At 36.2% G+C, this 57671-nt stretch carries 55 protein-coding genes; 27 read left to right on the top strand and 28 right to left on the bottom strand.

What is annotated here, in order from left to right; translation table 11 throughout:
- The first annotated feature begins 2 nt into the window (after positions 1 to 2).
- From C245_RS0103290 to C245_RS0103250, 8 genes are all read left to right on the top strand, one after another.
- Positions 3 to 224 (top strand): DUF2795 domain-containing protein, encoded by a 222-nt coding sequence (locus tag C245_RS0103290; protein ID WP_007138072.1) that lies wholly within the window; start codon positions 3 to 5, stop codon positions 222 to 224.
- 87 nt (positions 225 to 311) lie between these two features.
- Positions 312 to 3653 carry a preprotein translocase subunit SecA gene (gene secA, locus C245_RS0103285; RefSeq protein WP_017495155.1) on the top strand — a complete coding sequence of 1114 codons (3342 nt, stop codon included), beginning with the start codon at positions 312 to 314 and terminating at the stop codon, positions 3651 to 3653.
- Between the two features lie 211 nt (positions 3654 to 3864).
- Positions 3865 to 4209: a hypothetical protein gene (locus C245_RS0103280; RefSeq protein WP_051041428.1), complete on the top strand. Its 345-nt coding sequence runs from the start codon at positions 3865 to 3867 to the stop codon at positions 4207 to 4209.
- Positions 4210 to 4489: 280 nt separating this feature from the next.
- Positions 4490 to 5293: an MbnP family protein gene (locus tag C245_RS0103275; RefSeq protein WP_026109841.1), complete on the top strand. Its 804-nt coding sequence runs from the start codon at positions 4490 to 4492 to the stop codon at positions 5291 to 5293.
- 228 nt (positions 5294 to 5521) lie between these two features.
- The gene (locus C245_RS0103270; protein ID WP_017495152.1) at positions 5522 to 6562 is read left to right on the top strand and encodes a cytochrome-c peroxidase; all 1041 of its coding nucleotides are present in this window, start codon (positions 5522 to 5524) and stop codon (positions 6560 to 6562) included.
- Between the two features lie 166 nt (positions 6563 to 6728).
- Positions 6729 to 7688, top strand: a complete 960-nt coding sequence (locus C245_RS0103260; protein ID WP_026109839.1) for a hypothetical protein — start codon at positions 6729 to 6731, stop codon at positions 7686 to 7688.
- 173 nt (positions 7689 to 7861) lie between these two features.
- Positions 7862 to 8530, top strand: coding sequence for a DUF2306 domain-containing protein (locus tag C245_RS0103255; protein WP_026109838.1), 669 nt, complete (start codon positions 7862 to 7864; stop codon positions 8528 to 8530).
- 62 nt (positions 8531 to 8592) lie between these two features.
- Positions 8593 to 9414 (top strand): YARHG domain-containing protein, encoded by an 822-nt coding sequence (locus tag C245_RS0103250; protein WP_017495148.1) that lies wholly within the window; start codon positions 8593 to 8595, stop codon positions 9412 to 9414.
- 330 nt (positions 9415 to 9744) lie between these two features.
- Here C245_RS0103250 and C245_RS0103240 read toward each other — a convergent pair whose 3' ends face one another.
- The 4 genes from C245_RS0103240 to cysC form a co-directional block, all read right to left on the bottom strand.
- Positions 9745 to 10407 carry an RNA methyltransferase gene (locus C245_RS0103240; RefSeq protein ID WP_017495146.1) on the bottom strand — a complete coding sequence of 221 codons (663 nt, stop codon included), beginning with the start codon at positions 10405 to 10407 and terminating at the stop codon, positions 9745 to 9747.
- Between the two features lie 65 nt (positions 10408 to 10472).
- Positions 10473 to 11441: a hypothetical protein gene (locus C245_RS0103235; RefSeq protein ID WP_017495145.1), complete on the bottom strand. Its 969-nt coding sequence runs from the start codon at positions 11439 to 11441 to the stop codon at positions 10473 to 10475.
- A 13-nt stretch (positions 11442 to 11454) separates the two neighbouring features.
- Positions 11455 to 12135 carry an aspartyl/asparaginyl beta-hydroxylase domain-containing protein gene (locus tag C245_RS0103230; RefSeq protein WP_026109836.1) on the bottom strand — a complete coding sequence of 227 codons (681 nt, stop codon included), beginning with the start codon at positions 12133 to 12135 and terminating at the stop codon, positions 11455 to 11457.
- Positions 12136 to 12258: 123 nt separating this feature from the next.
- A complete protein-coding gene (gene cysC, locus C245_RS0103225; RefSeq protein WP_017495143.1) occupies positions 12259 to 12792 on the bottom strand; it encodes an adenylyl-sulfate kinase in 534 nt (177 codons plus the stop codon).
- Between the two features lie 176 nt (positions 12793 to 12968).
- Here cysC and C245_RS0103220 point away from each other — a divergent pair, with 176 nt between their 5' ends.
- The 3 genes from C245_RS0103220 to C245_RS0103210 all read left to right on the top strand — a co-directional run bounded on the left by C245_RS0103220 (position 12969) and on the right by C245_RS0103210 (position 17709).
- Complete coding sequence (locus C245_RS0103220; RefSeq protein WP_017495142.1) at positions 12969 to 13661, top strand: NAD-dependent deacylase; 693 nt, start codon at positions 12969 to 12971, stop codon at positions 13659 to 13661.
- A gap of 235 nt (positions 13662 to 13896) precedes the next feature.
- A complete protein-coding gene (gene purB, locus C245_RS0103215; protein WP_017495141.1) occupies positions 13897 to 15243 on the top strand; it encodes an adenylosuccinate lyase in 1347 nt (448 codons plus the stop codon).
- Positions 15244 to 15471: 228 nt separating this feature from the next.
- Entirely contained in the window at positions 15472 to 17709 is a 2238-nt protein-coding gene (locus C245_RS0103210) for a cation:proton antiporter (protein ID WP_017495140.1), read from the top strand.
- 85 nt (positions 17710 to 17794) lie between these two features.
- Here C245_RS0103210 and C245_RS23560 read toward each other — a convergent pair whose 3' ends face one another.
- The 4 genes from C245_RS23560 to C245_RS0103190 all read right to left on the bottom strand — a co-directional run bounded on the left by C245_RS23560 (position 17795) and on the right by C245_RS0103190 (position 21967).
- The gene (locus tag C245_RS23560; RefSeq protein WP_017495139.1) at positions 17795 to 18958 is read right to left on the bottom strand and encodes a chitinase; all 1164 of its coding nucleotides are present in this window, start codon (positions 18956 to 18958) and stop codon (positions 17795 to 17797) included.
- 9 nt (positions 18959 to 18967) lie between these two features.
- Positions 18968 to 19915: a hypothetical protein gene (locus C245_RS23555; RefSeq protein WP_157495770.1), complete on the bottom strand. Its 948-nt coding sequence runs from the start codon at positions 19913 to 19915 to the stop codon at positions 18968 to 18970.
- A gap of 386 nt (positions 19916 to 20301) precedes the next feature.
- The gene (locus tag C245_RS0103195; RefSeq protein WP_017495137.1) at positions 20302 to 20940 is read right to left on the bottom strand and encodes a peroxiredoxin; all 639 of its coding nucleotides are present in this window, start codon (positions 20938 to 20940) and stop codon (positions 20302 to 20304) included.
- Positions 20941 to 21055: 115 nt separating this feature from the next.
- A complete protein-coding gene (locus C245_RS0103190) occupies positions 21056 to 21967 on the bottom strand; it encodes an AEC family transporter (protein ID WP_026109835.1) in 912 nt (303 codons plus the stop codon).
- Between the two features lie 106 nt (positions 21968 to 22073).
- Here C245_RS0103190 and C245_RS0103185 point away from each other — a divergent pair, with 106 nt between their 5' ends.
- The 5 genes from C245_RS0103185 to meaB all read left to right on the top strand — a co-directional run bounded on the left by C245_RS0103185 (position 22074) and on the right by meaB (position 25726).
- A complete protein-coding gene (locus C245_RS0103185; RefSeq protein ID WP_017495135.1) occupies positions 22074 to 22640 on the top strand; it encodes a Crp/Fnr family transcriptional regulator in 567 nt (188 codons plus the stop codon).
- 55 nt (positions 22641 to 22695) lie between these two features.
- Complete coding sequence (locus tag C245_RS0103180; protein WP_017495134.1) at positions 22696 to 23175, top strand: hypothetical protein; 480 nt, start codon at positions 22696 to 22698, stop codon at positions 23173 to 23175.
- A 128-nt stretch (positions 23176 to 23303) separates the two neighbouring features.
- Entirely contained in the window at positions 23304 to 23711 is a 408-nt protein-coding gene (locus tag C245_RS0103175; RefSeq protein ID WP_017495133.1) for an Rrf2 family transcriptional regulator, read from the top strand.
- Between the two features lie 57 nt (positions 23712 to 23768).
- Entirely contained in the window at positions 23769 to 24410 is a 642-nt protein-coding gene (locus C245_RS0103170) for an NAD(P)-dependent oxidoreductase (RefSeq protein WP_017495132.1), read from the top strand.
- A 224-nt stretch (positions 24411 to 24634) separates the two neighbouring features.
- Complete coding sequence (meaB, locus tag C245_RS0103165; protein ID WP_017495131.1) at positions 24635 to 25726, top strand: methylmalonyl Co-A mutase-associated GTPase MeaB; 1092 nt, start codon at positions 24635 to 24637, stop codon at positions 25724 to 25726.
- A 28-nt stretch (positions 25727 to 25754) separates the two neighbouring features.
- On the opposite strand, the gene C245_RS0103160 is transcribed toward meaB, so the two are convergent.
- The 4 genes from C245_RS0103160 to C245_RS0103145 form a co-directional block, all read right to left on the bottom strand.
- Positions 25755 to 26249, bottom strand: a complete 495-nt coding sequence (locus C245_RS0103160; protein ID WP_017495130.1) for a hypothetical protein — start codon at positions 26247 to 26249, stop codon at positions 25755 to 25757.
- 213 nt (positions 26250 to 26462) lie between these two features.
- Positions 26463 to 28403: an LTA synthase family protein gene (locus C245_RS0103155; RefSeq protein WP_017495129.1), complete on the bottom strand. Its 1941-nt coding sequence runs from the start codon at positions 28401 to 28403 to the stop codon at positions 26463 to 26465.
- Positions 28404 to 28463: 60 nt separating this feature from the next.
- Complete coding sequence (locus tag C245_RS0103150) at positions 28464 to 28691, bottom strand: hypothetical protein (protein WP_017495128.1); 228 nt, start codon at positions 28689 to 28691, stop codon at positions 28464 to 28466.
- Between the two features lie 104 nt (positions 28692 to 28795).
- Positions 28796 to 30181: an MATE family efflux transporter gene (locus tag C245_RS0103145; RefSeq protein WP_017495127.1), complete on the bottom strand. Its 1386-nt coding sequence runs from the start codon at positions 30179 to 30181 to the stop codon at positions 28796 to 28798.
- Positions 30182 to 30370: 189 nt separating this feature from the next.
- Here C245_RS0103145 and C245_RS0103140 point away from each other — a divergent pair, with 189 nt between their 5' ends.
- Both C245_RS0103140 and C245_RS0103135 read left to right on the top strand, forming a co-directional pair.
- Positions 30371 to 30874 carry a hypothetical protein gene (locus tag C245_RS0103140; protein ID WP_017495126.1) on the top strand — a complete coding sequence of 168 codons (504 nt, stop codon included), beginning with the start codon at positions 30371 to 30373 and terminating at the stop codon, positions 30872 to 30874.
- Between the two features lie 167 nt (positions 30875 to 31041).
- A complete protein-coding gene (locus tag C245_RS0103135) occupies positions 31042 to 31977 on the top strand; it encodes a DUF6268 family outer membrane beta-barrel protein (RefSeq protein WP_017495125.1) in 936 nt (311 codons plus the stop codon).
- Positions 31978 to 31979: 2 nt separating this feature from the next.
- Here the strand turns inward: C245_RS0103135 and C245_RS0103130 are convergent, their stop codons facing one another.
- The 6 genes from C245_RS0103130 to C245_RS0103100 form a co-directional block, all read right to left on the bottom strand.
- Positions 31980 to 32693: a LytTR family DNA-binding domain-containing protein gene (locus C245_RS0103130; protein ID WP_026109833.1), complete on the bottom strand. Its 714-nt coding sequence runs from the start codon at positions 32691 to 32693 to the stop codon at positions 31980 to 31982.
- 261 nt (positions 32694 to 32954) lie between these two features.
- Positions 32955 to 34004: a sensor histidine kinase gene (locus C245_RS0103125; RefSeq protein WP_017495123.1), complete on the bottom strand. Its 1050-nt coding sequence runs from the start codon at positions 34002 to 34004 to the stop codon at positions 32955 to 32957.
- Positions 34005 to 34128: 124 nt separating this feature from the next.
- A complete protein-coding gene (locus C245_RS0103115) occupies positions 34129 to 34722 on the bottom strand; it encodes a porin family protein (protein WP_017495121.1) in 594 nt (197 codons plus the stop codon).
- 170 nt (positions 34723 to 34892) lie between these two features.
- Complete coding sequence (locus C245_RS0103110; protein WP_017495120.1) at positions 34893 to 36665, bottom strand: cytochrome-c peroxidase; 1773 nt, start codon at positions 36663 to 36665, stop codon at positions 34893 to 34895.
- 94 nt (positions 36666 to 36759) lie between these two features.
- Complete coding sequence (locus tag C245_RS0103105) at positions 36760 to 38211, bottom strand: hypothetical protein (protein ID WP_017495119.1); 1452 nt, start codon at positions 38209 to 38211, stop codon at positions 36760 to 36762.
- A 193-nt stretch (positions 38212 to 38404) separates the two neighbouring features.
- Positions 38405 to 39286: a phosphate--nucleotide phosphotransferase gene (locus tag C245_RS0103100; RefSeq protein WP_026109832.1), complete on the bottom strand. Its 882-nt coding sequence runs from the start codon at positions 39284 to 39286 to the stop codon at positions 38405 to 38407.
- A 108-nt stretch (positions 39287 to 39394) separates the two neighbouring features.
- Here C245_RS0103100 and C245_RS0103090 point away from each other — a divergent pair, with 108 nt between their 5' ends.
- From C245_RS0103090 to C245_RS0103055, 8 genes are all read left to right on the top strand, one after another.
- Positions 39395 to 40231 carry a hypothetical protein gene (locus C245_RS0103090; RefSeq protein ID WP_017495116.1) on the top strand — a complete coding sequence of 279 codons (837 nt, stop codon included), beginning with the start codon at positions 39395 to 39397 and terminating at the stop codon, positions 40229 to 40231.
- Positions 40232 to 40531: 300 nt separating this feature from the next.
- Complete coding sequence (locus tag C245_RS0103085; protein WP_035746122.1) at positions 40532 to 41032, top strand: RNA polymerase sigma factor; 501 nt, start codon at positions 40532 to 40534, stop codon at positions 41030 to 41032.
- Positions 41033 to 41034: 2 nt separating this feature from the next.
- Positions 41035 to 42000, top strand: a complete 966-nt coding sequence (locus C245_RS0103080; protein WP_017495113.1) for a hypothetical protein — start codon at positions 41035 to 41037, stop codon at positions 41998 to 42000.
- A 92-nt stretch (positions 42001 to 42092) separates the two neighbouring features.
- Positions 42093 to 44258 carry a VWA domain-containing protein gene (locus C245_RS0103075; protein WP_026109830.1) on the top strand — a complete coding sequence of 722 codons (2166 nt, stop codon included), beginning with the start codon at positions 42093 to 42095 and terminating at the stop codon, positions 44256 to 44258.
- Between the two features lie 5 nt (positions 44259 to 44263).
- The gene (locus C245_RS0103070) at positions 44264 to 44587 is read left to right on the top strand and encodes a TonB-dependent receptor plug domain-containing protein (RefSeq protein ID WP_081603502.1); all 324 of its coding nucleotides are present in this window, start codon (positions 44264 to 44266) and stop codon (positions 44585 to 44587) included.
- Positions 44588 to 44717: 130 nt separating this feature from the next.
- Positions 44718 to 45305: a phospholipid scramblase-related protein gene (locus C245_RS0103065; RefSeq protein ID WP_017495110.1), complete on the top strand. Its 588-nt coding sequence runs from the start codon at positions 44718 to 44720 to the stop codon at positions 45303 to 45305.
- 111 nt (positions 45306 to 45416) lie between these two features.
- Positions 45417 to 46133, top strand: coding sequence for a 3-ketoacyl-ACP reductase (locus tag C245_RS0103060; protein WP_026109829.1), 717 nt, complete (start codon positions 45417 to 45419; stop codon positions 46131 to 46133).
- Between the two features lie 92 nt (positions 46134 to 46225).
- Positions 46226 to 46735: a hypothetical protein gene (locus tag C245_RS0103055; RefSeq protein ID WP_017495108.1), complete on the top strand. Its 510-nt coding sequence runs from the start codon at positions 46226 to 46228 to the stop codon at positions 46733 to 46735.
- Positions 46736 to 46916: 181 nt separating this feature from the next.
- Here the strand turns inward: C245_RS0103055 and mtaB are convergent, their stop codons facing one another.
- Entirely contained in the window at positions 46917 to 48251 is a 1335-nt protein-coding gene (mtaB, locus tag C245_RS0103050) for a tRNA (N(6)-L-threonylcarbamoyladenosine(37)-C(2))-methylthiotransferase MtaB (RefSeq protein WP_017495107.1), read from the bottom strand.
- Between the two features lie 502 nt (positions 48252 to 48753).
- On the opposite strand from mtaB, the gene C245_RS0103040 reads away from it, so the two are divergent.
- A complete protein-coding gene (locus C245_RS0103040) occupies positions 48754 to 49269 on the top strand; it encodes a hypothetical protein (RefSeq protein ID WP_026109828.1) in 516 nt (171 codons plus the stop codon).
- A 113-nt stretch (positions 49270 to 49382) separates the two neighbouring features.
- On the opposite strand, the gene C245_RS0103035 is transcribed toward C245_RS0103040, so the two are convergent.
- The 9 genes from C245_RS0103035 to C245_RS0102995 form a co-directional block, all read right to left on the bottom strand.
- The gene (locus tag C245_RS0103035) at positions 49383 to 49910 is read right to left on the bottom strand and encodes a GNAT family N-acetyltransferase (RefSeq protein ID WP_017495105.1); all 528 of its coding nucleotides are present in this window, start codon (positions 49908 to 49910) and stop codon (positions 49383 to 49385) included.
- Between the two features lie 5 nt (positions 49911 to 49915).
- Positions 49916 to 50719 carry a Cof-type HAD-IIB family hydrolase gene (locus C245_RS0103030; protein ID WP_017495104.1) on the bottom strand — a complete coding sequence of 268 codons (804 nt, stop codon included), beginning with the start codon at positions 50717 to 50719 and terminating at the stop codon, positions 49916 to 49918.
- A gap of 89 nt (positions 50720 to 50808) precedes the next feature.
- Positions 50809 to 51030: a putative signal transducing protein gene (locus C245_RS0103025; RefSeq protein WP_017495103.1), complete on the bottom strand. Its 222-nt coding sequence runs from the start codon at positions 51028 to 51030 to the stop codon at positions 50809 to 50811.
- Between the two features lie 23 nt (positions 51031 to 51053).
- Positions 51054 to 51719, bottom strand: coding sequence for a DEAD/DEAH box helicase (locus C245_RS0103020; RefSeq protein ID WP_017495102.1), 666 nt, complete (start codon positions 51717 to 51719; stop codon positions 51054 to 51056).
- 103 nt (positions 51720 to 51822) lie between these two features.
- Positions 51823 to 52986 carry a sigma-54 dependent transcriptional regulator gene (locus C245_RS0103015; RefSeq protein ID WP_017495101.1) on the bottom strand — a complete coding sequence of 388 codons (1164 nt, stop codon included), beginning with the start codon at positions 52984 to 52986 and terminating at the stop codon, positions 51823 to 51825.
- 106 nt (positions 52987 to 53092) lie between these two features.
- Complete coding sequence (locus C245_RS0103010) at positions 53093 to 54409, bottom strand: ABC transporter permease (protein ID WP_026109827.1); 1317 nt, start codon at positions 54407 to 54409, stop codon at positions 53093 to 53095.
- Positions 54410 to 54509: 100 nt separating this feature from the next.
- Complete coding sequence (locus C245_RS0103005; protein ID WP_017495098.1) at positions 54510 to 55430, bottom strand: ABC transporter ATP-binding protein; 921 nt, start codon at positions 55428 to 55430, stop codon at positions 54510 to 54512.
- 169 nt (positions 55431 to 55599) lie between these two features.
- Positions 55600 to 56712 (bottom strand): molecular chaperone DnaJ, encoded by a 1113-nt coding sequence (gene dnaJ / locus C245_RS0103000; RefSeq protein WP_017495097.1) that lies wholly within the window; start codon positions 56710 to 56712, stop codon positions 55600 to 55602.
- A 109-nt stretch (positions 56713 to 56821) separates the two neighbouring features.
- A complete protein-coding gene (locus C245_RS0102995; protein WP_017495096.1) occupies positions 56822 to 57400 on the bottom strand; it encodes a nucleotide exchange factor GrpE in 579 nt (192 codons plus the stop codon).
- Between the last annotated feature and the right edge of the window lie 271 nt (positions 57401 to 57671).

Raw genomic sequence — 57671 nt, 5'->3', positions numbered from 1 at the left:
AGATGTATTGGACATTAGAATTAGCATCTTATTTAAGTGATGCGCCATGGCCTGCTAACAAAGATGAACTTATTGACTACGCTATTAGAGCTGGTGCTCCATTAGAAGTAGTAGAAAACCTTCAGTCGATTGAAGACGAAGGCGAGATATATGAATCAATGGAAGAAATTTGGCCTGATTATCCAACAGACGAAGATTATCTTTGGAATGAGGATGAATATTAAAAAATAAACCAAAGGAAAAAGTCTCATCACCGAGGCTTTTTTTTTGGTTCAAATACACATTTACATAAAATAGAAATACAATAAATCATGAGTTTCATAAACAGTATTATTAAAGTCTTTGTAGGTGATAAATCACAGAAAGATGTCAAAGCTTTACAGCCTTACTTAAACAAAATTAAAACATTCGAAACCAGCTTAATGAGTTTGTCTCACGACGAATTAAGGGCTAGAACTGTATTTTTTAAGGAAAGAATAAAAGAAGCCAGAGCTGATAAAGATGCTAAAATTGCTTCGCTTAAAGCAGAAGTAGAAAACATCGAAGACATCGACAAAAGAGAAGATCTTTATGATGCGATTGATACTCTTGAAAAAGAAGCTTACGAAATCTCAGAAAAAACTCTATTGGAAATCCTTCCTGAAGCTTTCTCTGTAGTAAAAGAAACGGCTCGTCGTTTCAAAGAAAATTCTCATATTGAAGTTACCGCAACTGCAAAAGACCGCGAATTTTCGGCAACAAAACCATACGTTGTTATAGATGGCGAAAAATCTGTCTGGGCTAACAAATGGAATGCTGCCGGAAAAGACATCACCTGGGACATGATTCACTATGATGTTCAGTTAATTGGTGGTATGGTGTTGCACGAAGGTAAAGTTGCCGAGATGCAAACAGGGGAAGGTAAAACTTTAGTAGCGACACTTCCATTATACTTAAATGCTTTGACCGGAAACGGAGTTCACTTAGTAACCGTGAATGATTACCTTGCCAAACGTGATAGTACATGGAAAGCACCTTTATTTGAATTCCATGGTTTAACTGTTGATTGTATCGATAATCACCAGCCAAGTACAGAACAAAGAAAGAAAGCATACGACGCCGATATCACTTACGGAACCAATAACGAATTTGGTTTTGACTATTTAAGAGATAACATGGCACATTCGCCAAGCGATTTAGTACAAAGAAAACACAACTATGCTATTGTCGATGAGGTCGATTCTGTATTGATTGATGACGCAAGAACACCACTTATTATTTCAGGACCGGTACCTCAGGGAGACCGTCATGAATTTAATGAACTGAAACCAAAAATCGAAAACTTAGTAGCACAACAACGTCAGTTGGCAAACGGTTTCTTAGCAGAAGCAAAAAAATTAATCAAAGAAGGAAACACTAAAGAAGGTGGATTCTTATTGTTAAGAGCTTACAGAAGTTTACCTAAAAATAAAGCATTAATTAAATTTTTGAGTGAAGAAGGAATCAAACAATTGCTTCAAAAAACCGAAAATCAATACATGCAGGACAACAATCGCGAAATGCATAAAGTGGATGAAGCTTTGTATTTTGTAATTGAAGAAAAAAACAATCAGGTTGAATTGACGGATAATGGTATCCAATACCTTTCAGGAGATACTGATCCGGACTTTTTCGTACTTCCGGATATCGGAACTGAAATTGCCGCTATTGAAAAGCAAAAACTAGACAAAGATGGTGAAGCAGAAGCGAAAGAAAGATTATTCCAGGATTTTGGAGTAAAAAGCGAGCGTATCCACACTCTTACTCAACTTTTAAAAGCCTACGCTCTTTTTGAAAAAGATGTAGAATACGTAATCATGGACAACAAAATTATGATTGTCGATGAGCAAACTGGCCGTATCATGGATGGCCGTCGTTATTCTGATGGTTTACACCAGGCGATTGAAGCTAAAGAAAATGTAAAAATCGAAGCTGCTACACAAACTTTTGCAACTGTTACATTACAGAATTATTTTAGAATGTACAGTAAACTAGGTGGTATGACCGGTACAGCTGTTACAGAAGCTGGCGAGTTATGGCAGATTTACAAATTAGACGTTGTTGAAATTCCAACCAACCGTCCGATTGCGAGACAAGATAAAGAAGATTATATCTACAAAACAACACGTGAAAAATTCAATGCTGTAATTGAAGACGTTACTGAATTATCAAATGCAGGAAGACCTGTTCTTATTGGAACAACTTCTGTAGAGATTTCAGAGTTATTAAGCCGTATGTTGAAAATGAGAGGCGTTACACACAACGTTTTGAATGCTAAAATGCACAAACAAGAGGCACAAATTGTAGAAGAAGCGGGTAAAGCCGGAGTAGTAACGATTGCAACCAACATGGCTGGTCGTGGTACCGATATTAAATTAACACCTGAAGTAAAAGCTGCCGGAGGTTTAGCAATCGTGGGTACAGAGCGTCATGACTCTCGTCGTGTAGACAGACAGTTACGTGGTCGTGCAGGACGTCAGGGAGATCCGGGAAGTTCTCAGTTTTATGTTTCACTTGAAGACAACCTAATGCGTTTATTTGGTTCTGAAAGAGTCGCTAAAGTGATGGACAGAATGGGACTTCAGGAAGGTGAAGTAATTCAGCATTCTATGATGACGAAATCTATCGAGCGTGCACAGAAAAAAGTAGAAGAAAATAACTTTGGTGTTCGTAAACGTTTATTAGAATATGATGACGTAATGAACTCTCAACGTGAAGTAGTATACAAACGTCGTCGTCATGCTTTGTTTGGTGAGCGTTTGAAACTGGATATCGCAAACATGCTTTACGATACTTGTGAACTAATCGTAAGTCAGAATAAAGCAGCTAATGATTTCAAAACTTTCGAATTTGATCTGATCCGTTATTTCTCTATCACTTCTCCAATTTCTGAAGCTGATTTTACGAAATTATCAGACATCGAAATTACAGGAAAAATATACAAAGAGACTTTGGCTTTCTATACTGAAAAAACAGAAAGAAGCGCCAGAGAAGCTTTCCCAATCATTAAAGGAGTTTACGAAGAGCCAAACAATCATTTTGAGCGTATCGTAGTTCCGTTTACAGACGGTATCAAAACACTGAATGTGGTAACTGATTTGAAAAAAGCATACGACAGCGAAGGAGCTCAGTTAATTGCCGATTTCGAGAAAAATATTACTCTTTCTATCGTTGATGAGGCCTGGAAAAAACACTTACGCAAAATGGACGAATTGAAACAATCAGTTCAATTGGCCGTTCACGAGCAAAAAGATCCATTGCTTATTTACAAATTAGAAGCTTTCAATTTGTTCAGAGGAATGTTAGACAACGTTAACAGAGAAGTGATCTCATTCTTGTTCAAAGGTGATTTACCGGCTCAAAACGTTCCTGAAATTCACGAAGCTAAAGAAGTACGTCAAAAAGAAAACTTCAAATTAAGCAAAGACGAAATCGTAAACAGCGAAGAAATCAACCGTGAAGCCGGAGAAACACAACAGCGTCAGGTTACTGAAACGATTGTAAGAGACATGCCAAAAATTAACCGTAATGATACTGTAACCGTTCAGGAAGTTGCAACCGGCAAAACAGAAACAATGAAATTTAAAAAAGCGGAATCTTTAGTAGCCTCAGGCGAATGGGTTATCGTTAAATAATAAAGACTTTTAATTAAGTAAACCCGACAGGTTTTTGAAACCTGTCGGGTTTGTTGTTTTTAAAATATCCGCAAGTACAAAAGTACCTGCGGATATTTTTTTTGAAAAAAAACCAGTATTTGTTCGTTCAAAAAACGATTATAGTGTATTTTTGCATTCGAAACAACGAAATCTACTCTTGAAGAAGTTATTTACCATATTTCTTTCCTGTATGCTCCTAGTGCCCTCATTCGGCAGTTTTGTTGTTTATACCTCTTTCAAATTAAATCAGGACGAAATAGTAAAAACGATTTGTGTGCAACGTAAATTAGTTTTTAACACCTGTAACGGTCGATGCGAACTTCAGAAAAGTTTAAAAAAATACGCCGACAACGAAAAGAAAATGCAAAACAACCTGAAAGAAAAATCAGAGATCGTTTACATTCAAAATACAACCACAGCCGATTTTAAATTAGTAGCACCAATAGAATCTAAAGCAAAAATCTATGCTTCTTTAGATGAAAAACCTATTTCGGTTTCTATTACTACTTTTCATCCTCCCTCCTATTTTATATAATTTTTTATGACTATTCGTGACTAATACCAAACTGGTAAAATTAGCCACAGATTAGAATGATTCCCACAGATTTCTTTATTAATTGTGTATAAAATCTATGTAAATCTGCAAAATCAGTGGTGAAAAAGTACTCTTGGTGCGCATTGAGGACAGTCATATAATTTTTTAAATCCCGTTTCATTACCAATTGAAATGATCTTTCATTGTGCCTAAAAAAACAATGAAAATGTGCTTGCGCACACCCAAAAATTTAAAATTACAATTATATAAAATTCTTAAAATGAAAAATACTTTATACAAAGCCCTTGCTATTGTAGCACTATCTATATCTTTATTTTCCTGTTCAAACGACGACAATAACGAAACTGTTTCAGGAAATGGAAACATCACTTTAAAATTTGACAATGCTTATGGTGCAAACGATCTTATTTTAAACACACAAGGCAATATAACTTCAAACAATGAAGTACTAAAAATCAACCTTGTAAAGTATATCGTGAGCAATGTTGTTTTCACAAAAGCAGACGGAACGACTTTTACCTATCCAAAAAGCAAAAGCTATTTTATTGCTGACGAATCTACTGCTGCCGGTCAGCAATTTAAACTAACAGACGTTCCTGCAGGTGATTATGTGAAAGTAAAATTCGGAATCGGAGTTGACGAAGCGCAGTGGAAACTGGGTGCTGCAGGTCAGGGAGATTTTCTTGCACAGGCAGACGCTGCCGGTATGATGTGGTCATGGGCTGCCGGATATAAATTTCTTGCTTTCGAAGGTACTTTTACCTCATCGACTGTTACGACTGCTACCCCATTTATGATTCACACCGGAAAAACAGGAACAGATTACAACTACACTGAGGTAACTGTAGATTTTCCAACAAAAGCTTTAGTTCGTTCTAACATTACCCCTGCTGTTCATATCATAACAGATCTTTCTAAAATAATTGACGGTCAAAACAAAATCAAACTTTCCGATAATAATATGGGAGGTATGGGTGCCATGATTATGGGTGGCGCAAAACTGCCATTAATCACTCAAAACATTTCAACAATGTTTAGAGTAGACCACGTACACAACGATTAATTTATTTTTTAAGAAGTACAAACCTTTAGGCAAAACCTAAACAATCCACTATACCGTATCTTTTGTGTCCGCTAAAATGGACACAAGAGCATATTGGTAACGGAAAAAATAGAGGTACTTCTGCAAATCAAAGAGTAATCCCGGTAAAATTTAGTTTGTTCTACTTTGTGCTAACTCGCGCAAGTCGTAATAAGAAATGCTCTTTACTCTTTTTACACCCAAAAAATCATGCTGAAAATAAAATACTTTCTTTGGCTATTGATCCCGCTAGTATGGAGCTGTTCGAATGAGGAAGAAGAATATGTAAATATTCCTTTAGAATTTAAAGTCCCTTCTAATTTCCCCGCTTTAGCGTACAATATTGCTCAGAATCCTCCAACGGTAAAAGGATTCGAACTGGGCAAAAAACTATTCTATGACGGACGTTTAGCGTCAGACGGAGTTGTTTCCTGTGGCTTTTGTCACATACAGGCTAATGCCTTTACTCATCACGGACACACGGTTAGTCATGGTGTAAACGATGCTCAGGGAACACGAAATACACCACCAATTCAAAATCTGGCTTACCAGTCTGTATTTATGTACGATGGTTCTGCGGATCATTTGGACCTGCAGCCTATAATTCCGTTGACGAGTATTATAGAAATGAATGGGAATCTGAATGCCATTCTAAAAATGATGAAAGCCGACAAGGAATACCAAAAGTTATTTGGACAGGCTTTTACTGACAAAGAAATCTCAACCGAAAACATGCTGAAAGCGCTTTCGCAGTTTATGGTTATGGTCACTTCTTCTAATTCAAAATTTGACAAATACAGACGTAAAGAAGCCGGCGGAACTTTAACTGCAGACGAATTGGCAGGATATGATTTATTCAAAACAAAATGTGCTTCCTGCCATGCTACTGATTTACAAACCGATAATTCGTTTCGAAACAATGGTCTGGCTGTAAACCCAATGGTAAATGATGTCGGAAGATACAAAGTCACCGAACTGGCGAGCGATTATTACAAATTTAAAGTGCCCAGTTTACGAAATGTAGAAGTTTCCGGACCTTATATGCACGACGGACGATTCGGAACCCTGGAAGGTATTCTGGATCACTATGCAAGAGGAATCGAATCCTCACCAACTCTGGATCCGATATTAAAACAAAACGGAAAATTGGGAATCACACTTTCCGAAACCGATAAGAAGCAAATCATAGCTTTCCTGAAAACACTGACCGATACGGAATATCTAACCGATAAACGTTTCGCAGAATTTTAAAAATACAGCCGCAGCTTATTGCTTTACAGAAATGTATAAGCTGCGACAAAAAACATAATGAAAACCGAAGTCCTAGCCCCGATAGAGGCGGTATCCTTTTTGGGTGATTTTTCTTCACCCGAAAAGATAAAGCCGAAAGCGGGATTAGCTTCTAAAAATAATTAAGATGAAAAAGATAATAGTAATGTTCACCCTTTTGACTGGTTTATCAGCTTTTAGTTTTACTTCAAAAGATAGTATTTCTGCCTTCACTTTTCAGCGTATGGCTTTGATGGAAGATTTTGATTGTGATGCCTGTGGTTGTTCGGCAAGTGGCGGAAGCATGGGATTTAGCTCTATGCTGAACAATAATTTTGTGGGGTTGAGATATTTCAAACAAAGTTATACCAGCCGTGATGGAATCTTTGCAAACTCTCCGTGGATTGACGAAAACTTCAATACTGTTCAGGCATGGGCACGTATACCAGTTACAGAAAAAGTACAAATTTCAGTGTTGGTTCCATATCATTTTCATGAAAGACAATTAACCGCAGGAACCGAAAGTATTGCCGGTTTGGGTGATATTACGATAATGGCTTTGTATACGGTTTTTGAAACTCAAAAAGACAGTACCATTTTTACGCATAAAATAAACCTTGGCGGTGGTGTTAAAATTCCGACCGGAAAATTTACGGAAGCCAATAACGCAGGAAGTGTTAACCAAAGTTTTCAATTGGGAACCGGGAGCTGGGATTTTCCGTTGGCCACTGAGTATGTGGTAAAACGTAAAAATCTGGGACTAAACACGACGCTGAATTATATTTTTAAAACCCAAAACAACAAAAATTATCAGTACGGTGACCAATTTAATTATGCTGCCACTTTCTTTTATTTGTTTAATACAAAATCAATTCAGATTGTTCCGCAAGCCGGCCTCGCAGGAGAACTTTATCAAACCAATAAACAACATAATCTGAATTTACCCAATACTGCCGGCGATATTTTGTTTGGAAAATTTGGTCTTGAAGCGGGAAAAGACAAATTCTCGATTGGTGTAAATGCGATGCTGCCAATTACCCAAAACCTGTCAAATGGTAATATGGAAGCCAATTACAGATGGAGTATTAATTTGAATTATACTTTGTAAGAGGTTTTAAATCTCTGAGGTTCTAAACTGCAAAGGTTCAGAGGAGCAAAGGTTTTTAGCCACGTATTCACGAATTTTCTAAAAAGTATTCGTGAATATGTGGCTAATTTTTTAAAGGGAATTTTGAAAATAGCTAACCTTAATCGCTTTTACGATTGGGGATTTTTTTATATTTGGAAGCTAATAAATCCTTTACAAAAAAAAGATTGAAAAAGAATTTTCGGTTTTCATTGCAATTAATTTGGACTTTCCTTTTTAGTTACTTCTTTGTTTTAATGTTACAGCTGACATTACAATATGTTCCACTAAAAAAAAACATTGCATTTCTTCAAATCAAGCAGACTGAAGTTTCTGAAATTCCATTTTACATTACTTTCTTTTACATACATGTATATTCGGCAATTTTTGTTTTGCTCACCGGATTTTTCCAATTCAGTGACACTTTATTAAAAAAATATCCTGCAACTCATCGAAGTATTGGAAAATTTTATGTTTTGACAGTGCTCTTTTTTAGTGCCCCGTCGGGATTATTTATCGGTCTTTTCGCCAACGGTGGACTTTTCGCTAAGATCTCTTTTGTCGCCTTGTCAATTTATTGGTTTTACTTCACACTCAAAGGTTTTACGGCTATAAAAAACAAAAACATTGCAAAACATAAGGCATTTATGTTACGAAGTTTTGCTCTAACCTTTTCTGCTGTAACATTACGTTTTTGGAAGGTTATTCTTGTATATTTGTTTCATCCCGCACCAATGGATTTGTATCAGATTATTGCTTGGCTGGGTTGGATCCCCAATTTATTAATCGTTGAGTATTATCTTTATAACCAATTAAAAAAATGAAAAACCTTTTTTGTCTACTAGTGTCAATATTACTTTTTTCCTGTAATTCTAAAGAGAAAAAAATGACAAAAGACATTACCAAAGATCTGCCTAAAGAAATCAGAACCGATTTATATGGCTCTTATGTAGGTGATTTTACAATTCTAGAACGCGATACCACAGGACCTGAAAAAGAAAATTATATCAATAAAATTAATATTGTGATCAAAAAAATCACATCCTCAAAAGTTATAGGACAAAGTATTGTTGCTGGAAATAGCAGGCCTCTCACAGGTACAATGACGACAAAAGGAAGCACCCTTCGTTTTATACTTAAAGAACCTGGTGATGACAAAAATGACGGTGTTTTTGATTTCGAGATCAAAAACGACACTCTTTTAACCGGAATCTGGGTAGCCAATAATCCTAAAAAAGAAGTCTCTAAAAGGAAATTTGAACTTATTAAAAAAGATTTTAAGTATGATCCTAATGTGATGCTTCCGGAAGACGGAATGTATATTGATTATGAAAATCCAAGAGAAGAACAAGTAACCAATTTAGAAGGTGAAGAGGGAGAAGAAGCTGAAACCTACATAGAAGCAGTATTCAGAGCAGCATCAGAAAGTATTATGACGATAAATTCGTCTACGCAAAAATTAAAAGAATCAGATTTAAAAAATTTAAAAAAAATTGATTTAGAGATTCTAAGAAACACCATTTTCGCAAGACATGGACTGACTTTTAAAACAAAAACAGTTCGTCAGTTTTTTGATAGTGTAGAATGGTATATTCCTGTTTCAGACAACGTAAACAATGAACTAACCAGTACCGAAAAAGATAACATTGTATTATTAAAACGCTTTGAAAAATACGCCGAAGACAATTATGATTCTTTTGGAAGATGATTTTGTAGAGGTTCAAAGCTTCAAAGGTTCAGAGGAGCAAAGGTTTTTAGCCACGTATTCACAGATGCTTTTAAAAATTCGTGAATTCTTGGCTATTCTTTTTCTACTATTATCTTCAAAAGGTTCAAAGCGGCAAAGGTTCACAGGAGCAAAGGTTTTTAGCCACGTATTCACAGATGCTTTTAAAAATTCGTGAATTCGTGGCTATTTTTTTCTGCTATTATCTTCAAAAGGTTCAAAGCGGCAAAGGCTCAGAGGAGCAAAGGTTTTTTGCTGTGAATTCAAGAATACATTTTTACTAAAATTCGTGAATTCGTGGCTAACTATTTTTTATCGGGGATTATCCTCATAATATCTGGCTTCGATGCGCTTAATATCTTTGATGGAATTTTTTGCCCAAAGTAAACGTTTCTCCAGGATTTCCTCATCTGACAATTGCCATTTGATATCTGAATTTCGCAATCGGTTGGTCAGGTTTTGAATAATGATGGCTGCCGAAACGGAAATGTTTAAACTTTCTGTAAAACCTACCATTGGAATTTTAAGAAAACCATCTGCTTGTTCCATAATTTCAGGAGATAATCCGTCTTTTTCAGTTCCAAAAAATAAGGCACTTGGTTTTGTGATATCGAAATCCTGAATTAAACAATCGTTTTCATGCGGAGTTGTCGCAATAATTTGATATCCTTGGTTTCGCAAAGAAGTTATACAGCCGTTTACGGTATCAAAACGATTGATATCAACCCATTTTTGTGCTCCCAGAGCGATTTCTTTATCGATTCTTTTTCCGAAACGCTGCTCAATAATGTTAAGTTCCTGAATCCCGAAAACCTCACAGCTGCGCATTACAGCACTTGTATTGTGCATCTGAAAAACATCTTCTACAGCAACTGTAAAATGTTTGGTGCGATTGGCCAGAACATCCAAAAATCGTTCTTTGCGATTGTCTGTTAATATATTTTCAAGGAAAGCGAGGTAATCTAAATCAATCATTTCAATCTTAATTTGCCACAAAAATACATTTTAAATAAAACAGAAAGAAAAATTAAGAACTATTTTCAAGTTGTTACATCCTCCAGAAGAACATTCTCCAACTTTTTGTGCAAACTGCTTACCAATGTCAAATCGACCTCCAGAAGTTCTTCTTTGAACGAATCACCTTTAAAAACGGTATTTTCATTTTTAGAATGTCTGTTGAGTCTTTCATACATTTTTTCAAGTTCATTGGCACTGTAATCAATAGTAATAAAGGATATAAACTTTTCGATGACGCTTTTCATACCATCGTTATAATTGAGTTTTACAACATTCTGATCTGTTTCATAAAAATCCAGAAAACCCTGAAAATACTTCTCTAAAACCAAGGCTCCATATTGCTGGAAACTGATCTCGCTAATTTCTTTAGCAGAGATTCCAAAAACATCAGGTGGTAATAAATTGGGAACCATATGCATCCCCATCATTTTTTGATGCGATTTTAAGACTTCACCCGGATTCCTAAAAAGCAAAGCAAAAGGCAGTTCGGAAAATATTGATCTTAAATATCCGGCTTTAAAAATATGCCAGGCATCTAATTTTACAATTAAATTCTTCTGTTCCGGAAATCTTATTTGACCTAAGAATTTCAAAGCCGATTGTAAAAGCTCGCTTTTTTTATCTGTTCCAAAATTAGGACTTCTTAAAATTTCATCGATAAGAGGTGCTTCCGAAATCATAATATTCTCCTTCGAAGTTGCCAGCGATTGACTCAGCATTGTAGAACCACATCGGGACACATGAAATACGAGTGATTTTAGATCTGCCGAAACCAATTCGTTTGACCAGTCTACTAAATTTTCTACCGTACTAACAATTTTAAATGATGTTGAATTATAAGCATGACTTTTACATTTCGAAATGGTTTCATCAAAAAAAGGATCGACATATCTTTTATCCGCCAGATACAGCCATTCCAGATAAACTTCATTTTCTTTTTCTATTAACTTATAGGGAATCCAATTTAGTAAAGGATGATTTGTGTTTTCCATTCTTCGGTATTTATTATGATTGCAAATCGGCAATAATCTGAGCTCCTGCTGCCGACGGATTTCGGGAAAGTTCTTCAATAATCATTTGTTTTACCTCATCAGAATATGGTTCTTTTTTTGGAGTATAATGAATATCAAAGCCCATTTCAGCAAACAATTGATCGGACCAGTCATTTCGCAGACAATCAAGCGTAAGGTGAATACGTGCCTCAGAACTTTTATTCGCTACACTGTGTGGCATCTGAAAATTAGCATACCAGCACTCTCCTTCTTTCATCGGAACCAATTTTTTATCTACATAAAAAAGTACCTCAGGATTTGTAATTATAGGAACGTGAATTCTAAAGAAACCTTCTTCGTATGAGGTATCGTTATCTGTATGTTCCTTTATTTCGCTTTGAGGCCCTAGCCTTAATAATCGCACAGCCTCCTTTTCACACTGAAACCAATCCATGATCTCCTTAAAATAATGACATCTGTCCAGTAATTCTGTGTTTTTATACTCTTGGTTAGCAAAAGAGGTAATATCGTTTATCAAACCGGACTGTGACCTTAAAGATACACTTGTCCAATTACCGCTATAGTCGCCTGTGTTAAAGTGAGGCGTCCACAGGTCATTTTCACATATTTTAAGGTCTTTTTGTAGTTTATCTATCGAAAAAGAAACAGAGAGTTTACTCGAAGAAGGGTTCATAGGCATTAAAAAATTAAATTAGACAGTATGCTTTGGGGCTTGTAAATATAAAAAATTACAAACGCTTTATCATCAAAGAAATAAGTAAAATAAATAGAATTTGGAAACCTGACTTTTAAAAGGTCAAACCAGATCAGGCAAACTGTTTAAAATAAAATGATACAGTTTATGAGTCGAAACGGGAACGGTTTCTATATCGGTTTTCAGCACTAAATCTGGCTGTAACGGAGTTTCAAAAATATCGCTTATTCCGGTAAAATTCTTTATTTTATCAGGATCATTATCCGATAATAATGCTTTTTTATACAGTCCTTTAGGATCTCTTTCGATTAAATTATCGATCGAACAATCTAAATATACGGTTCTGACAAATTCATGATTGCGCAATTCGTTTCTCAGGTTTTCATACGGATTTATAACTGACATCAAAACGATCGTGTCTGATACAACAAAATTTCGTCCGACATTAAAAAGACGTCTGACATTTTCACAGCGGTCTTCTTTAGAAAACCCCAAATCTTTACAGATGGTTTTCCGATATACATCACCATCAATTATCTCGACTTTATACTTTTTTTCTATTAAAAGCTGTCGAACATTTTCAGCTAATGTTGTTTTACCCGAACCCGATAATCCCGTAAATTGTATTAAAATCATTTTAAAACTCTTTTCTTTTATTGCTCACTAAAACTAGATAATTTGTAAGACCGAAACAATAAGTATAAATACGCTTTTATCGGTTATCTAAACTATCAAAAAAAATTATAATGGTAATGCCACTATTCTGAAACTAAATGGAGAAATCACTATTTTTATCCTTTAATTACAATACAATGAAAAAAAAATTAGTGGTTTTAACCGGAGCCGGAATTAGTGCCGAAAGCGGGATCAAAACTTTTCGTGACAGTGATGGTTTATGGGAAGGTCATGATGTGATGGAAGTTGCCACTCCTGAAGGCTGGAGGAAAAATCAGGAATTGGTTCTGGACTTTTACAACAAAAGACGCCAACAGCTTAAGGAGGTAGAACCCAATTCAGGGCATACTATTCTAGCTGAATTAGAGCGTGATTTTGATGTGCACATCATCACTCAAAATGTAGACAATCTGCACGAACGTGCCGGAAGCTCCAAAGTCCTGCATTTACATGGAGAATTACTAAAGGTACGAAGCACTCAAAATCGCAACTTAATTTTAGACTGGACAGAAGACCTCTATACCGGTGATCTGGATCAAAACGGACATCAACTTCGTCCTCATATTGTATGGTTTGGCGAAGATGTTCCTGCTCTTGAAGAAGCCATCGACATTACCGAAACCGCCGATTATTTTGCCGTTATCGGAACATCGTTACAAGTATATCCGGCGGCAGGATTAATTTCATACACGCCTTCTGTCACACCTGTTTTCTATATTGATCCAAATCCAATCAGCATCCCAAACCTTCGTAATAAAGTAGAAGTAATTGCCGAAGTAGCTTCAAAAGGTGTGGCGGCATTGAGAGATCGCTTAAAATCCGGGCTCTAGTTTTTGATTAGTACTTAGTTATTAGTCCCTGGTCCTTAGTCAATAGAAGAAAGAGCAAAGAAGAAAGAAGAAAGAACAAAGAACAAAGAGTAAAGAGTAAAGAGTAAAGAATAAAGAGTAAAGAATAAAGAGTAAAGAGCAAAGAGTAACATCTTACATCCAACATCTAACTTTTAACTCTTTTTTATCCACAAATTCTGTTTATATTTGTGCCTTTCGAACAAACAACATAACAATGACTACTTTAAACGAATTGAATGCTATATCTCCAATTGACGGAAGATATAGAAATAAAACCCTTTCATTAGCACCATTTTTCTCTGAAGAAGCTCTAATCAAATACCGTGTACTGGTTGAAATTGAATATTTCATCGCTTTATGTGAGGTACCTTTGCCACAGCTTTCAGACGTGAATCCTGATCTGTTTGAAAGTTTAAGAAACATCTATAAAAATTTCTCTACTGAAGATGCTCTTTGGATTAAAGAAACTGAAAAAGTAACCAATCACGATGTAAAAGCCGTAGAATACTTTATCAAAGATGCTTTCGAAAAACTGGGTTTATCTCAATACAAAGAATTCATTCACTTCGGATTAACTTCTCAGGATATCAACAACACTGCTATTCCTCTTTCAACAAAAGAAGCGTTTGAGCAGGTATATATGCCTTCGTTAATTGCTTTAATTTCTAAATTGAAAGAACTAAGCGTAGAATGGGCCGCTATTCCAATGTTGGCACGCACACACGGACAGCCTGCTTCACCTACTCGTTTAGGAAAAGAAATTTTAGTTTTTGTAGAGCGTTTAGAAGAACAAATGCGTTTGTTATTTAATATTCCGTTTGCTGCTAAATTTGGTGGTGCAACCGGAAATTACAACGCACATCATGTAGCTTACCCACAGATCGACTGGAAACAGTTTGGTAATAAATTTGTAGAAACGGATCTTGGCTTACACCACTCCTTCCCTACCACTCAAATCGAACATTATGACCATTTTGCTGCATTTTTCGATGCTTTAAAAAGAATCAATACGATCATCATCGATTTAGATCGTGATATCTGGACGTATGTTTCGATGGATTATTTCAAACAAAAAATCAAAGCAGGAGAAATTGGTTCCTCTGCTATGCCACATAAAGTAAACCCAATTGATTTCGAAAATTCAGAAGGAAACTTAGGAATTGCGAATGCTATTTTTGAGCATTTAGCCGCAAAATTACCGGTTTCGAGATTGCAGCGTGATTTAACAGACAGCACCGTTTTACGTAATATCGGAGTTCCAATGGGACATACCATTATTGCTTTTGAGGCTTCTTTAAAAGGTTTAAACAAACTATTGCTGAATGAAGCTAAATTTGCTGAAGATTTAGAGAAAAACTGGGCTGTTGTAGCCGAAGCAATTCAAACAATCCTTCGTCGTGAGGCTTATCCAAATCCGTATGAAGCCTTGAAAGGTTTAACCAGAACAAATGAAGCAATTGACAAAAATGCCATTCATAATTTTATTGCTACTTTAGAAGTTTCTGATGCTGTCAGAGCCGAATTATTAGCCATTACTCCTAGTAATTATGTGGGAATTTAAAGAAAACCTAAAATATTTTCTCAAAAAAAGCTATCTTTATCGATAGCTTTTTTATTTACAAATTGTATTAAAAAAATTAGTCCTGCTGATTCACTCCACTTTTATTTTTCAAAGGAGTTCAGTGAATTTATTTGCCATGAAAAACTGTTATTTTCAAACGCCGTATCTTTTTTAGCAAAACACTGAAACAAAAAGCCGGATGATTTTCTTAACAAAAAACACTACTCTATGATCGCATTAAACGCCGCCACCGCATCTACCCACCACCTACAACCTCTAATTAGCGACTTAGGTCTCATCCTGCTGACTGCAGGTATTGCTGTTCTGTTATTTAGACTAATCAAGCAGCCTCTGGTTTTAGGATATTTAATTGCGGGTTTTTTGGCCGGAAATCATTTTGATTTCTTTCCTACCATTACCGAAATGAAAAGTGTTGAAGTTTGGGCAGAAATTGGTGTAATCGTTTTACTATTTAGTCTAGGTCTTGAATTTAGTTTTAAAAAGCTAATGAAAGTTGGCGGAACCGCTTCTATAACGGCTATTACCCAAATTATAACGATGGTCGTCATGGGTTATATGGTCGGGCGCTGGATGGGCTGGGAACAAATGGACAGTATCTTCTTAGGTGTTATCCTCTCTATTTCTTCGACAACCATTATCCTGAAAACCTTTGATGAACTAGGCGTAAAAGCTCAAAAATTTGCCGGAATTGTAATCGGGTCTTTAATTGTGCAGGATCTTGTTGCTATTTTGATGATGGTGTTACTTTCGACCATTGCAGTAAGTCAGCAATTTTCAGGAAGTGAACTGATGATGTCTGTGCTAAAACTAATTTTCTTCCTGACCGTCTGGTTTCTGGGCGGAATCTTTTTTATTCCAACCTTACTTAAAAAAGCCAAACATTTACTAACGGACGAAATGTTGCTGATTATTTCGCTTGCCCTTTGTTTAACAATGGTAAGTTTTGCCGCAAATGTTGGTTTCTCACCTGCTCTGGGTGCTTTTATCATGGGATCTATCATTGCCGAAACTACTCAGGCAGAACACATCGAGCATCTTATAAAACCCATAAAAGATTTATTTGGAGCTATTTTCTTTGTATCCGTTGGAATGCTTATCGATCCTAAAATGTTATATACACATGCACTGCCTGTCGCTATTTTAACTTTGGTAACCATCATAGGTCAGTCTGTCAGTTCGACTATTGGTGCATTACTGGCCGGACAACCTTTAAAACAATCTGTACAAACAGGGATGAGTTTATCTCAAATCGGGGAGTTTTCGTTTATCATTGCTACATTGGGAATGACACTAAATGTAACCAGCTCCTTTTTATATCCGGTAGTGGTTGCTGTTTCCGCCATTACTACTTTTACAACTCCGTTTATGGTCAAATATGCAGTGCCATTTTCTGATTTTCTGGAACGAAAACTTCCTAAAAGATGGGTTAAAAACATCAATCGTTACAGTGTCAATGCACAGGCGATAAAATCAGTCAGTGTTTGGCAAAAAGTGCTTAATGCTTATATCATTCAAATCGTTCTGCATACTATTATTATTACAGCAATTATTTTATTATCGGTAAAATTTGTTGCGCCCCTTGTTGCCGAAACAAGATTCGGAAATACATTGGCGGCTCTTATCACTCTGATAATTATTGCGCCGTTCTTATGGGCACTCTCCCTTCGAAGAGTGGCAGTAGAAGAAGTCGATTCTTTATGGGAAGAACGTAAATACCGTGGTGCAATATTGATGCTGATCCTGATTAGAATGAGTCTCGGATTGTTCTTAATCGGATTTTTACTAAATATCTTCTTCTCTCCTTTAGTTGCCTTTATTGCTTTGGTTGTTGCCATTGTGGTCTATCAAATATTCCCTAAAAAACTAAACGAACAATACCATAAAATTGAAAGTCATTTTCTTAAAAATTTAAATGATCGCGAAAACAAAAAAATCGATAGACGTTACGCTAATTTAATGCCATGGGACGGTCACATGTCTTTTTTTGATATTGGGACAGAATCCAATTTAGTGGGGAAAACTTTAGAAGAACTGCGTATTCGTGAATCAATGGGAATTAATATTGCCTACATCAAACGAGGAGATATCACAATTCCAATTCCAACTAAAAATGAACGTCTGTTCCCCGGTGATGAAATTTGTGTTATTGGTACCGATGCTCAGGTTACGGAATTCAATAAATACCTCAATCAAAATGAAATCGAGGCTCCGACAAAAGTAGCAGAAACGGATATTGTTTTACGTCAATTTGAAGTTTCTCAGGAAGACTTTGTACAAAAAAGCATTGGTCAATTCCGTACAAAAACCAATGGTATGGTGGTTGGAATTGAGCGAAATGGAAATAGGATTCTGAATCCGGAATCAAGTTTAATCTTAGAAAAAAATGATATTCTTTGGGTTGTAGGAGATAAAAAGAAAATGGCCGAATTGGTCAAAAGTTACTAAGGCGCTGAGATACTAAGGTCCTAAGATGCTAAGAAAAAAAAGCTCCATACAAAAAAAATGTATGGAGCTTTTTTATAGTAATACCTTATTTAAACGGTTGCATTTTATCACATTGACATTCGCAATTAGGGTCGCTGGTGTTGAGAACAGTTAAATATCTTTGATAAAAACCTCTTCTTGATTGTGTTTTATCACTGTCTGCTTTATTACATTCTAAAGCACCATTGATAATATTAATCGTCGCTCCAAAACCAGGTTTACGTCCTTCATTAATATCCTGTTGGGTAGGCAGCCACTGACCCACCATTACAGCATGACAGGAAGGTTTAGGAGCCTGTGGTGTCATCCAAAACCATATGGCAGTCTGGAACGCCAAAGCCGCATCTTTGACGACATTTTCAGGATTTTTAAGCAGTACGTTTTTATCTCCATATAAAAATTCACTTATCTGTCCATAATTATAATTCCAACTCAACTGTATCGGCCCTCGGCCGTGGTAGGATTTCTTTGCCACTGGAGGATAATCCACGTTATTCTCCTCTCTGTAACCTGTCGTGCTATTTTCGTCATACCCTACCTCTTCGCGAAAGTATAAGCCCCATGAATAGGCTCCTCCTGGTGCCGTTGGCCAGCCACCCGTAGTTTCATGAGATATATTAGCAAGAAAAGCGGCTAGTTCTCTTTTTCGTACTTCCAAAGAACCAATACTTATAAAATCTGCATAATCAACTTCTTGTCTAACTACTGTATTATTGTTCCAGGAAGCACTGAAATCAGCATCTTCTTTAATCACTTTTGTCTCATTAGTCGATTTTTTAATACGGGTTATTTTCTGAAACCATCCTTTTCTTTCGATAACAACTTTTAGGTCTGCCATAAGATCAACTGCTTTCATCAACGCATCGTAGGTATAAAAATCTTTTGAAGGATTCACTATCCAGTTATTGCTCTGCTCTGCTCCATAACGATAAGGGAACAATACCAGAAATTGCTCTTTGCTTATAAGGTCTTTTAGCCCTGCATTATTCTCTGGGGTACTTGGAGTGTCCGGATTTTTAGGTTCTTCATCAGGTTTAGGATTTTCTGTCGTAGGATCCTTCTTTTCTTCCAAATTATCATGACTACAAGAAAATAGTACTGAAAAGAAACAAAATAAAACAAGTAAGAAAACAAGTGGCGTAAACCTCATTAATAAGGTTTGTTTTTTAGTAACATCGCCTTTACAATTCGTATTGTATTTTTTAGTCATAATGCAATTTTATTTTTTGGATTTATCCAAATTACCGATAGTTAACGTTAGCAATCCCCTACTTTTATTATACAAATTCTGATAGCCTGTAGTGACTCCTTGTGCAGGTGTACGGGTGACATTAGCAATTTGATCTTTGTATGATTTTATTTCGGTATCACTCAGAGTGGTAGGATTCATGACTACCAAAAGCGATTTAAAACTTTTTTGCGAATTCGTACTGTTCGGAATCCTTGTTTTATTGGTAAAACGGGGATCATTATAAATAGCCAGACTCTCGGCATCTTTAATCTCTGAAGCAGGAATCGCTCCTGCAAGATACAATTCAATATCGGCAATGTTATTGGATACTCCGCTAAGTATCCCTTTTACTTTATCCCAATGGTATACATAATCTTGCGGAACAGCATAATTGCCCCATCTGTGAAACATCTCATGTAAAATAGGTCCGCCCTGGATATTGTTTAGGTAAAGAAAATAAACTCCTTGCAGTTTACCCGCAGAACCATAATCTTTTGTACTGTCAAACAAACTAAGTCCGATACCCTGCGTATCATTTTTTACACTTTGATAAATACCATAAGGCATTCCTGTAGGAGGAGTACTTGTTGCATTATTCAATACGATCACAATAAAATCAAAATCATCTTTCAAAACCGGATAAATTTCAGTTTTACAAAGCGTTTTAAGTTTTTCTACCGTGGCTGTTTCATTAATAGTGTGGCTGTTCCAGTAATTAAAATCGTCTTGTGATAATTTTAAAACTCCAAACGTATTGGAGGATTCTATATTCAGGTTCGTGGTAACAGCTGGTGGAGGTGTCTGTGTCTTGGGATTTGTAGTCTCAGGTGTCTTTGATTCAGAATCAACCGGACTATCTCCCTTATCACAGCTATTGAAAAGAAATAACATAGTTACGAGCGAACCGATCGTACTTAAGTTTGTTTTAGAAATCATATTATTCTGGGGTTTAGTTACCTTTTTTTGAATACCATAAAGAAGTTGCTTTTAGTATCGACTTTAGCAAACTGAAAATTAGGTCCAAACCTTTTGGAGCAATTCGGATTTCAATCGTGGCCAATACCAAGAATCCCTTACTTAAGCATTCATGCAGCGAACTTACAATACAAATCTTTTATTGTGAAAAACAATTCAATAGTTGGTAGCTTTTGTTTCATAAGCGGACAACTAATCACTTTTTCTGTCTACTTTAAACAGTATAATCCCAAAATTATTATCCGACTCCTGAATCTGGAAAAAATAAAGATTCCGAACCTTTAAGAAAAAACTCTTAAAAACTCGGAATCTTTATTAAATCGCAATGACTAAAAAAACTCAGTCCCTTACTTATTAGGCTGCGGTGTAATACGCAAATAAGGTTTTATTGGTGTATATCCTTTTGGAAATTTCGCAGGAATATCACTATCCGGAACAGCCGGTGTAATCACTACATCTTCTCCGTCTTTCCAGTTGGCGGGAGTAGCTACACTATAGTTGGCTGTTAATTGCAAACTGTCTATAACACGGAGTAACTCGTCAAAATTTCTTCCTGTAGAAGCCGGATAGGTTAAAGTAAGTTTGATCTTTTTATCGGCACCCACTACAAACACAGAACGCACCGTAAATTTATCACTTGCATTTGGATGCAGCATATCGTATAAAGTCGCAATTCTTTTATCCTCGTCTGCAATAATTGGAAAATTAACTGTTGTATTCTGAGTTTCGTTAATGTCCTTGATCCACTCTAAATGGGAGTCTAAACCATCTACACTTAACGCGATAACTTTTGTATTTCTTTTGGTAAATTCCGGAAGGTAATTCGCAACTGTTCCCAATTCAGTAGTACAAACCGGAGTAAAATCTGAAGGATGAGAAAATAAAACACCCCAGGAATCACCTAACCATTCATGAAATTTAACGGGTCCTTCGGTTGTTTCTGCATGAAAATCCGGAGCAATATCTCCTAATCTTAATGTTGACATAATAATATATTTTTTAGTTTCTCTAAAATTAGTACAAAAAAAAGCACAAAGAAAACACCGATTTTACTAAAAAAAAGTTAAAGTTCTACATTCTCTATCTAATTAGTATTTAAAACTAAATTAAACTCAGAATCCAATACCAAATCGTAAGGGTAATAAATGAAATCGGGATTCCAAAACCAATCATCATACTGCTCAATCTCGGTTTCAATCCATAAGTCGAAGCTAAGATCGCACCTGTAATCATGGGAGCCATGGCCATTTCCATAATGGTTATTTTAATGGCTTCAGAATGCTGCTTTAAAATAAAAACGTATACAACCAAAATAACCAACGGAACTACTACAAGCCGAAAGAAAAGTCCGAGGCGCAAAAATTGCCAATGCTGGCTTTTTCTGTCAAAAGTAAGCTGTAATCCAACCGAAAGTAAGGCCAAAGGAGTTACAAGGCTTCCTACTTTGACCAAAACGGACTGAATATTTGTATGTAAATCGTATTGAAGAACATTCAGCAAACAAGCCACTAAAAAAGTAATAAACGGAGGGAATAAGATGATCTTTTTTAAAATACTTAGAGCATCCGCACTTCCTTTAGAATAAAAAGCTGCTACAAAAACGCCAAGTGTAGAAACCACTACAAAAGTCCCCGGCTGGTCTACAAGAATTGCAGTTTCTAAGCCTTTTTTACCAAACAGAGCCTCAATTATAGGGTAACCTAAAAAAGAAGAATTACACAGTCCCGCTGTTAAAATCAGGCAGCCAATCAATTTGTTTGACCAGCCTAATCTTCTTCCGAGAAAATGAAAAAATACAAGAGCCAGTAGAAAACCAATCCAGCCCGACAGTATGGGGAACAGTAATTCATTGCTCCATTTTATTTTCGGAATATGATACAAAGTAATTGCGGGCAGGCAGACGTAAAGGACGACCTTATTTAAAACCTTATAAAGATGAGTTGGAAATTGCTTTATACGTTGTAAAAGTAAACCCAGTGCAAGAAATAGAAATATTTGAATAAAGTTGCTCATATCATTTAGTAGTCACAAAAATAGACATTTATTATGGGATGCATCACACAAATCAGATTGCTTCTCTTCTTTTTTTGCTACTTTTAAGATCTAATTTCAAAAACAAATGCAATCGATAAGAGACAATTTTGAACGAATGGCGAAACTTTCAGATGCCGAATGGAATACTTTTTCATCTAAGCTCATCCGGGAAGAATTTCCAAAGAAAACCCCAATACTTAAAGCGGGTACCATTGAAAATTATCTTTCTTTTGTCGAAAAAGGATTGGTAAGATATTACATTCCCGGTGAGGATCACGACCGTACTTTTACTTTTGTATTCGATGGCGAATTTACGAGTGGTTATGATTCGTTTATCACAAGACTACCTGTCACTTATACGATTGAAACCCTCGCAGAAACCGTTCTTTGGCGTATATCTTACGAAGATCTTCAGGATATTTATACCGAAACTAAGATTGGCAATACCATCGGACGCTTTGCCAGTGAAGGATTGTTTCTTAAAAAAACAAAAAGAGAACTTTCACTGCTGAACGAATCCGCCGAGCAGCGTTATCTGAATCTGTTTACAGAACAGCCACAGCTCATACAAAGGATTCCTCAAAAATATCTCGCCTCTTATATTGGCATCACTCCACAAGCTTTGAGCAGAATCAGAAAACGCATTTATTAACCCAGGTTCATTGTTTTCAATCGCTTTACTGCGCAACTTTGTTTAAAAAAAAGATATGGAAACTTTAATTGTGTTAGTAGGTGTTTTTGTCCTTACGTTGCTTTTTATAAAGCTAATCTCTAAAAAAATTGAAATCTTTCAATCAGCCAGAATTGCCATGGCTGTCATGCTTGTCTTTACTGCCGTAAGTCATTTTGTATTTACCAAGGGAATGGCGATGATGGTCTCTTTTTTGCCCTGGCCGACAGCAATTGTTTATGCAACGGGAATTATAGAACTCATGGCAGCAGTGGGCTTATTGATTCCAAAAACGAGAGTGCTTACCGCTAAATTGCTGATCGTGTTTTTTATCGTTTTACTTCCCGCCAATATCTATGCTACCGCGCACAGTATCAATTTACAAGCAGCCAATTATAGCGGAAAAGGCATTTCTTACTTATGGTTCAGAGTACCGCTGCAACTTTTGTTTATTAGCTGGGTATACTTCTCTTCCATCAAAAAACAATCTGGCTTTAAAGGGGTTACAACTTACTAAACCTTGCATTTTGTGTCACTTTAACCCGAACTTCTTTGCAGGATAGTTTCGGAATAGAATTAATTTTTAGTTAAAACTTTTTTTTGTTTCAAAAAACACCATACATTTGTAACATATTTTATTACAGTATGATTTCAGGTAAGTTTGCCATAACGATTCACATTTTAACCTTGCTCACTAAATTCCCGAACGATTTTTTGTCGTCGGAATTTATTGCAGGAAGTATTAATCTGAATCCGGTTTTGGTGCGAAAAGAAATTGCCAATTTAAAAGCACATCATGTTGTTGAAAGTAAAGAAGGTAAAAACGGCGGTACAAGACTGGCGGTTGATCCTTCGAAAATTACATTGAAAGAAATATTTGAAATGACTTTTGAAACGATCAATCTGGGTTATGCCAAAAATCAGCCTAATCCGGATTGTCCGGTTGGAAAAAAAATCAATCAAAATTTGAGCTCTTTGTATGCTGAAATGAATCAAAAAGTTAGTTTACAATTAGATGGAGTCTCCCTGGAAGATTTTTCTAATCAATTCTAAAACTATTTTTTTACACAAAACTGTAACATTTTTTATTACTAATTAAATTTATATATTATGAAAATCGCAATTATTGGAGCAACCGGATTTGTAGGTACCGCAATCTTAAACGAACTGGCTAACAGAAATCATGACCTTACGGCTATTGCAAGAACCCCAAAAGACAGCTCAAATGCAACGTGGAAAAGTGCAGACATTTTTAATGTAGAAGCTTTGTCTGAAATTTTGAAAGGAAATGATATCGTTATCAATGCTTACAATTCAGGATGGACCAATCCAAATATCTATGATGATTTTATTGCCGGATCAAAAGCCATTCAGGAAGCGGTGAAAAAATCGGGGGTAAAACGTTTTATTACTATCGGAGGAGCGGGAAGTTTGTTTGTTGCTCCGGGCCTACAGGCAGTTGACACACCTGATTTTCCAAAAGAATACCATGCAGGAGCCACAGCAGCAAGAGATTTTTTGAATATTTTAAAAGAAGAAAAAGAACTGGATTGGGCTTTCTTTAGTCCTGCTTTTGAAATGCATCAGGGAATTACCACCGGACGAACCGGAAAATACCGCTTAGGTTTAGAAAATCCGGTTTTTAATGACGACCAAAGAAGTATTCTATCCGTAGAAGATCTGGCAGTCGTTATCGCTGACGAAGCGGAAACTCCGAAACATCACCAAGTTCGTTTTACAGCGGCTTATTAAGACATTATTTAAGGGACAGAGGTACAAAGAGGCAAAGTCGCAAAGGTTTTTCCTCCTTGTACCTTTGTACCTTTGTACCTTTGTACCTTTGTACCTTTGTACCTTTGTACCTTTGTACCTTTGTACCTTTGTACCTTTGTACCTTTGAACCTTTGCAGCTAAAAAAAAATCCTTTTTGAAACTGTTTTTGTTTTCTGTACTTTTACACTACCAAAAAGTATACTTTGTCAGGTTCAAAAAAACGATCAAGCAGTTTACACGAAAAAGCCGGAATTTCTCCTCCAGAAATCACCAATATCTCTGCTATTCAGCAAATTAAAAAAAACAGAAGACAACAACCCTCTTCAAGGGAGTTAATTGATGGTATTCTAACCGGAAATATCACGGCTCTGAGTCGTGCTATCACACTGGTTGAAAGTACCAATCCCGAACATACCGCAAAAGCAAACGAGGTTATAAAAGGTTGTCTGCCACATGCCAATCAATCGATCCGAATTGGAATCACTGGAGTTCCCGGTGTTGGAAAAAGTACTTTTATTGAAACTTTCGGCAGCTACCTGACTCAATTGGGAAAAAAAGTAGCCGTTCTGGCAGTTGATCCCAGCAGCTCTATTTCACACGGCAGTATTTTAGGTGATAAAACCCGAATGGAAGAACTTGTAAAAGACGAAAATGCTTTCATCAGACCAAGCGCTTCCGGAGATACTTTAGGCGGTGTAGCTCGTAAAACAAGGGAATCGATTATTTTATGTGAAGCCGCAGGTTTTGACACGATTGTTATAGAAACAGTTGGTGTAGGACAAAGTGAAACTGCCGTTCACAGCATGGTGGACTTTTTTTTACTACTCAAAATTTCAGGTGCAGGAGACGAACTTCAGGGTATCAAACGCGGTATTATGGAAATGGCTGATGCTATCGTAATCAACAAAGCAGATGGCGACAACATTAAAAAAGCCAATCAAGCCAAACTGGAATTCAACAGGGCTTTGCATTTGTTTCCTCCCAAAAAATCGAATTGGCAGCCAAAAGTTACTACCTGTAGTGCCATTACCAAAGAGGGCATTTCTGAAATCTGGAATACCATTTCTGATTATACGGAAACGACCAGTTCAACCGGCTTCTTTCAGGAAAGACGAAAAGAGCAAAATCAGTTCTGGATGATGGAAACCATTGATGAACATTTGAAATCAAACTTTTACAATCATCCTGAGATTATTGGGCAATTGGTACAAATCAAAAAAGCGGTGCAAAATGATGAAATATCACCTTTTGCAGCCGCTCAATTCTTGTTAAATGAGTATAAAAACAGCTTCTAATTTCTTAAAGCTTTTTTTAATATTTCATTTACTTCACATTAATTGAAATTGTATAAGTCGCTTCACTTTCTTGAATAAGGTATTTACCGGGAACTAAAATATCTGAATTGAATTTTAAAGATTTAACTAATTCCGAATCTATAGTCTGTCCTTCAGGTATTACATAAACTTCTCCATTTCGCAATAATACTTTTTTATGTTCTGGGGTTAAAGCACTTTTTTGAATTTCCATAACAAAATTTCCTTTATCATTGGTAACACGTACCGGTGTTCCATCAGGGTGTGGCTTAAAAAAGTTATAATTTCTGTACGTGTCGTAAATAGTAAAATTACAAAACCCTTCTGGCTGACTGCAGTCAACATTATGTGCCCCCCAAGCTCGTACAACGATTGGGTAAGTGTAATACACCCGCTTAGTATCGGGTTGATTTTGCTGCTCAGTGTTGGATAATTGAGTATTTTGATCTTCAACAGATTCATTGTTGCAGCTTATAAAAAAAGCGGCGGACACAAAAACTAACATTACTTTTAATACTTCAGATTTTTTTTTGGTAATTTTTTCATAATAAATAAATTTAATTGTCCTTACTCTATCACAGGCTTTTCAGGTTACGCCTTTTGGTTTAGTATAAATCAATTAAATTATTTTTTGTTACCCCTTTTTTTCAATTTTAACAAAAAAAAGCTGCCAAGTACTTCTGTACTTAGCAGCTTTTTATTTACAATAAACTGAAAATTACTTTTTCTTATCCCTAAGTTTATATTTATTTTCTTTATATAAATTTCCTGCTGTAATAACATGTGCCAAAGCATCTTTTGCTAAGTCTTCATTTAATTTAACAGGAATTAAAGTGGTGTCGTTTTTGATTTCAAACTGTAAGGGTTTCAAATTAGGCTGCATAATTACCACCTGGTTCTCGACTCTGAAAGCATTGATATCATTGAACTGCATAATTGATCTTCCCTGCGTTTTTGGGTCTAATTTGTTTAGATTTCTTCCTACCATCGGAGTTTCAAACGGTAATCCCAAATAGCTTAATAAGGTTGGCGGAATATCAATCTGACTTGCCAATTTACTGTAAACAGTTCCTTTTTTAACTCCTGGTCCCATGATCAGAGCCGGAATATGAAATTTATTGATTGGCACTAAATTTTTACCGTAGGTTCTCGTATTGTGGTCCGCGATTACGATAAAAATGGTGTTTTTGAAATAAGGCTCTTTTTTAGCCATTTCGAAAAATTTCCCAATCGAGAAATCGGCATATTTCATAGCATTATTAACCGTTGCAGGTTTGGTATCATAAGGTTTGATACGTCCCGCAGGATATTCAAAAGGCTCATGATTGGAAGTCGAAAACATTAAAGAGAAGAATGGTTTATCTCCTTTTGCTTTAAAATAATTATTGGCTTTGGTTACCAGATCTTCATCTGAATATCCCCAGGTTCCTTTAAAAGCGTATTTGTTTCCGTCTGATTCAAAATCTTCCTGATCTACGATATCCTGAAATCCATTTCCATTAAAAAAGGAAGCCATATTATCAAAATTCGCCATTCCGCCATAAATAAAACTGGTTTCGTACCCTTTTTGTTTCAAGGCATCGGCTAAGGTGAAAAATCCTTGCTGCGAGTTTCCTAATTTCACGACACTTTCTGAAGGCGAAGGTAAAAATCCGGTTACTACTGCTTCGATTCCACGTACGCTTCGGGTTCCTGTACAATACAAGTTGGTAAACAATAAACCTTCTTTTGACAGTTTATCAAATTCAGGCGTTAAAGGCTTTCCTCCTAAAATTCCAACGTACTCTGCTCCTAAACTCTCTTGTAGAAAAATAACTAAATTGTAAGGTTTCTTTAAAAGTGTGTCCGGTTGCTGTACATGTAAAAACGGAATTTCGGCATCTGTAAAATCACTAGGACCGGCGATCATGTATTTTTTAACACGGGCAATGGCCTCGGCTTCTTCCATTTTACCATACATCTTGGTGTTTCCTTCGTTTTTAATAGAATACGCCGCAAAAGCAACGGTATAAAAAGAATTCAACCCTAAAGTATTAGTCAACTGATCTGTTGAAAAAACAGCATTACTGGCATTGATCGGACGTTTTGAGGTAAGACTTGAACGTGCTCCAAAAAACAATAAAAAAGCCAATAACGGAAAAACCATCAATCTAAACTTATAGTCTGAACTACTCGTGTAGAAGTATTTTTTTCCTTTTTTGAAGGCAAAATACAAGACTACTCCTAAAATTAAAAAAGTCACAATGATCGAAGTCAGATAACTTTTAAGCAGCATTCCAACTACCTCTTTTGGATAGATCAGATAGTCTAAGAAAATTTTATTGGGACGTGTATCGTATTGTTTTACAAAATCGGGTGTTGCCAACTCTACAAACAGAATCAGAAACAGCAATAAAAAACTATAAACTACAAGAAATTTATTGGTAAACTTCGATGCTTTATCAGGCAGAAAAGTAACTAAAACTGCCGGCAGGAAAGACATATAGCAAAGTAAAATCAAATCCATTCGAAGTCCGATTGGAAAAATGTACCAGAAATTTGGTGTTTCTGTTACTCTGTCTTTAAAAATAAAAAATAAAAACAATCGACTTAAAGTGGTAATCAGCAATCCGATTGCGATGAAGTTAATGATAGGTTTTAAAAAACTTAATTTTTTCATTAGAAATATTTAAATGTTTTTAGATTGGGGTACATCCTAAAGACACACCTCTGTACGTCTTTACTCTTCGTAACGGTTTATTTCACGATCGTAAAACTCGTTTGCCAAAACAATTAAACCTTCCATTTCAGCATTTAACTCTGCCTCATCAAGATCTTCCGCTTCTTCCATGAATTCTACCTCATCATCTTTTAAATTGATAATGAATCTTGGATAATCCAGGTGAATGATGAAAATATCATCTGGAAAATCAGTATTGTCTCCGAGTAAAAATTTAGGTAATTCCATTTGTATTGATTTATTATTTTTATGTATTGGCTCACCAATTGCAGCGGTTTCAAAGTGTTTTAAAGATCCTTTTTAACTGCAACTGATTCTTTTGCAGTCCAAATTTAAGTATTTGAAACTGAATTTTTGATTAATTTTTTAGTCAGGTAATGAAATCTAAGATAAAGAAATATTGCAGCAGTCGTTAATCCCGCCAAAAGTCCTATCCAAACTCCCTGTGCTTTTAGTTCTGTATATTCGGCAAGGTAATAGGAAATCGGGAAACCAACGATCCAATAGGCTACAAATGTAATGTACATCGGGATTTTCACATCTTGCAATCCACGTAATGCTCCCAGAACAACCACCTGAATTCCATCAGAAATCTGAAAAACGGCTGCAATTAAAAGTAATTTTGACGCGATACCGATTACCTCGTTGTTATCCAGAAGCTGCCCTCCGTTTTCCATATTCAAAAACATATGAGGCAGGAAATCATGAAACGCTACAAACAGAATCGCAAAGAATGTTTCGATGATAATCGCGAGCAAAAAGATCGAACGTGCTACCACAACTAAGTTTTTATAGTCCATCAAACCTCTTTGATTGCTTACTCTAATCATCGAAGTTACACTTAATCCCATAGCAAACATAAAGGTCATTGACGCCAGACTTAAGGCAATTTGATTGGCGGCCTGACTGGTTTTCCCAATGTTTCCGCAAAGCCAGATCGACGCAGTAAACAAAACCACTTCAAAAAGCATTTGCATCGCCGATGGAAATCCGATACTGATTATTTTTTTCAGCGTTTCCTTTTTGATTTGATTAAAACTAAAGTTTTTAAAGAAACGTTTCAAATCGTTTCTTCTTGAAAGCATGATGTGCATGAACATCACTAAAAATATTCTTGAAATCACCGTACCCAATGCTGCTCCGATAATTCCCATTTTTGGAAAAATCCAGATTCCATAGATCAACATATAGTTGATTCCAACGTGCAGCACATTGGCCATAACCATGGCATACATTGAATATTTGGTCAGTGAAAGACCGTCAGCAAATTGTTTGTACCCCTGATAGACAATTAACGGAATCAAAGAGAAAGCGACCCAATCCAGATACGGTTTGGCAAGAGCAATTACATCGGCAGGCTGCTCTAGTAATTCCATTAACGGTTTGGCCAAAACAATAACTCCAAAAAGCAATAGTCCTAACAAGATGCATAAAAACAATCCGTGATGAAACGCGGAACGAATTTTACCATCATTTTTTTCGGCATCACCTTCTGCTACAATTGGTGTAATGGCGGTAGAGAAACCAATCCCTAATGACATGGCGATAAAAATCAAACTGTTTCCTAACGAAACGGCTGCCAATTCTGTACTTCCTAACTTTCCTACCATTATATTGTCGACAATTCCTATTAGAGTGTGTCCGACCATTCCTAATATAATGGGGTATGCTAATCTTAAATTATATGAAAACTCTTTGGTATACTGCTTAAAATTCACTTCGATTCTTTTTTAGTCGGCAAAGATAATCAGAAGCTTTGGATTCTTTGTTACGATTAAAAACATAAGCTAATATTAAGTGCTTTTTAAGCGACACCGATATTATATAACAAATCCTAAAAATTATATAACAGAATGTTAAGATCCTGAAACTAATTTTACACTATTAGAAATTCAAAAATGATTGTCATGAGAAATTTAAAAATGTTATGCCTTGCTGCTTTCGCTTTCTTATACGCCAATACCACTTTCGCTCAGGACAGTACCGTTAAGAATTATGATCAGGGTTTTAGATTAGGCTTTGGTTTAAATGGTGGTATCCCGACGGATAATGACTATAAATGGTCACTTGGCGGAGATGTTCGTCTGCAGTACGATTTATCTAAAAAAACATCGCTAACCTTAACAACAGGTTTTACGAATCTGTTTATGAAAAATGACGCAAAAGATCTTGGATTCATTCCGGCAAAAGCAGGTTTTAAAGCTTTTATCTGGGAAGATCAGTTTTATGTTTTAGGAGAAGTAGGTGCCGGTTTTGCTGTCACAAACGGCTATAATGACACTACTTTTTTATGGGCACCGGGAATTGGTTATGCTACCAAATATATTGATATCAGTGTCCGTTATGAAGATTATAATAAATTCAAAACCAATCAGGTTGCTTTACGTTTAGCCTATGGTTTTGATTTATAAAGATTAAGTTTAATTTATTTTTTGTTTTTGGTATGAACCCGGTAGAAGTTAAATTCTATCGGGTTTGGTGTTTTTTATACCATTGGTCAAAAGATAGCTGCCGGTAGTCAAATGATTTTTCGTGATTGGTTTGGAACGCGGTAATTCGCAGAAAAATTAATCAAATCATGAACAAAACAATCTTTTATCTATCGCAGCTTTTCCTTTTTTTATTGACTAGTATTGCTGCACAATCACAATCAAAAATAGCAGGAGAACTTAAAGTTGATTATGTTCCGTTCTCCAACTATGTCCGTCCAATGGACAGTACTAAAACTAGTGCTGAAAGTAATTTCAAAAGGGCGCAAATTGCTTTTGAAATACCTCTTTCTCTGGAAATGGACCAATACCACCGTCCAAAACTCTGGTCTCTTTTTGCAAACGGTAGTTATGCCAAAATGGAAAACAAGAATTATGAAATTCAGTCTCTTCCATTAGAATTTCAAGGTGGCTTTCCTAATGAAATGCTGAATGCGCAAATCGGAGTCAAACATTTACGTTCTATCTCACCAACCTGGTCGTTAATGATAATGGCTTCTGTGGGGGTTTACACGGATATGGTCGAGATCAACAAAGATGATGTATTGCTACAGGGTGGTGTGTTTTTCATCAAACATTTCAATCCCAATATGGCATTTGGTATGGGACCTGTACTAACCAATAGTTTTGGTGTTCCGATGGTGCTTCCGGGAATTTATTTCAACTGGGAATCCAGAGGTGCGTGGCATTTTAAAATTACCTTTCCGGAAGGTCTGCAATTTGGGTATCGAATCTCAGAAAACCTTGACTTGAAAGCAGTGGTCGAACTAAGCGGAATGACGGCGGAAACAAAAGTGAATAACAGAACATCACTATTGGGGTATCAGCAAATTATTGCCGGCATACAGCCTGAAATTAAGCTTGGCAAACACTGGACCCTGCAACCAACGGCAGGATCGACACTTTTACGCAGTTTCTCCAGTACCAACAGAAAAATTAAGGATATTTTCAAGGAGAAAGACATGGCTAATCCTAGATTTACTACTACATTTTACGGAGCTGTGGCCCTAAAATGGCAATTCTAGGGTCATCGACTTAATAAGTTTTTATAGACTACCTCTTTCAGTAATGCTTCGCGGCGTGTTCTTGAAATGGGTAGTTCTTGTCCTTTTATGAACAATCGTCCACCGGAAACAGAGTCAATATGGGTAATATTGACAAGGAAAGATTTATGGATTCTAAAGAAAATTTCTGTAGGGAGTGTTTCTTCCAAAGAAATCATTGTTTGATGAATCACCAGAACCTTATCTTTAAAATGGAGCTTTGCATAATTCTGCATTCCCTCGATATAGAGAATATCAAGCCAGGAGATCTTTTGAAATCCTTCCTCCTGACGCACATACAAATAAGGATCTAATTGATGCTGCTTTGGAGCACCCAGCATCTGATGCCATTGTTTTGCTTTTAAAGCAGCCTGATAAAAACGCTGAAACGTAATGGGTTTTAATAAATAATCGACCACCTGCAAACGATATCCTTCAAGGGCATATTCAGAATAAGCTGTCGTAAAAATAACCAAAGGCGGATTGTCCAGCGATTCCAGAAATTCCAGCCCCGTGAGATACGGCATATTAATATCCAGAAACAACAAATCGACTTCTTTTTCCTGAATGTACGAAGTGGCTTCTAATGCGGACGCACAGGTACCTGCAACTTCAAGAAAATCAATTTTAGAAACAAAATCTACTATTCCGTTTCTTGCAATAGGTTCGTCGTCGATAACAAGGCATTTCATTTTCATATTTTGTTTTTTTACTTTTTTATTTTTCCCCACAGATCTTGCAGATCAGGCAGATTTTTTCTTCTTTATTTTTTTACGGTTCTTCATTATAACCCAATAGCAAAAATGATTGCTGATTTTTGTTTTCTGAGCTGTGAAATTCAGGAAAATAGCTCCTATTCCCCCCTTACAATTACCTCATCAAAAATCTGTAATCATTAAATCTTCAATCTAAAATCTTTTAATTTCATGACATTGTGCTATCGGAAACGGCAAAATCTTTTACTTCAAATCTAAAACCACGATTACCGTAAAATCAGAATCGGTTTTAATGATGTTTAACTGGTGTTTTTCAGGATATTGAATCGCCAGTCTTTTTTTGACATTTTCAAGTCCGAGCCCTTGATTCTTTGATGGGGTTTTGTATTGTTCCGTATAGGAATTCTCGATCTTAAAATGCAGCTGTTTTGCCGTTTGTTTACATCCCAAATGCACATATCCTTTTTGCCCCGGAAGCCTTGAAACGTGCTTGAATGCATTTTCTATTAAAGGGACTAAAAGCAATGGTGCGATCTGAAGCTGGGCATCTTCAATACTCCATTTACATTTTACTTTTAATTCATTGCCCCATCTCGTTTCTTCGACTCCAATTAAGTCTTTCAGGTATTTTATTTCGAGATGCAGCGGCACATATTCTTTGTTGCATTCGTACAATTGATACCTCAAAATATCCGAAAACCGAATCAGTAAATCCGAAGCCAGTTTTACATCACTCTGCATTAAAATGTGAATGTGATTGAGCACATTAAACATAAGATGCGGATTAATCTGATCCTGAAGAATCTTGATTTGTGCCTCAAGATGAACCTGTTGCAGCTGAGCATGATTTCTTTCGATTATATTATGTTCCTGATAAAACCGAAGTCCGCAGGCAGTACCGCAAATCAAAATAGCTGCAGGGGTACTGCCAAAGAATCGTGCAAATAAAAACTGAATCATCGTCATGTTTGCTTCGTCGGGATACAATCGTGCGCGGGTATGCGAATTTGAAAAGATGGCATCGATAACGGCCAGGCAAAATGAAAGTATAAAAACTACCATGACACTTTGCATTGCAAATAGTGCCATTCTTCTTTTACGCAATGCAACAGGCAATACAATATCGCTAAGAAAATGTGCCAAAAGACTTGAACACAGTAAAACCAAAAAAGCCTGAGAAGCTGCCGCTCGAACGCCGTAAGCCTCTATCAGCTGTGACCAGATCGTTATTCCGAGTAAGCACCAGAAAAAAACTAAAAATATTCGGTGTCTGTTTTTATTTATTACAACCATTCTAAAAGAATAAAAAATTGATGAGAAACTTCGCGTTCAAAAATAACCCTATATTTTTCAAACAAACAGCAAAGAACCCAAAAAGATTCTTTGCTGCTGACAAGGCCAAACCAAAAAAGCCTGTTTAAAATATAAAATAACCAACCCCAATGTTAAACGAATTTGGCTTCGAGCTAAACTCCTTACTTAGGTTGTTTAACCCTCCCTGATACGTAACATCCAGAGTAAATTTCGAAATTTCGATTCCTGCTCCAACCTGATAGCCTATATTGGATTTGTTAAATTTTCCATAGGCAGTTTTCAATTGACTCACCGAGGAAATATTTTCATCCAGCACATAAGAGTAAACTCCTCCTCCAAAAACTCTTACGTTGAGCATCGATTGATCAATTATTTTGTAACCAATTACCAACGGCATTTCGAGGCTCCTCCATTTTAGATTTTTAGAAGGCAAAGAAGCTGTTCTTTCAATTTTAGAAGACTTCTCACTGTAGAGAATTTCATTTTGAATGAAGAAACGTTTGAAATCAAATCGGGCCATAGCACCCCCAAAAAAGCCCGCTGCATACTTTGAATCTGAACCTTTTGAAACGGGAAGTTCAGAATAATTTGATCCTGCTTTTATTCCAACATGAATAGGAAGCGGAGATTGTGCATTTGATTTAAAAGAGATTAATGTAAAAATAACTGTCAAGCATAATAATTTGTACGTGTTCATGATAATAATGTTTATTAATTTGATGCAAAGGAGCACAAACCTGAAACGCTATTAAAATTAGTTTGATGAACGGCAGCTGGGTGTTGACTAACGGACTTCCTTAGCTGTTTTACGCAACAAACCCGACAGGTTTCAAAAACCTGTCGGGTTTAGATGTGATACCCCACTATTTACTTCAAATACTTTTTATCAGTCAAAGTTCTCATGAAGGCAATGAGCTGTTTTTTCTCCAACTCTGATAAGTTTAACTTGTCTTCGGGTAAGGTTTGGTTTGGAACATCGAATCCTAAACCTACTCCGCCTCCTTCATTATAAAAGTCAATCACTTCTTCAAGAGTGTTGTAAACTCCATTGTGCATGTAGGGAGCGGTAAGTGTAATGTTTCGGATCGTTGGCGTTTTAAACGAATGTTTATGAATAGCCGCCTGCGTGATGACAAACTTACCCAAATCTCCGTCCAGCTTTTTGCTTTTATTTGGAACGCCTAATATTTCACTCTCTGATCGGTCAAAATTAGGCGGAACTGTTCCGTTGGTTAATGGTATAAAATGGCAGGTCGCACATTTAGCTTTCCCTGCAAACAAATTAAAACCTGCTTTTTCATCAGGGGTGAAATTCTCTTTGTTTTGCATATACCCATCAAACTTCGAATCGTACTGACTCAATGACCGAATATAAGAAGCCAAAGCATTCTTGATTTCAAATTCATTGATGGCTCCTTTCGGAAATGCTTTTTTGAAATCTCTTACATAGTTCGGATTCTTCTGAAGTACTAAAGCTGATTTCTCGAGAGAACCGTGCATTTCGTTTTCATTTTTAATCACAGCAATGGCCTGATCTTCGAGATAACTTACTCTGGAATCATCAAAAAATACGCGCTGAAAAGCAATATGATTCAATGTCGGCGTGTTGCGCTGCAGCATCGATTTCCCGTCTAATGTAACGGCTCTTTCCAAACCATCGGTAAAAGCTTTATCAGCATGATGACACGAAGCACAGGAGCGAGTGTTGTTGCCCGACAGAACCGGATCATTGAACAGCTTTTTTCCTAATGCAATTTTCTCCGGAGTTGTTTGATAATCCGGGAAACCTGAAAATGCCTCGGGATCAAATGCTCCTGAGTCGAATAGCGTTTGTGCCGTAGTTTTTAGTCCTCTTTGCTCTTGCATCAGCGGAATACCCAATTCTGATCGGGTTTTGAATAGCCCTTTGTTTAATGGATTGGCAATTTCTTTAATAAAATACGCCCGGTCAAAAGCATTGAAATTGGTATTTGTTTTTAAATAGTGCTGTCCTTTCTTCAATATTTCAAGCACCTGATTCGAATTTGAAACTGTTTTATCTTCGACATACACTTTGTAATATTTCTCAATGGTTTCTAAAGCTGCCACAGCTTCAGGAAGTGAATTCAATACCACAGGCGAATCGAATCCGGTTATTCCTAAAGTAACTATTCGATATACTTCCAATCGCATGGCATCAAAAACGTGCGCATCCGTTAATTGATTGGATTTTGAAACTTTTTCTAAACGAGCCAAATTAGCCGACAAGATACCCAGCTCCTGAAGCAATTCTTTTTTATGCGCTTTGTCATATTTAGGAAAAACCAGCTCTTCAATAACCTGAAATCCTTCAGGCGGAACAGTCACTTTATCATTTTCTTCAAATTCGGGTATTGCGGGACCATTGATCGCTTTAGAAACTGCAGGCGAATAATACTCGCTTATCATTTCGACCTTTTTGTAACTTTGATGTGCTTCGAGAAATTGTCTCTGAATTTGTACTTCGGCAGAATCTGACTGTACGGAATATTTAAGCTTAGCAACCTTCTCAATCAGTAAAGTAATATCAGACTGAAACAATTCATTTACTTCCTGATGTTTGTCTTTTTTCTGACAGGCTACCAATGCCAGCAGGAAAAACAAACCGTATATTTTTTTCATGTGTATTAAAAATTAAAAGGGAAATATTCAGAAAAACAGAAACCACTACCTCAAACTGAGATAGTGGATGACTGTTTTATAATGCTTTAAAAATTTATCTCGCTAAACCTTTAATCACTACAATTTGACTTGCTTGTTGCTCGTTCGGACGATTTGTTCCTCCGTCAACTCCTTTATATTTTTCGCCAGTCCAGGTATGAGGCTGGATGCTTAACATGAAAGTATCCGGAATACCCAACTGATCTGATACATCAATCATAGCACCGTATTCCCAATCTCCGAATTTTGATAATTTACCTACGTTATATTTGGCAGCATCAGCCTGAGTACGACGGTGATCTAATTCTAATACCACTTTCAATTCTTTTGTCGCGATATTGTATTGATAGATGTAAGCATCGTGTGTTTCGTCACCGTATCCGTTTGCATCTTCCTGAACGTAAACATAGTTACTGGTTACACAGATATTATCAGGATTTTGGAATTTTCCAGCTTTTCCACTGCGGTTATCACCATCTAAAACCAGTTCTAAAGTTCCTTTTAACGGATCGGCAGCATCAAGATTTAATCTGTAAACTCTACCATATTTCGTTCTTGAAGCATCGGCATTCGTTCCTGTGATATCTTGTCCGGTTACGTTAAAATACAATTCACGGTCAGCATTGTTACCTCCTTTGCGGTAATCCAAATCTTCAACACGACCAAATTTGATTGCTTTCAAAGTATTTACAGATGCATTGATCTGAGCTCCTGTTAAAGTAGTGTGGTTGTCAATTTTCACGAAAGAAACAGGATACGTTTGATCCACAGTCATGTCTTTTTCTCTTTGATTGCTGTCATTTCTTTTTAGCATATACAAAGATCCTCCGCTTAAATCACCAACTGTGTTTGATACATACATAAAAACCTGACCTCCGTAAGTTCCTGAGTCATCATCACCAATTACTACAACTGTTTTTCCTTTGTAAGCAGTAGAACGCAATGGTAAAGCATTTTCAGCACTTAAACGTCCAAATCCGGCCAATTCTTTAGAAACCGAAGCTCCTCCAGCACTAGCGTACGGATCTAATGCATGTGTACGGGATTCTTCTCCGGACTCTCCACAAGTTAAATAAAGCGGTCCAAAACCGTGTTCGGCCTGCGTAGCCATAGTCGCTCCGCATAATCTCCAAGTTCCTCCGCTAGAGTTTAATAAATATTCTCCCTTTGTTGGTTTGAATGTTTTATCTAAAGTAATTCTTGAAACCGCAAAATTGTCTTCGTTGTTTACTAAGAAAGTAAAAGTTCCGTCCGTATTTTTCAATAGACCTGAACCATCAGCAGAACCTCCAAAAACAAATTTAGGACTGTCTGCAAAAACATCATCTGAACTAAAAAGAGAGTAAATTTTCAAACTTTCAAATCCTGTCTGAGCTTTTATTAAACTTGGTGTTACAGATTGATCCTTCAGTACAACACTTGTTGTTTCTGCTTCATCTTTAGAATCGTTATTACAAGATGTAAGCAACGAACCTAACATAATTAGGGGTAAAATAATTCTTTTCATGTAGTTAAAAATTGGTTTCTATTTTTTTACAAAGTAACCCACTGCTCTTTAACTTAAAATGATTTAGATATTATCAAAAAATCAACAGTTTTCCTAAAAAGCGTTATAAAACAAAAAAACGTTAACATTAAATTAGTACTACAAAACACTCATAAACTTGCAGTAACATTAGCGCAAAAAAAAGAGCCTTATTTTAAGACTCGTTTTCTAATTGCTCTTTATATATTTTAATATTAGCCTTTATACTCTCCGGTAACTCAGGCTCTTTAATGTCGGTATGCTTCTGCATTTCTTCCCAAATGGTTTTAGCCACAATGTAACGGGCCATTTCTTTATCATCGGCAGGAATTACATACCACGGAGCATTTTTTGTCGAGGTTTTGTTTATAGCCTCTTCATAATATTGCTGATACTCCTCCCAATGTGCACGTTCTTTCAAATCCGCGACCGAGAATTTCCAGTTGTGTTTTTCTTCTTCCAATCGTCTTAGCAAACGTTTACGCTGTTCCTCTTTGCTCAAATGCAGGAAAAACTTCAGTACAATTGTTCCATTTTGCGTAATATGCTTTTCAAAATTATTGATTTGCTCTATTCTGTCTTTCCAAAAATCTTTCGGAATATCTTCTACCTTTTCAATTCCGGGTAAATTTTCATTCAATATATACTCAGGGTGCACGCGGGTAACCAAAATATTTTCATAATGGGTACGATTAAAAATCGCATATTTCCCTTTTTCAGGTAAAACCATATAGTGTCTCCACAAATAATCGTGTTCCAACTCTGCCGAAGTAGGCGTTTTAAAACTATGCACCACTACTCCACGCGGATTAAACTCTTTAAAAACTTCCCGAATCAGACTGTCTTTTCCGGAAGTATCCATTCCCTGCAAACAAATCAAAACGCCATATCTGTTATGAGCATACATGGCATCTTGCTGTTTACTCAATTTAGCCTGAACTTTATCGAGTTTAGCTTCTTTTTCCTCACTGTCTGCATCAAGGTCGAGCAAAGTAGGAATCTTTGATAATTTTATTTTATCTGTGATTTTAAAATCATTCGGATCTATTGATTTCATATTCATGAGTTTTTTCGTAATAGTAAATATACTATTTTTACAAAGCATATCCCTGCTGTACCTTGTAATACTTTCAGGGACAGCGATTTTATTTTCAAAACAACATTCATGGAAAAATTCACCTTAGAAATATTATTTCAAATCATCGGAATCGGATCAGCATCCGGATTATTTTTTACTGACAATTCACTTTATCTAGTTGGAGATAACAGCGGTTTTCTATACGAATACAACATGCAGAATCAGCAATTGAACGAACACCCTTTAATTGACAATCCGACGAAAAATATCGCAAAAAATCTTAAACCTGATTTTGAGTCTTTAACCAACCATAACGACACGCTTTATGTTTTTGGTTCCGGATCTACCGAAAACCGAAATAAGATGATTGCATTCGATCTTAAAAAGAAAGCCATTCTACAGAAAAATAATCTGGTTGATTTATATGCTCTAATGCAAAGTTTTGGCGAAATAAAACCGGAAGACTTTAATCTGGAAGGTTCTATTTTTGATGGTGAGAATTGGTACCTGTTCAATCGCGGTAACGGAACCTCGAACAAAAACACCATTTTTACCATTCATGCCAAAAGTCTGGGAGAAGAATTTGCTCTGGTTGCAACCAATTATAAGCTTCCAAAAATAAAAGGGATTCGATCCAGTTTTACCGATGCTGTTTTGGTACAAGATAAAATCTATTTCCTTTCTACAGTAGAAAACACTAAATCAACTTATGATGATGGTGAAATTTTGGGAAGCTTCATAGGAAGAATAGACCTTAAAACTATGAAAATTGATTTCACCCAAAAAATTACAGCAACCCATAAATTCGAAGGTTTGACTTTCTATAAAAAAGAAAACAATACAATCGAATTTCTACTTTGCGAGGATAATGATACAGAGGTTTTAGAAACAAAGATTTATAAATTGAGTTTACCTGTTAAATAGCAAAGAATCTCTGGGCCTAATTGTATCACAGAGATTCTCAAAAATTTCGCAGAGACACACAAAGGATCGTTCACTTTTTATTATTTTGAGTTAGAAACTCATTTATTCTGTAGTACCTAAAAAAGTACTACAGTGGCTCTTTATTAAGAAAATCGTACCTTTAAAACCATCTATTAAAAAAATAAATGTCTTTTTTGAACTTTTTTTTATTTCTCTCCCAACCTTTTTATCTTCTAAGCCCTCTTTAGTATAAAGACAACAATTGTGATAAACGAAACTCTCATATCCAACTGCAAAAAAATGAACCGTGATGCTCAGCGTCAGGTTTATGAGCATATGGCTCCAAAACTGTATCACGTTTGCAAACGATACCTTAAGAAGGAAGAAGAAATTGAAGAAGCTATGGCTGACGCTTTCTATACCATATTTACAAAGCTGGATCAGCTTAAGGAGCTTTTAGCTTTTGAAGCATGGGCACGAAAAATTACCGTCAACCATTGTTTGGCAACCATCAAGAAAAACACCAATTTCAATATGTACCTTGATGATGTCAAATTGCTTTCGCAGCCTTTTACCGAAGAAGTGAACGCATTGGAAGAAGAAGATTTGCTGAATTTACTAAACCATATTCCGGACGGCTGTAAAACGGTTTTTAATCTTTTTGTTATCGAAGGTTTCGGACATAAAGAAATAGCCGCTATGCTAAACATTTCTGAGGGTACATCAAAATCACAATTGAATGCCGCTAAAACCAAATTAAAGGAATTAGTAAATAAATTGTATTACCAAAAAGCAAAATAGTCATGGACAATCAAGATAAAATATTCGATAAATTTAAAGAGGCCGCACACAACTCGGAATCTAAAGATTTTCCAGGAATGGAAAAAGTATGGTCACGCCTTGAAGATAAACTGGACAAAAAGGAAGACAAAAAAACCATTTCGTTATGGAAAAAAATTGCGGTCGCAGCTTCGCTCTTATTACTCCTTTCTTTGGGAGCACAATTTCTAAAGTCTGACAAAACAGTTCCTGCTCTGACTCCTAAAGTTGTTGTGAACGAAGAAGAAAAAGCAACACAGCCCATTTTAGAGAAAAAAGAAGTAATTGTTTCTTCAGAGTCACCAATAATACCAAAAGCAGAAGCTGTAAAAATTCTGGATCAGCAAATCAAACAACAGCAAAAAGTAGCGATACAGGAAATACAGCATACAGCCGACAATGCTATTGTTACGCAAGCCAGTCCTGCTCCCGTTGCAGATCAAATAATTCCTCCGGTAGCTGCATCATCTGAATATTTTAAAGAAGAAGAGACAGAAAACAACGCTGCCAAAGATAAAGCCATTCAAAACTATGGTTATGCCGGAGCAGCGCGAAGAGAATCAGCCAAAATGGCTTATGCCGAAAAACCTGTACAAATGGCTAAAAAAAGTGCTCCGCTAATTGTTTTAAACGGAAATGCCATGTCGCACAATGACGATGCAAAAAGAGATAAAATGATGCAGGCAGAGCTACCAAATTTACAGCCCGAAAATGTAGATTCTCTTGTGGTACTGGATGCGCCATTGTACATCATTGACGGCATTTATTATTCCGAAAGCGAATTATTTGGCAATAATCCAACCAGTCCGTATGCCCCTTTAAACAAACAGGAAATCAAGACCATCACCGTTCTTCAGGACCTCGAAGCCACCTCTAAATATGGCGATAAAGGAAAAAAAGGTGTTGTAATCATTACTACCCGAAAAGGAAAACCCGCAGCAAAAAACTAACGGTAAAAACTCAAATTTAATTTCAAAAAATCATTCCTAAGTCTAAGGCTTAGACTACGATCAACCCGATTATTCATCTAAAAATTACTATCATGAAAAACGTAAAACTTCTTTCATTAGCCCTATCTATGCTTATATGTTTCGTAGCATCAGCACAGGAGAAAATCATTACAGGAAACGTTACAGACGAAGCCAGCATACCGCTTCCGGGAGTAACTATCGTGATTAAAAATACCAAAAACACAACTCAAACCGATTTTGACGGAAATTATTCCATCAAGGCACAAAAAGGTGATATTTTGATCTTTAGCTATATCGGATTCAACTCTCAAACACAAACCGTAGGCAATAAAAATGTGATTAATGTTAAACTAACCGGCCAACAGCAATCCCTTAATGAAGTAGTAGTCGTGGGCTATGGGGTTTCAAATGCCGACTACGAAAGCTCAAATTACAGCCGTCGTGACAAGAAAATGGCTGCGAAGACTATTACCTCAACACTTCAGGGAAGAGTTGCCGGACTATCAATTACTGGTAATTATGTTCAGCCTGCACCCAATCAAAACATCATTATAAGAGGAACTGCATCTCTTTCTCCTAAAGATGAACCTTTGTATATAATCGATGGTGTTCCGGTGAAATCTGATCAATTCTCAAAAATCAATCCGAATGATGTGGAGGAAGTAAAAGTTATAAAAGAAGCAGAAGCAACTTCACTTTATGGAAGCAGAGCCACAAACGGAGTTGTTCTTGTTACTACCAAAAACGGCATTTACAAAAATCTTACGGAGAAAGAATTAAATGCCAAACTGAAAAAAATAACTGTTCCGCAGCCGGTAGAACCTAATGAGGAAGATTACAATACTTTTGTAGAAAATGCCTTTGAAAGTCCAAAAACAGCACCTCTTTCTACATTTTCTATCGATGTTGACAATGCTTCGTATACCAATGTGAGACGCTTTATCAATAACGGACAAGCGGTTCCGAAAGATGCCGTTCGTGTAGAAGAAATGGTTAACTTCTTTAAATACAATTATCCACAGCCAAAAGATCAAAATCCGTTTTCTATTAACACAGAAGTAAGTGATTCACCATGGAATGCCAAAAACAAAGTGCTTAAAATTGGTTTACAGGGGAAAAACATTCCAACCGAAAATTTACCTGCTTCTAATTTAGTTTTCTTAATTGATGTTTCAGGATCGATGAGCGACATGAATAAATTGCCTTTGCTAAAACAATCATTAAAAATACTGGTAAATGAGTTACGCCCGAAAGACAAAGTTGCTATGGTCGTTTATGCCGGTGCAGCAGGACTGGTTTTACCTCCAACTTCAGGTGACGAAAAGAAAACCATTATTGATGCTCTTGAAAAATTAAATGCCGGAGGAAGTACTGCCGGAGGAGCAGGAATTGAACTGGCGTATAAAATTGCTGCAGAAAACTTTATCAAAAATGGAAATAACAGAGTAATTCTGGCTACTGATGGTGATTTTAATGTGGGAGACACTTCTAACGCTGACATGGAAAAACTAATCGAAGACAAAAGAAAAACCGGCGTTTTCCTTACGTGTCTGGGTTATGGAATGGGAAATTACAAAGACAGTAAGATGGAAACTTTAGCCGATAAAGGAAATGGAAATTATGCTTATATCGACAACATTCAGGAGGCCAATCGCTTTCTGGGAAAAGAATTTAAAGGTTCCATGTTTGCAATTGCTAAAGATGTAAAAATTCAGATAGAATTTAATCCCAAACAAGTTCAGGCTTATCGTTTAATCGGTTACGAAAACAGAAAACTGCGTCCGGAGGATTTTAAAAATGATGCTATTGATGCGGGAGAACTTGGAAGCAACCATACCGTTACGGCCCTTTATGAAATTATTCCTGCCGGAGTAAAAAGCGATTATTTGGCAGAACAGCCAGATGCTTTAAAATATACCAAAGTCGAAGAAGGCGGAACAAATTACAGTAATGAACTCGCAACTATAAAATTCCGTTATAAAAAACCGGACGGAGATAAAAGCATCGAACTGGTACAGGTAATCGAAAACAAATCGGTTGCATTGGAAAAAGCCTCTGATGATTTTAAATTCAGTACCTCAGTGGCTTGGTTCGGTCTGAAGCTAAGAGATTCAAAATTAATTTCAGATAAATCTTCTGATGCCATTTTGAAATTAGCTAAACAAGGACTCTCTACTGATCCGGAAGGATACAAAGCTGAATTTATCCGTTTAATTGAGGCTGCAAAATTCGATTAAATTTTATGATGAAAAATGTAAAACTTGCTTCATTGGCTTTTTCTATGTTTCTCTGTCTCGTAACACATGCACAGGAGAAAGAGGTATCTCATACAAAACCTGTAAATACCGATAGTCAGATCATAATATGTGCCCCATCAAAAAAATCTATTATTAATCCACCTTTGGTAATTCTTGATGGAGTTATAATCAATTTCAAAGATTTCCCTAAAGTAAACCCGAATACTATCAAAGAGATGAAAGTTTTAAAGGAAACTGAAGCAGCTTCACTCTACGGAAATAAAGGAATAAATGGTGCTATAATTATCACAACAAAGGAAAATAACTGAAATTTGATAACACAGATTTCATTTTTAACAGCGGTTTATTAACAAAATTATTTTTACATTTGGTCTCCTTTTGAAATCCTTTCGAAAGGAGATCAATCATATTTTTTAATCATTTTCACACAATCAATTAATGAACCCTATTTTAAATCAGAATTTATTTCTTGTAAAAGAGCATGTTGGCATGTTTAAGGCATCAAACAACTATGACATTTATAATCCGGAAAGCAATCAGATCATCCTGAACTGCAGAGAAAATAATCTGGGATTCTTCACTAAAATGTTACGTTTCACCGATTACAAAAGAATGACACCTTTTAATGTTGAAATCGCAGCCGCTTCAGGTGAAAAACTAATTTCGGTAAAAAGAGGTATTGCAGTTTTCAGATCGAATGTTGAAGTTTTTGACGAAAAAGAGAGACTGATCGGTACCTTTAAACAAAAGTTCTTTTCTTTTGGCGGCAGATTTGAAATTTTAGATAAAAACGAAAAACCGGTTGCTACACTTCAGGGAAAATGGACCGGATGGGATTTCAAATTTACCCACGAAAATAAGCAGTTGGCTCAGGTAAGTAAAAAATGGGCAGGAATGGGGAAAGAACTCTTCACCAGTGCCGATAATTATGTTCTTCAAATTGAAGAAACTGTAGCACAGGACAGTCCGCAAAGGCAGTTAATTCTGGCAGCTGTAATGTGTATCGATATGGTTTTGAAAGAATAGAAAAAGTTGTTAAACTTAGATTAAGAAAACATCTAAAGCATCATTTTAGGAAGCAAAAGCCTTATTTTTGTGGTACTCAAATGATGCTTTCGCATTTCTAATATGACAATCATGACAGACTTAAAAAATAAAAATGCCCTAATTACAGGAGCCGGAAAAGGAATAGGAAAAGCAATCGCACTTGCACTTGCCAACGAGGGAGTTAATGTAATTTTAGTTTCAAGAACGCAAGCAGATGTTGACCAGCTGGCAATCGAAATTAATAACTTAGGCGTAAAATCTTTGGCTTTAGCTGCTGATGTTTCTGATATTAATTCTATAAATAGTGCCGTAGAAAAAGCATTAGCCGAATTTAAAAGTATCGATATTTTAATCAACAACGCCGGAATTGGTGCTTTTGGAAAATTCCTGGAATTAGAACCAAACGCCTGGGAAAGAATCATTCAGGTCAACCTTATGGGAACCTACTATACCACCCGTGCCGTTATTCCAAATATGATCGAAAGACAAACGGGAGACATCATTAATATTTCATCGACAGCAGGTTTAAACGGAAACGCCGTTACAAGCGCTTACAGTGCTTCAAAATTTGCTGTTCTGGGTCTAACGGATTCTTTGATGCAGGAAATGAGAAAACACAATATTCGTGTTACTGCTTTAACACCAAGTACAGTAGCTACCGATATGGCCAAAGATTTAAATCTGACAGACGGAAACCCTGAAAAAGTAATGCAGCCCGAAGATATTGCCGAACTGATTGTCGCACAACTGAAACTGAGTCGTCGCGTTTTCATTAAAAACAGCAGTATCTGGTCTACTAATCCTTAAAAATAAATTCCAATCTTTTGAAAAATTCCAAATTCCAAATGCTGCAAGCTGGAATTTGGAATTTAAATGTTGTAATTTCTAAAAACTAAACGATGGAAAACTATTTAAGACAATTAATTGCCATAGAATTTACCGATAAGAAAGAACTTTATACCGGATTTCTTATTGACTATTCGGATGAATGGATTTTATTACGAAACAATCCCGTAGATTTTATACTGGATGGTTTTGTACTATTGAAAAACAAAAACATTGAAGCCATACACAGAGATCAGGATCTTGAGTTTACCGAAAAAGTAATCCGTCTAAAAGGTCTGAGAACAAATGCCGAAGATATCATTCCGATACGAGATTTGAATTCGATCATCAATTTTATCACAAACAAATACGGTATTTTCCAGATTGCTAAAAAGTCAGCGAAGTCAGCTTACTTGGGAAAACTAATCGAATTAACGGATGAAGAACTTACTATCGATTTCCTGGATACAAAAGGTCAGTTTGGTGGTGAATTAAGCTTTAATCCACAAAAGATAAGGGTAATTGAATTTGATACCGATTATATCAATTCGTTGAAACTGGTTGTTCCGGAAAATCAGAAGTAATTATTTTAAAAACAGAAAAGCCCTTTTTTACAAAGGGCTTTTCTGTTTATTGTCATTTCGACGTGAGGAGAAATCACACCAGTAATTCCGTTCCTAAATTCGCCAATCTTTGTCGAGTTTCTCCTGTGATTTCTCCTCACGTCGAAATGACAAACTAAATGTATAATTTATTTCTTTTTACTTAAGCCTCTGCCAGTTTATTTAAAAACTCCAGACGAACACTTCCGTCTTCGTCAATCTTAGTCAGGTTTATTTCCTGCAGAGTATTTACCAATTCTGGATTCCACGGTGTTTTTACTTTTACGTAATTCTCTGTAAAACCATGAATATATCCTTCTTTATTTTCTCCTTCGAACAAAACAGTTCTGTTAGATCCTAACTGACTTTCATAAAAAGCACGGCGTTTTTTAACGGATAATCCACGTAGCATTTTACTGCGTTTCGCCCTTACATTTGCCGGAACAATTCCTGGCATATTTGCAGCTTCTGTATTGTCTCTTTCGGAGTACGTAAACACATGCAGATAAGAGATATCCATTTCGTTAAGGAAATGATAGGTTTCTAAAAAATGCTCGTCTGTTTCACCCGGGAAACCAACAATCACGTCTACACCAATACAGGCATGTGGCATTACTTCACGAATTTTATGAACACGTTCAGTATACACTTCACGCAAATAACGGCGCTTCATCAATTTCAAAATATCATTGCTTCCGGATTGTAACGGAATATGAAAATGCGGTACAAAAGTTCGGCTTTTAGAGACAAATTCAATGGTTTCATTCTTCAGTAAATTAGGTTCGATAGAGGATATTCGCAAACGCTCGATCCCGTCAACCTCATCCAGAGCCTGAACTAAGTCCAGAAAAGTATGCTCGTGTTTTTTATTCCCAAACTCCCCTTTTCCGTAATCTCCAATATTAACTCCCGTTAAAACAATTTCTTTGATGTTCTGAGCAGAGATTTCTTTGGCATTTTTCAATACATTTTCCAGAGCATCACTTCTCGAAATTCCTCTTGCTAACGGAATCGTACAATAGGTACATTTATAATCACAGCCATCCTGAACTTTCAAAAAAGCACGGGTACGGTCTCCAATAGAATAACTTCCAACATAAAAATCAGCCTCGGCTATTTCACAAGAGTGTACTTCACCCATGTCATTCTTACTCAGGTCATGAATATAATCCGTAATTTTAAATTTTTCTGTAGCTCCCAAAACCAAATCAACTCCATCAACAGCTGCTAATTCCTCCGGTTTCAACTGGGCATAACAGCCTACTGCCGCTACGAAAGCTTTCTCATTCAGTTTCATTGCTTTTTTCACCACCTGCTTAAACTGCTTATCAGCATTCTCTGTAACCGAACAGGTATTGATGACATAGATATCGGCTATTTCCTCAAAATCAACACGATCAAAACCTTCATCGTTAAAATTTCGGGCAATAGTTGAAGTCTCTGAAAAATTCAGTTTGCAACCAAGCGTATAAAAGGCAACTTTTTTTCTATTTTCCATAGGAATAAACTACGTTTTAAGTAGTAAGATATTATATTTACATCTCTTTTGAAGAGTTTGCAAATTTACATACAATATTCTTTAAAATAAAATCAATAATATACTATATATCAATATTTTGCAAGAACCTACTATTTTAATTCGTTTCAAAAAACTGTAAATCATACCAAATCGTCAGGAAAAAAAAATTAAACTGAAAAAAAACGCAACCTAATTCGATAAGAATAAAACGACAAATTGATCGATTAAACGCAAATAACATCGATTAAGTGCGTTTTTTAAGCTATTAAATTAAAATTTTCTTACATTTAACTTTGCTGGAAATATTTTTAGAAGTAATTTCACTTCGTCAAAAAATAGGAACCAAAAACTATAGCATCAAAATCATAAATAGCGCATAACAATTTTGATTTTCCATCGTTATGTTGTTGTTTTGTTATAATAAAAATGGGCAGGCCGAAAACCATAAAGAGTAGGCAAAAATTAAAAATTAAAACTCCATATGAAAGCATTTTTACCCACAATCTGCTTGATGTTCTTAACCCTTTTTAGCGCTCAGGCACAAACTGCACCGGCTGCTAATCCATTTCCATCTATCAGCACATTGACAAACTGGGCGAGCTTAAACTCTCAATCTCAATTTGATATTGCAATTCGTGCGGTTGGATTTAAATTTGAAGTAAAAGAACCGGGTGAAGGCTCAACAGCTTACACTTATATTCGTAAAGTAACCGTAAATGAAGTAAATTACACTGACAGAATCGTTTACAGAATTACAAACAACAATTCGGCAAGTATCATTTCGTTAGTAACTGCTTCTACTGATTTAGTAAGCTTGTACACCCCACAATTGTCAACTTTTAAAAACAACAATTGTAAAACTGAAATGTCTAAAGACAAAAACACAACTTGTACTTGCTATGAAAGTGCGAACTTCGCTATCGATCTTTGCGACGAACGTGTAAAATTGACAATGGGTGACGGAAACAAATATTTTGTTTCAGTAGCTAAAAAATAATATTTAATACCTCTTTCTAAAGTATTAAAAAACTAAGAACTGTTTTCCAAATCTTTGCAAATCTTAAGCAATTTGAGTTTACAAAGATTTGGAACACATTTCATTTTATCTCTTTACAGGTCTGGATGCTTCAATTCATACCAAACTTCCAGCTCTCCTTCATATTCAAAAGAATTCACGTAGCGAAAACCTAATTTTTCCAACGCTTTTCTTGAGACCTCATTTCCTTCATCGGCATAAGCGTAAAGCGCTTTGACTTTCATTTTGTTAAATGCATAATCAACAAATGCTTTTCCGGCTTCAGTCGCATAGCCTTTCCCCCAGTGTTTTTCGATGAAACGATAGCCTATTTCATAAAAATCTTTGTGGTTGTTAATTTCATAGGTGATAAACTTTATGCCCGACCAACCCAAAAACTCATTCGTTTCTTTTAGTACAGCGGCCCAGCGGCCTGTTCCAAAATCCTTGTATTGCTGTTGAATATTTTCGATTTGAGCAATACTTTCCTCAATAGTTTTTACAGGCTTTTTTCCAACGAAAAGATGCACATTCGGATTTGAATCCAATTCAAACATTCCGTCGGCATCCGAAAGAAGTAATTCTCTTAAAATTAGTCGTTCTGTTTCAATTGGTTCTTTCATACAAATTAATTTAAAATATAGCGCTGCACCACCTCAGCAACTCCATCATCATTATTTGAAGCAACGATTAAATCTGCTCTATCTCTTAATTCCGGAGTTACGTTATCGACCCAGATCCCTAAACCTGCATATTCGATCATGGTCAGATCATTTCCGGCATTTCCTACGGCAATAATTTCGCTTTGATGAATGTTTAGTTTTTCTGCCAGAAGTTTTAAACTGGCCGCTTTATCGATTCCGTTCTGTGCTGCTTCCAGGAAGAAAGGTTTTGACATCGCTACACTCAAATGAGGCATTGCTGCTTTTAAGTCCGCTTCTACTTCTTTTAGATAAGAAGGTTCCGCCAGCAAAATACATTTTACCGCAGGTTCCGTAACCGCTTCTTTAAAACCAGCTACTTTATTATGTGGCAATCCGGTAATTTCTTTTTCAACATCAATATATTCCGAATCGGTTTCGCTTATAATTTCACCATCCAGATACGTTATGATATGGGTTTTCTTTTTTACACTGTAATCATACAGCTCATGAATTTGTTCAACGGTTAATTTTTGTTCGAACAAGATAACATCATCTTTAACTGTACTAATGATCGCTCCGTTAAACGAAATTATATACGACTCATTCAAATCCAGTTCTAACTCCTTAGCATAAGCAGTCATCGCCGATGTTGGTCTGCCCGAAGCCAAAACGACGTAAACGCCTTTTGCCTGTGCCTCCAGCAGTACTTTTTTATTAAGGTCCGAAATTTTATGATCGTCTGTCAACAAGGTATCATCCATGTCGAGCACTAACATTTTATATTGCATATTTTTTTTAGTTTGCAGCCTCAGTGTTCAGTCTCTGTACCCTAAAACTTTTCACATCTCCCATTTTACATCTTACAAAAAAAATGCGACTATTGGATATTCATTCTAAATTCTTCAATAACAGGATTTGCTTTTGCAAAATCAGTTTCCTGAATAAATACTTCTACTGCTAAATCAGATCCGCCATATCCTCCCATACGAGCCGACTGGATGTTATCCTTTTTTACCGTTTCTACTCCGGCTTCTTCTAATCTTTCTTTCAAAGCAATTGCTAACACTTCACTCCCTGAAAACACTTTCATTAATCCCATGACATTTATTTTTTATCGTTTAATTATTCTTCCTCTTCAATATCATCCTCGTCTTCATCAAGCTCCTCTTCTCCTTCATCCTCCATATCAAAAAGATAAGGTTCTACTAACATTTTGTCGGCCAGGATTTCGATACGCTCTGTCAGTTCTTCAGCAAAAATAATTCGCTGTACTTTAGTAATACTATTTGAAATACGCATGATTTTAGTTTCATGACGCAATTTCAGGATTGGATCGGCATCATCCAGAATAAACATTTTCAGTCGGTTTACATTGTAGCCCGCTGTTGTAAACATATCACTCAATTTATTTGGTGTCCCGATTAAAACGTCAATTCCCGTAGAAACATAATTTTTATCATAATCCATATCGCCTTTGTCGTGTACACCATAAACTTCAAGATTAGTATACTTTCCGTATTTTTCAAAAAGCGCTTCCATTTCCAACACTTTGACTTTGTCTTCAACAATAATCAAAGCACGTGGCGATTCTTCCGTTTTCCCTGCCAATTGCTGAATGACATTTAATACAATTGTTGTCGATTTTCCGCTCTTTTCCGGAGAAAGAATGATACAATCAGCCCCACTTTTAATGGTCGAAAAAGTTTCCTGTTGCAATGCATTTGCTTCTGTTAAACCATTCTCAATTAAAGCCTCTTGTAACTTCTCGTTTATTTTTTTCAGTTTCATTTTTTTTATGCTTTAAGCTTTAAGCTATACGCTGTAAGCAAAAATTTATTTCGTTTTTATAAAAGCTTAAAGCCTAAAGCTTAAAGCGTATTGCGCGAAGCATCTACTTGCTTGCAAACATTTTTACATCGGTTTCCGAGATTTCATTTCCTCCTAAAATGATTAATCTTTCCACTACATTTCGAAGTTCACGGATATTTCCTGTCCAATCGTATTCCTGCAATAGTTTTATGGCTTTTGGCGAAAATACTTTTACCGAATTACCTTGTTCTGATGCAATTTTCTCGGTAAAATGAGTAATCAATGCCGGAATATCATCACGTCTCTCGTTCAATGGCGGTACTTTAATTAAAATTACTGCCAGACGATGATACAAATCTTCACGGAAGCGGCCTTCCGCAATTTCAGTTTTCAAGTCTTTATTGGTCGCTGCTACCACACGCACATCGACTTTAATGTCTTTTTCAGCCCCTACTCTTGTGATCATACTTTCTTGCAGCGCACGTAACACTTTGGCTTGTGCCGAAAGACTCATGTCTCCAATTTCATCCAGAAAAATAGTTCCCTTATCGGCTGCTTCAAACTTTCCGGCACGATCTTTCACCGCCGATGTAAAGGCTCCTTTTACGTGCCCAAACAATTCGCTTTCGATCAATTCGCTTGGAATAGCCGCACAGTTTACTTCTATCAAAGGAAAATTTGAGCGCTCACTTTTTTCATGTAACTGATGTGCTACCAGCTCTTTTCCGGTTCCATTTGGACCTGTAATCAAAACTCTGGCTTCGGTTTGGGCTACTTTATCAATCATTACTTTAATATGACTGATCGCTTCGCTTTCCCCTACCATCTCATAGTTTTTACTAACCTTTTTCTTCAGAATCTTATTCTCTACTACGAGTTGTTTTTTATCTAAAGCATTACGAACAGTGTTCAGCAATCGATTCAAATCTGGTGGTTTCGAAATATAATCAAAAGCTCCTAAACGCATCGTGTGAATCGCGGTTTCCATATCGCCATGACCAGAGATCATAACCATCGGAATTTCCGGCTTAATCTTTTTTACTTCCTCCAAAACTTCAACCCCGTCTAATTTTGGCATTTTGATATCACACAATACCAAATCGTAATCGTTGTTTTTTATTTTCTCAAGACCTGCTGCACCATCTTCAGCTTCATCTACCTGATACGTATCATTTTCTTCTGATAAAATTTTTACCAAAACTCTTCTGATGGACGCTTCGTCTTCTATAATTAGTATTTTACTCATTCTTTTGAGGTTCTAAGGTTCTGAGTTACTAAGGTTCTAAGGTTTTTCTACAAGAAGCTAAAAAACTTAGCATCTCAGAATCTTAGCATCTTAGCTACTTTAAAAATTAATATTTAAGCCATTTATACAATTCTTTCCAGGTTGGTTTTTTGCCATACATTAAAATCCCTATTCGGTAAATTTTGGCGGCGAACCATACTACAAGGAAAAAGGTAGCAAACAATAATGATACCGAAATCGCAATTTGCCACCACGGCACTCCAAACGGAAGTCGCATTAACATGACAATTGGCGAGGTTAACGGAATCATCGAGAATACCACAGCAATGGTTCCGTGAGGATCATTTACAACCGTAAAAAAACCAACATAGACACTCAAAATCAACGGCATAATGATCGGCAAAAGAAATTGCTGCGAGTCCGTTTGATTGTCCACTGCAGCACCGATAGCTGCGTAAAACGAACTGTATAAAAAATATCCTCCAATGAAATAAATCACAAAGCCAATGATAATACTGGCAATTGGTAAATTCCATAATTCGCGAATATACATTTGAGCTGTTCCCGACATTTCATGCTGGGCAGACTGCATTAATTCCGGTGAGATTCTGGCTGTCGGACCAACATTTACTCCAAAAAAAGCCGATGCGGCAAACATTAATCCCAAACCTATGATTGCCCAAATCATAAATTGAAGCAATCCTGCAAGTGAAGTTCCCACAATTTTACCAATCATTAGTTGAAATGGTTTTACCGACGAAATAATAATTTCGATGATTCGGTTGGTTTTTTCTTCAATCACACTTCGCATGACCATATTACCATAAATGATAATAAACATCATAATCAGATACCCAAAAGCACCTCCTATTCCGATTTTTATCTCATTCAATCCTTTTAAACTCTCTTCTCCGGATGCTTTTACCAAATGAATATTTACATCTGACTGCGCTTTTTGAATGGCCAAAGTGTCCAGTTTTGCCGTTTCAAGATTTATTTTGGTAATTTTTGATGCAATTACATTCTGTGTTTTTTCGATAAAAGAAATACTGGGACTGTTATTCGAAATAAACTCAATTTTACTTTCTAAATCTGATAAATTACCGGTTTTTGGAATAACAATTAAACCGTCAAAGCTTTCGTTAGTAATACTGTCTTTTAGAGCTTTTGTATCAATTTCAGACAAATTGAGGTATTTAAACTCGGCCTCTTCCTTATTCTGTTTTAGAAAATCCTGTGCAAACAAACCTGTTTCGTCATGAATAGCGATTCTTTTCGTCTCTGCTTTCATTGAACTGAGATACCCAATGAATCCTGCGATTGCCACAAACAATAACGGACTCAAAAAGGTCATGACAACAAAAGACTTATTGCGCACTTTTGCAATAAATTCTCTTTTTATAATTAATGAAATTATACTCATTTATTTAGATTATAAGATTTTTAGACTTCGTAGATTATTAGCTTTTTTTTTAGATCTCCTGATTCATTCTAAGAATCCTGAAATCTAAAAAACCAACGATCTATCCCGTTACTGTTTGAATAAAAATATCGTTTATGCTTGGTATTTTTTCTACAAAATGGGTTACCTGTCCACGCTGCGTTAGTAAATGCAATAGCTCATTTGGCGCTGCGTCTCCAATTTGAATATCCAGTTTCAGATCGTCATTTAAGGATTTAAAACTTGCCGGCGACACGGTGAATTTTTGTGTAATGTCATACATCAGGCCTTCTACATTATCCGTTAGAATACCCACTTCAAAACTATTGGTTCGGAATTGACGCTTAACATCACTTACTTTTCCTTCAATCAGTTTATTTGATTTATGAATTAAGGCAATATGATCACATAGTTCTTCTACACTTTCCATACGGTGTGTCGAAAAAATAATGGTAGCTCCCTGTTCTTTAAGTGCCAGAATTTCATCTTTAATTACGTTTGCATTCACAGGATCAAATCCCGAAAAAGGCTCGTCAAAAATCAGCAATTTAGGCTTGTGCAGCACACAAACCACAAACTGAATTTTTTGCGCCATTCCTTTAGAAAGCTCCTGAATTTTCTTGTTCCACCAACCTTGAATTCCAAGACGATCAAACCAATATTCTAATTGTATCTTTGCCTCGGCTTTAGAAAGTCCTTTCATTTGCGCCAGATACAAACATTGTTCTCCAACTTTCATCGAAGTATACAATCCTCTTTCTTCAGGAAGATAACCAATATGTTGTATGTGTTTGGGCTGCAATTTTTCTCCATCCAAAATCACTTCACCACCGTCAGGTAAAGTAATTTGATTTATAATTCGGATCAGGGAAGTTTTTCCGGCTCCATTGGGACCAAGTAGTCCATAAATACTACCTTTTGGTACATTTAATGAAACTTCGTTAAGCGCTACATAATCACCGTATTGTTTTACGACTTTATGTACTTCGAGTAAGTTGCTCATGCTATAATTAAGATTTTCTGCGTCAGTTTGACCATTGTGGCATTATGGATGTAAAAGTAAATAAATAGTATCGAAATCTTGTACTATTCACACAAAAAACCCATTCTACGGTTTGCTATAGAATGGGTTTCTTAAATTTATTGTTAATTCCTTTTAGAAAAAGTCCGATTTATGAAAACATATCTTTTACCTTTTCAAAAAATGATTTTTCTGATTTTTCAGGACTCGGAATAAAGTGATCGTCGTTAAGTGCATTTTCAAAAAATTGCTTTTGCTCTTTATTTAACGTTTTTGGCGTCCATACATTTACGTGAACTAACAAGTCTCCACTTCCGTAACCATTGATACTTGGAATACCTTTTCCTTTTAATCTTAAGATTTTTCCGGATTGAATTCCTTCTTCTAATTTGATACGAACTTTTCCATTAATCGCTTCGATGTCTTTAGAAACTCCTAAAACGGCTTCCGGGAAACTGATGTATAAATCGTAATGAATGTTTTCGCCTTCACGTTTCAGAAACTCATGTTCCAATTCTTCAATAGCAACAATTAAATCACCAGGAATACTGTTTCCCGGAGCGTCATTTCCTTTATTAGAAACTTTTAACTGCATGCCATCTACTACTCCCGCAGGAATTTTGATTGAAACAGTTTCGTCTTCCAAAACCATTCCCTGAGCATCCGCTTCAGATGGTCGTTTATCTAAAATCTGACCAGATCCGCCACAAGTAGGACAAGTTGACGCAGATTGCATTCTTCCTAAAATAGTGTTGGTTACACGCATTACCTGTCCCTGTCCGTTACAAGTCGAACATGTTTTATAGGTAACTCCTTTAGCCTGAACTTTACGTTTTACTTTTACTTTTTTCTCAACACCATTTGCAATCTCTTCTAAAGTCAGTTTAACTTTAATTCGAAGATTGCTTCCTTTAGCACGACGAGGGCCACCGCCTCCGCCTCCGCCGAAACCACCAAATCCACCACCAAAAATATCACCAAACTGGCTGAAAATGTCATCCATATTCATACCACCGTGACCACCGCCAAATCCGCCAGAACCATCAAAAGCCTGATGTCCGTACTGATCGTATTTCGCTTTTTTGTTCGGATCGCTTAGTACTTCATAAGCTTCTGCCGCTAATTTAAAGTTTTCTTCTGCCTCTTTGTCGCCCGGATTTTTATCCGGATGATATTTTAATGCACTTTTTCTATAAGCTTTTTTAATTTCGGCAGCGTCAGCATTTTTTGAAATGCCTAGTATTTCGTAAAAATCTTTTTTCATAATTTAGGTTAAATTGCTTCGCCAGTTCGCTAGCGCTTGTGTCCAAACTTAAAATTCCGAATTCCAATACTTTTAAAAATTGACTTTCAGAATATGTCATTTGCTTTTCTTAGTTCCCGATAACAACTTTAGGGAAACGAATAATTTTGTCTCCTAATTTGTACCCTTTTTCGATAACATCAACAATTTTCCCTTTTAATTTCTCAGACGGAGCCGGAATTTGGGTAATTGCCTCAGCAAAATCAGCATCAAAAGCATCACCTGCTTTTAATTCAACTTGCTCTAAACCTTTAGAAACTAAAGTATTTTTTAATTTTTCATGAATCAATTCAACTCCTTTTGTCAAAGTTTCATCTTCCGATTTATTGATCTCTACTATAGCTCTGTCAAAATCATCTAAAACTGGCAACATGGCCAATAAAACATCTTGATTTGCAGTTTTAAACAAATCGATACGCTCTTTTGAAGTTCTTTTTTTGTAATTTTCGAATTCAGCAAATAGTCTCAAAAACTTATCTTTTTCTTTTGCCAAGTCTTGAGCCAATTGCTCTTCAACACTTAATTCTTCAACAATTAACTGCTCACCGTTGGCGTTGTTCTCTAACGTTACATCATCTAATTCCTGATCGAATTCTGTATTTTCCGTAGTCATATTACTTTTATTTTTAAAAATATTCTTAAACTTCATTTTTTATTCTTTCTTTTGGATTGCAAAAGTACTGCCAAATCTTTCAAAATGTCAAATTGTCACTTTATTAAAACTGAGTCATTTAAAAAGCAAAACAACCTTTTAAAATTTAGTATAATTTTAAGACTATCACGATATAGATTATAGTATATTTGAAATCCAATTGAAAACTAAATTATTACCTATCAAAATTGAATTTAAGGGTTAGCCTCGGCTTTGTAAATAATTATTAATTCAAGTTTACCTTATATTAAAAAAAGCTTCGTCCTTA

The sequence above is a fragment of the Flavobacterium sp. WG21 genome (genome assembly GCF_000335775.1).
GTDB lineage: Bacteria > Bacteroidota > Bacteroidia > Flavobacteriales > Flavobacteriaceae > Flavobacterium > Flavobacterium tructae.
Note: the sequence above shows the minus strand (reverse complement) of the source record. Positions and strands in the feature narration are given on the sequence as shown.

Bases quoted from the DNA above. Each gene is read 5' to 3' on its own strand.
- C245_RS0103290 (WP_007138072.1), top strand. From the start codon at position 3: ATGTATTGGACATTAGAATTAGCATCTTATTTAAGTGATGCGCCATGG.
- secA (WP_017495155.1), top strand. From the start codon at position 312: ATGAGTTTCATAAACAGTATTATTAAAGTCTTTGTAGGTGATAAATCA.
- C245_RS0103280 (WP_051041428.1), top strand. From the start codon at position 3,865: ATGCTCCTAGTGCCCTCATTCGGCAGTTTTGTTGTTTATACCTCTTTC.
- C245_RS0103275 (WP_026109841.1), top strand. From the start codon at position 4,490: ATGAAAAATACTTTATACAAAGCCCTTGCTATTGTAGCACTATCTATA.
- C245_RS0103270 (WP_017495152.1), top strand. From the start codon at position 5,522: ATGCTGAAAATAAAATACTTTCTTTGGCTATTGATCCCGCTAGTATGG.
- C245_RS0103260 (WP_026109839.1), top strand. From the start codon at position 6,729: ATGAAAAAGATAATAGTAATGTTCACCCTTTTGACTGGTTTATCAGCT.
- C245_RS0103250 (WP_017495148.1), top strand. From the start codon at position 8,593: ATGACAAAAGACATTACCAAAGATCTGCCTAAAGAAATCAGAACCGAT.
- C245_RS0103240 (WP_017495146.1), bottom strand. From the start codon at position 10,407: ATGATTGATTTAGATTACCTCGCTTTCCTTGAAAATATATTAACAGAC.
- C245_RS0103235 (WP_017495145.1), bottom strand. From the start codon at position 11,441: ATGGAAAACACAAATCATCCTTTACTAAATTGGATTCCCTATAAGTTA.
- C245_RS0103230 (WP_026109836.1), bottom strand. From the start codon at position 12,135: ATGAACCCTTCTTCGAGTAAACTCTCTGTTTCTTTTTCGATAGATAAA.
- cysC (WP_017495143.1), bottom strand. From the start codon at position 12,792: ATGATTTTAATACAATTTACGGGATTATCGGGTTCGGGTAAAACAACA.
- C245_RS0103220 (WP_017495142.1), top strand. From the start codon at position 12,969: ATGAAAAAAAAATTAGTGGTTTTAACCGGAGCCGGAATTAGTGCCGAA.
- purB (WP_017495141.1), top strand. From the start codon at position 13,897: ATGACTACTTTAAACGAATTGAATGCTATATCTCCAATTGACGGAAGA.
- C245_RS0103210 (WP_017495140.1), top strand. From the start codon at position 15,472: ATGATCGCATTAAACGCCGCCACCGCATCTACCCACCACCTACAACCT.
- C245_RS23560 (WP_017495139.1), bottom strand. From the start codon at position 18,958: ATGACTAAAAAATACAATACGAATTGTAAAGGCGATGTTACTAAAAAA.
- C245_RS23555 (WP_157495770.1), bottom strand. From the start codon at position 19,915: ATGATTTCTAAAACAAACTTAAGTACGATCGGTTCGCTCGTAACTATG.
- C245_RS0103195 (WP_017495137.1), bottom strand. From the start codon at position 20,940: ATGTCAACATTAAGATTAGGAGATATTGCTCCGGATTTTCATGCAGAA.
- C245_RS0103190 (WP_026109835.1), bottom strand. From the start codon at position 21,967: ATGAGCAACTTTATTCAAATATTTCTATTTCTTGCACTGGGTTTACTT.
- C245_RS0103185 (WP_017495135.1), top strand. From the start codon at position 22,074: ATGCAATCGATAAGAGACAATTTTGAACGAATGGCGAAACTTTCAGAT.
- C245_RS0103180 (WP_017495134.1), top strand. From the start codon at position 22,696: ATGGAAACTTTAATTGTGTTAGTAGGTGTTTTTGTCCTTACGTTGCTT.
- C245_RS0103175 (WP_017495133.1), top strand. From the start codon at position 23,304: ATGATTTCAGGTAAGTTTGCCATAACGATTCACATTTTAACCTTGCTC.
- C245_RS0103170 (WP_017495132.1), top strand. From the start codon at position 23,769: ATGAAAATCGCAATTATTGGAGCAACCGGATTTGTAGGTACCGCAATC.
- C245_RS0103160 (WP_017495130.1), bottom strand. From the start codon at position 26,249: ATGTTAGTTTTTGTGTCCGCCGCTTTTTTTATAAGCTGCAACAATGAA.
- C245_RS0103155 (WP_017495129.1), bottom strand. From the start codon at position 28,403: ATGAAAAAATTAAGTTTTTTAAAACCTATCATTAACTTCATCGCAATC.
- C245_RS0103150 (WP_017495128.1), bottom strand. From the start codon at position 28,691: ATGGAATTACCTAAATTTTTACTCGGAGACAATACTGATTTTCCAGAT.
- C245_RS0103140 (WP_017495126.1), top strand. From the start codon at position 30,371: ATGAGAAATTTAAAAATGTTATGCCTTGCTGCTTTCGCTTTCTTATAC.
- C245_RS0103135 (WP_017495125.1), top strand. From the start codon at position 31,042: ATGAACAAAACAATCTTTTATCTATCGCAGCTTTTCCTTTTTTTATTG.
- C245_RS0103130 (WP_026109833.1), bottom strand. From the start codon at position 32,693: ATGAAAATGAAATGCCTTGTTATCGACGACGAACCTATTGCAAGAAAC.
- C245_RS0103125 (WP_017495123.1), bottom strand. From the start codon at position 34,004: ATGGTTGTAATAAATAAAAACAGACACCGAATATTTTTAGTTTTTTTC.
- C245_RS0103115 (WP_017495121.1), bottom strand. From the start codon at position 34,722: ATGAACACGTACAAATTATTATGCTTGACAGTTATTTTTACATTAATC.
- C245_RS0103110 (WP_017495120.1), bottom strand. From the start codon at position 36,665: ATGAAAAAAATATACGGTTTGTTTTTCCTGCTGGCATTGGTAGCCTGT.
- C245_RS0103105 (WP_017495119.1), bottom strand. From the start codon at position 38,211: ATGAAAAGAATTATTTTACCCCTAATTATGTTAGGTTCGTTGCTTACA.
- C245_RS0103100 (WP_026109832.1), bottom strand. From the start codon at position 39,286: ATGAAATCAATAGATCCGAATGATTTTAAAATCACAGATAAAATAAAA.
- C245_RS0103090 (WP_017495116.1), top strand. From the start codon at position 39,395: ATGGAAAAATTCACCTTAGAAATATTATTTCAAATCATCGGAATCGGA.
- C245_RS0103085 (WP_035746122.1), top strand. From the start codon at position 40,532: ATGAACCGTGATGCTCAGCGTCAGGTTTATGAGCATATGGCTCCAAAA.
- C245_RS0103080 (WP_017495113.1), top strand. From the start codon at position 41,035: ATGGACAATCAAGATAAAATATTCGATAAATTTAAAGAGGCCGCACAC.
- C245_RS0103075 (WP_026109830.1), top strand. From the start codon at position 42,093: ATGAAAAACGTAAAACTTCTTTCATTAGCCCTATCTATGCTTATATGT.
- C245_RS0103070 (WP_081603502.1), top strand. From the start codon at position 44,264: ATGATGAAAAATGTAAAACTTGCTTCATTGGCTTTTTCTATGTTTCTC.
- C245_RS0103065 (WP_017495110.1), top strand. From the start codon at position 44,718: ATGAACCCTATTTTAAATCAGAATTTATTTCTTGTAAAAGAGCATGTT.
- C245_RS0103060 (WP_026109829.1), top strand. From the start codon at position 45,417: ATGACAGACTTAAAAAATAAAAATGCCCTAATTACAGGAGCCGGAAAA.
- C245_RS0103055 (WP_017495108.1), top strand. From the start codon at position 46,226: ATGGAAAACTATTTAAGACAATTAATTGCCATAGAATTTACCGATAAG.
- mtaB (WP_017495107.1), bottom strand. From the start codon at position 48,251: ATGGAAAATAGAAAAAAAGTTGCCTTTTATACGCTTGGTTGCAAACTG.
- C245_RS0103040 (WP_026109828.1), top strand. From the start codon at position 48,754: ATGAAAGCATTTTTACCCACAATCTGCTTGATGTTCTTAACCCTTTTT.
- C245_RS0103035 (WP_017495105.1), bottom strand. From the start codon at position 49,910: ATGAAAGAACCAATTGAAACAGAACGACTAATTTTAAGAGAATTACTT.
- C245_RS0103030 (WP_017495104.1), bottom strand. From the start codon at position 50,719: ATGCAATATAAAATGTTAGTGCTCGACATGGATGATACCTTGTTGACA.
- C245_RS0103025 (WP_017495103.1), bottom strand. From the start codon at position 51,030: ATGGGATTAATGAAAGTGTTTTCAGGGAGTGAAGTGTTAGCAATTGCT.
- C245_RS0103020 (WP_017495102.1), bottom strand. From the start codon at position 51,719: ATGAAACTGAAAAAAATAAACGAGAAGTTACAAGAGGCTTTAATTGAG.
- C245_RS0103015 (WP_017495101.1), bottom strand. From the start codon at position 52,986: ATGAGTAAAATACTAATTATAGAAGACGAAGCGTCCATCAGAAGAGTT.
- C245_RS0103010 (WP_026109827.1), bottom strand. From the start codon at position 54,409: ATGAGTATAATTTCATTAATTATAAAAAGAGAATTTATTGCAAAAGTG.
- C245_RS0103005 (WP_017495098.1), bottom strand. From the start codon at position 55,430: ATGAGCAACTTACTCGAAGTACATAAAGTCGTAAAACAATACGGTGAT.
- dnaJ (WP_017495097.1), bottom strand. From the start codon at position 56,712: ATGAAAAAAGATTTTTACGAAATACTAGGCATTTCAAAAAATGCTGAC.
- C245_RS0102995 (WP_017495096.1), bottom strand. From the start codon at position 57,400: ATGAAGTTTAAGAATATTTTTAAAAATAAAAGTAATATGACTACGGAA.